The organism is Mucilaginibacter sp. P4_D1, from assembly GCF_056401935.1.
Window position 1 is genome coordinate 1 of the sequence record NZ_JBFUIJ010000029.1, and the last position, 57,671, is coordinate 57,671.

General features: G+C 42.2%; 59 protein-coding genes and 1 pseudogene (1 of these 60 running past the window's edge). 35 read left to right on the top strand and 25 right to left on the bottom strand.

Features of this window, described 5'->3' with window-relative positions:
- Nucleotides 1-19: 19 nt before the first annotated feature.
- From hisG to AC1DV1_RS20995, 11 genes and pseudogenes are all read left to right on the top strand, one after another.
- Nucleotides 20-871 (top strand): ATP phosphoribosyltransferase, encoded by an 852-nt coding sequence (hisG, locus tag AC1DV1_RS20945; protein WP_477363098.1) that lies wholly within the window; start codon nucleotides 20-22, stop codon nucleotides 869-871.
- Nucleotides 872-971: 100 nt separating this feature from the next.
- Nucleotides 972-2,267, top strand: coding sequence for a histidinol dehydrogenase (gene hisD / locus AC1DV1_RS20950; protein ID WP_477362888.1), 1,296 nt, complete (start codon nucleotides 972-974; stop codon nucleotides 2,265-2,267).
- A 51-nt stretch (nucleotides 2,268-2,318) separates the two neighbouring features.
- Complete coding sequence (hisC, locus tag AC1DV1_RS20955) at nucleotides 2,319-3,425, top strand: histidinol-phosphate transaminase (protein ID WP_477362891.1); 1,107 nt, start codon at nucleotides 2,319-2,321, stop codon at nucleotides 3,423-3,425.
- A 37-nt stretch (nucleotides 3,426-3,462) separates the two neighbouring features.
- The gene (hisB, locus tag AC1DV1_RS20960; protein ID WP_477362894.1) at nucleotides 3,463-4,605 is read left to right on the top strand and encodes a bifunctional histidinol-phosphatase/imidazoleglycerol-phosphate dehydratase HisB; all 1,143 of its coding nucleotides are present in this window, start codon (nucleotides 3,463-3,465) and stop codon (nucleotides 4,603-4,605) included.
- 66 nt (nucleotides 4,606-4,671) lie between these two features.
- Entirely contained in the window at nucleotides 4,672-5,316 is a 645-nt protein-coding gene (hisH, locus tag AC1DV1_RS20965; protein ID WP_477363101.1) for an imidazole glycerol phosphate synthase subunit HisH, read from the top strand.
- A 5-nt stretch (nucleotides 5,317-5,321) separates the two neighbouring features.
- Nucleotides 5,322-6,071: a 1-(5-phosphoribosyl)-5-[(5-phosphoribosylamino)methylideneamino]imidazole-4-carboxamide isomerase gene (locus AC1DV1_RS20970; protein WP_147059700.1), complete on the top strand. Its 750-nt coding sequence runs from the start codon at nucleotides 5,322-5,324 to the stop codon at nucleotides 6,069-6,071.
- A 59-nt stretch (nucleotides 6,072-6,130) separates the two neighbouring features.
- A pseudogene (locus AC1DV1_RS20975) lies at nucleotides 6,131-6,463 on the top strand (endonuclease domain-containing protein); the annotation flags it as partial.
- Nucleotides 6,464-6,472: 9 nt separating this feature from the next.
- On the top strand, nucleotides 6,473-7,258 hold the full coding sequence (gene hisF / locus AC1DV1_RS20980) for an imidazole glycerol phosphate synthase subunit HisF (protein ID WP_477363104.1): 786 nt from the start codon (nucleotides 6,473-6,475) through the stop codon (nucleotides 7,256-7,258).
- A gap of 323 nt (nucleotides 7,259-7,581) precedes the next feature.
- Nucleotides 7,582-8,169: a bifunctional phosphoribosyl-AMP cyclohydrolase/phosphoribosyl-ATP diphosphatase HisIE gene (hisIE, locus tag AC1DV1_RS20985; RefSeq protein WP_477362897.1), complete on the top strand. Its 588-nt coding sequence runs from the start codon at nucleotides 7,582-7,584 to the stop codon at nucleotides 8,167-8,169.
- Nucleotides 8,170-8,231: 62 nt separating this feature from the next.
- Nucleotides 8,232-9,119: a class A beta-lactamase gene (bla, locus tag AC1DV1_RS20990; protein ID WP_477362900.1), complete on the top strand. Its 888-nt coding sequence runs from the start codon at nucleotides 8,232-8,234 to the stop codon at nucleotides 9,117-9,119.
- 139 nt (nucleotides 9,120-9,258) lie between these two features.
- On the top strand, nucleotides 9,259-10,167 hold the full coding sequence (locus AC1DV1_RS20995) for a WD40 repeat domain-containing protein (RefSeq protein WP_477362903.1): 909 nt from the start codon (nucleotides 9,259-9,261) through the stop codon (nucleotides 10,165-10,167).
- 6 nt (nucleotides 10,168-10,173) lie between these two features.
- Here AC1DV1_RS20995 and AC1DV1_RS21000 read toward each other — a convergent pair whose 3' ends face one another.
- Together AC1DV1_RS21000 and AC1DV1_RS21005 are read right to left on the bottom strand one after the other, a co-directional pair.
- Entirely contained in the window at nucleotides 10,174-10,935 is a 762-nt protein-coding gene (locus AC1DV1_RS21000; RefSeq protein ID WP_477362906.1) for a C40 family peptidase, read from the bottom strand.
- 230 nt (nucleotides 10,936-11,165) lie between these two features.
- Nucleotides 11,166-11,519, bottom strand: coding sequence for a 4Fe-4S dicluster domain-containing protein (locus AC1DV1_RS21005; RefSeq protein WP_090647487.1), 354 nt, complete (start codon nucleotides 11,517-11,519; stop codon nucleotides 11,166-11,168).
- Nucleotides 11,520-11,620: 101 nt separating this feature from the next.
- Between AC1DV1_RS21005 and AC1DV1_RS21010 the strand changes: the two genes are divergently transcribed.
- The 5 genes from AC1DV1_RS21010 (at nucleotide 11,621) to dnaJ (ending at nucleotide 15,836) form a co-directional block, all read left to right on the top strand.
- Nucleotides 11,621-12,646 (top strand): acyl-CoA reductase, encoded by a 1,026-nt coding sequence (locus AC1DV1_RS21010; protein ID WP_477362909.1) that lies wholly within the window; start codon nucleotides 11,621-11,623, stop codon nucleotides 12,644-12,646.
- A 109-nt stretch (nucleotides 12,647-12,755) separates the two neighbouring features.
- Nucleotides 12,756-12,959 carry a fructose-6-phosphate aldolase gene (locus tag AC1DV1_RS21015; RefSeq protein WP_090647478.1) on the top strand — a complete coding sequence of 68 codons (204 nt, stop codon included), beginning with the start codon at nucleotides 12,756-12,758 and terminating at the stop codon, nucleotides 12,957-12,959.
- 6 nt (nucleotides 12,960-12,965) lie between these two features.
- A complete protein-coding gene (locus tag AC1DV1_RS21020; RefSeq protein ID WP_477362912.1) occupies nucleotides 12,966-13,646 on the top strand; it encodes a cell division ATP-binding protein FtsE in 681 nt (226 codons plus the stop codon).
- A gap of 279 nt (nucleotides 13,647-13,925) precedes the next feature.
- On the top strand, nucleotides 13,926-14,537 hold the full coding sequence (locus AC1DV1_RS21025; protein ID WP_477362915.1) for a nucleotide exchange factor GrpE: 612 nt from the start codon (nucleotides 13,926-13,928) through the stop codon (nucleotides 14,535-14,537).
- A gap of 129 nt (nucleotides 14,538-14,666) precedes the next feature.
- Nucleotides 14,667-15,836 (top strand): molecular chaperone DnaJ, encoded by a 1,170-nt coding sequence (gene dnaJ, locus AC1DV1_RS21030; RefSeq protein ID WP_274212985.1) that lies wholly within the window; start codon nucleotides 14,667-14,669, stop codon nucleotides 15,834-15,836.
- An 81-nt stretch (nucleotides 15,837-15,917) separates the two neighbouring features.
- Here dnaJ and AC1DV1_RS21035 read toward each other — a convergent pair whose 3' ends face one another.
- Complete coding sequence (locus AC1DV1_RS21035; RefSeq protein WP_477362918.1) at nucleotides 15,918-17,276, bottom strand: Fic family protein; 1,359 nt, start codon at nucleotides 17,274-17,276, stop codon at nucleotides 15,918-15,920.
- Nucleotides 17,277-17,377: 101 nt separating this feature from the next.
- Between AC1DV1_RS21035 and AC1DV1_RS21040 the strand changes: the two genes are divergently transcribed.
- From AC1DV1_RS21040 to AC1DV1_RS21075, 8 genes are all read left to right on the top strand, one after another.
- Nucleotides 17,378-18,544, top strand: a complete 1,167-nt coding sequence (locus tag AC1DV1_RS21040) for a DmpA family aminopeptidase (RefSeq protein ID WP_477362922.1) — start codon at nucleotides 17,378-17,380, stop codon at nucleotides 18,542-18,544.
- Nucleotides 18,545-18,592: 48 nt separating this feature from the next.
- The gene (locus AC1DV1_RS21045; protein ID WP_477362925.1) at nucleotides 18,593-19,240 is read left to right on the top strand and encodes a hypothetical protein; all 648 of its coding nucleotides are present in this window, start codon (nucleotides 18,593-18,595) and stop codon (nucleotides 19,238-19,240) included.
- On the top strand, nucleotides 19,237-19,809 hold the full coding sequence (locus tag AC1DV1_RS21050; protein ID WP_477362928.1) for a hypothetical protein: 573 nt from the start codon (nucleotides 19,237-19,239) through the stop codon (nucleotides 19,807-19,809). The genes AC1DV1_RS21045 and AC1DV1_RS21050 overlap by 4 nt, the downstream gene beginning before the upstream one ends.
- Nucleotides 19,806-20,402 (top strand): hypothetical protein, encoded by a 597-nt coding sequence (locus AC1DV1_RS21055; protein WP_477362931.1) that lies wholly within the window; start codon nucleotides 19,806-19,808, stop codon nucleotides 20,400-20,402. Before AC1DV1_RS21050 ends, AC1DV1_RS21055 begins: the two co-directional genes overlap by 4 nt.
- Nucleotides 20,402-21,607, top strand: a complete 1,206-nt coding sequence (locus tag AC1DV1_RS21060) for an exo-alpha-sialidase (protein ID WP_477362934.1) — start codon at nucleotides 20,402-20,404, stop codon at nucleotides 21,605-21,607. The genes AC1DV1_RS21055 and AC1DV1_RS21060 overlap by 1 nt, the downstream gene beginning before the upstream one ends.
- 352 nt (nucleotides 21,608-21,959) lie before the next feature.
- Entirely contained in the window at nucleotides 21,960-22,880 is a 921-nt protein-coding gene (locus AC1DV1_RS21065) for an ABC transporter ATP-binding protein (RefSeq protein WP_477362937.1), read from the top strand.
- Nucleotides 22,873-24,126 (top strand): ABC transporter permease, encoded by a 1,254-nt coding sequence (locus tag AC1DV1_RS21070; protein ID WP_477362940.1) that lies wholly within the window; start codon nucleotides 22,873-22,875, stop codon nucleotides 24,124-24,126. Before AC1DV1_RS21065 ends, AC1DV1_RS21070 begins: the two co-directional genes overlap by 8 nt.
- Nucleotides 24,127-24,244: 118 nt before the next feature.
- Nucleotides 24,245-25,174, top strand: a complete 930-nt coding sequence (locus AC1DV1_RS21075; protein WP_477362943.1) for a Ppx/GppA phosphatase family protein — start codon at nucleotides 24,245-24,247, stop codon at nucleotides 25,172-25,174.
- Between the two features lie 55 nt (nucleotides 25,175-25,229).
- Here the strand turns inward: AC1DV1_RS21075 and AC1DV1_RS21080 are convergent, their stop codons facing one another.
- The 9 genes from AC1DV1_RS21080 to AC1DV1_RS21120 all read right to left on the bottom strand — a co-directional run bounded on the left by AC1DV1_RS21080 (nucleotide 25,230) and on the right by AC1DV1_RS21120 (nucleotide 31,400).
- A complete protein-coding gene (locus tag AC1DV1_RS21080; RefSeq protein WP_477362946.1) occupies nucleotides 25,230-26,102 on the bottom strand; it encodes an Rpn family recombination-promoting nuclease/putative transposase in 873 nt (290 codons plus the stop codon).
- A 16-nt stretch (nucleotides 26,103-26,118) separates the two neighbouring features.
- Nucleotides 26,119-26,388 carry a hypothetical protein gene (locus AC1DV1_RS21085; RefSeq protein ID WP_477362949.1) on the bottom strand — a complete coding sequence of 90 codons (270 nt, stop codon included), beginning with the start codon at nucleotides 26,386-26,388 and terminating at the stop codon, nucleotides 26,119-26,121.
- Nucleotides 26,389-26,400: 12 nt separating this feature from the next.
- The gene (locus tag AC1DV1_RS21090; protein WP_477362952.1) at nucleotides 26,401-26,715 is read right to left on the bottom strand and encodes a hypothetical protein; all 315 of its coding nucleotides are present in this window, start codon (nucleotides 26,713-26,715) and stop codon (nucleotides 26,401-26,403) included.
- Nucleotides 26,716-26,798: 83 nt separating this feature from the next.
- On the bottom strand, nucleotides 26,799-27,110 hold the full coding sequence (locus AC1DV1_RS21095; RefSeq protein WP_477362955.1) for a hypothetical protein: 312 nt from the start codon (nucleotides 27,108-27,110) through the stop codon (nucleotides 26,799-26,801).
- Nucleotides 27,107-28,504, bottom strand: coding sequence for a radical SAM protein (locus AC1DV1_RS21100; RefSeq protein WP_477362958.1), 1,398 nt, complete (start codon nucleotides 28,502-28,504; stop codon nucleotides 27,107-27,109). The genes AC1DV1_RS21095 and AC1DV1_RS21100 overlap by 4 nt, the downstream gene beginning before the upstream one ends.
- The gene (locus AC1DV1_RS21105) at nucleotides 28,497-29,246 is read right to left on the bottom strand and encodes a prolipoprotein diacylglyceryl transferase (RefSeq protein WP_477362961.1); all 750 of its coding nucleotides are present in this window, start codon (nucleotides 29,244-29,246) and stop codon (nucleotides 28,497-28,499) included. Before AC1DV1_RS21105 ends, AC1DV1_RS21100 begins: the two co-directional genes overlap by 8 nt.
- A 22-nt stretch (nucleotides 29,247-29,268) precedes the next feature.
- On the bottom strand, nucleotides 29,269-29,991 hold the full coding sequence (locus tag AC1DV1_RS21110) for a carboxypeptidase-like regulatory domain-containing protein (RefSeq protein ID WP_477362964.1): 723 nt from the start codon (nucleotides 29,989-29,991) through the stop codon (nucleotides 29,269-29,271).
- 89 nt (nucleotides 29,992-30,080) lie between these two features.
- Complete coding sequence (locus AC1DV1_RS21115; RefSeq protein ID WP_477362967.1) at nucleotides 30,081-30,821, bottom strand: carboxypeptidase-like regulatory domain-containing protein; 741 nt, start codon at nucleotides 30,819-30,821, stop codon at nucleotides 30,081-30,083.
- Between the two features lie 12 nt (nucleotides 30,822-30,833).
- The gene (locus AC1DV1_RS21120) at nucleotides 30,834-31,400 is read right to left on the bottom strand and encodes a hypothetical protein (RefSeq protein ID WP_477362970.1); all 567 of its coding nucleotides are present in this window, start codon (nucleotides 31,398-31,400) and stop codon (nucleotides 30,834-30,836) included.
- Nucleotides 31,401-31,542: 142 nt separating this feature from the next.
- Between AC1DV1_RS21120 and AC1DV1_RS21125 the strand changes: the two genes are divergently transcribed.
- From AC1DV1_RS21125 to AC1DV1_RS21145, 5 genes are all read left to right on the top strand, one after another.
- The gene (locus AC1DV1_RS21125) at nucleotides 31,543-33,540 is read left to right on the top strand and encodes a M1 family metallopeptidase (RefSeq protein WP_477362973.1); all 1,998 of its coding nucleotides are present in this window, start codon (nucleotides 31,543-31,545) and stop codon (nucleotides 33,538-33,540) included.
- A 349-nt stretch (nucleotides 33,541-33,889) separates the two neighbouring features.
- Entirely contained in the window at nucleotides 33,890-35,014 is a 1,125-nt protein-coding gene (gene mqnC / locus AC1DV1_RS21130) for a cyclic dehypoxanthinyl futalosine synthase (RefSeq protein WP_477362976.1), read from the top strand.
- Nucleotides 35,015-35,089: 75 nt separating this feature from the next.
- On the top strand, nucleotides 35,090-35,641 hold the full coding sequence (gene scpB / locus AC1DV1_RS21135) for an SMC-Scp complex subunit ScpB (protein ID WP_477362979.1): 552 nt from the start codon (nucleotides 35,090-35,092) through the stop codon (nucleotides 35,639-35,641).
- A gap of 139 nt (nucleotides 35,642-35,780) precedes the next feature.
- Nucleotides 35,781-35,975: a hypothetical protein gene (locus tag AC1DV1_RS21140; protein ID WP_477362982.1), complete on the top strand. Its 195-nt coding sequence runs from the start codon at nucleotides 35,781-35,783 to the stop codon at nucleotides 35,973-35,975.
- Nucleotides 35,976-36,051: 76 nt separating this feature from the next.
- Complete coding sequence (locus tag AC1DV1_RS21145; protein WP_477362985.1) at nucleotides 36,052-37,170, top strand: GNAT family N-acetyltransferase; 1,119 nt, start codon at nucleotides 36,052-36,054, stop codon at nucleotides 37,168-37,170.
- A 28-nt stretch (nucleotides 37,171-37,198) separates the two neighbouring features.
- Here AC1DV1_RS21145 and AC1DV1_RS21150 read toward each other — a convergent pair whose 3' ends face one another.
- A complete protein-coding gene (locus AC1DV1_RS21150; RefSeq protein ID WP_477362988.1) occupies nucleotides 37,199-37,540 on the bottom strand; it encodes a helix-turn-helix domain-containing protein in 342 nt (113 codons plus the stop codon).
- A gap of 253 nt (nucleotides 37,541-37,793) precedes the next feature.
- Nucleotides 37,794-38,651, bottom strand: coding sequence for a DUF4261 domain-containing protein (locus tag AC1DV1_RS21155; RefSeq protein ID WP_477362991.1), 858 nt, complete (start codon nucleotides 38,649-38,651; stop codon nucleotides 37,794-37,796).
- A 200-nt stretch (nucleotides 38,652-38,851) separates the two neighbouring features.
- Here AC1DV1_RS21155 and AC1DV1_RS21160 point away from each other — a divergent pair, with 200 nt between their 5' ends.
- Together AC1DV1_RS21160 and AC1DV1_RS21165 are read left to right on the top strand one after the other, a co-directional pair.
- The gene (locus AC1DV1_RS21160; RefSeq protein WP_477362994.1) at nucleotides 38,852-39,259 is read left to right on the top strand and encodes an Rrf2 family transcriptional regulator; all 408 of its coding nucleotides are present in this window, start codon (nucleotides 38,852-38,854) and stop codon (nucleotides 39,257-39,259) included.
- A gap of 54 nt (nucleotides 39,260-39,313) precedes the next feature.
- Nucleotides 39,314-39,958, top strand: coding sequence for an NAD(P)-dependent oxidoreductase (locus AC1DV1_RS21165; RefSeq protein WP_477362998.1), 645 nt, complete (start codon nucleotides 39,314-39,316; stop codon nucleotides 39,956-39,958).
- An 82-nt stretch (nucleotides 39,959-40,040) separates the two neighbouring features.
- On the opposite strand, the gene prmA is transcribed toward AC1DV1_RS21165, so the two are convergent.
- The 7 genes from prmA to mce all read right to left on the bottom strand — a co-directional run bounded on the left by prmA (nucleotide 40,041) and on the right by mce (nucleotide 45,275).
- Nucleotides 40,041-40,877, bottom strand: a complete 837-nt coding sequence (gene prmA, locus AC1DV1_RS21170) for a 50S ribosomal protein L11 methyltransferase (protein ID WP_477363001.1) — start codon at nucleotides 40,875-40,877, stop codon at nucleotides 40,041-40,043.
- Nucleotides 40,878-40,998: 121 nt separating this feature from the next.
- Nucleotides 40,999-41,466, bottom strand: coding sequence for a hypothetical protein (locus AC1DV1_RS21175; RefSeq protein WP_477363004.1), 468 nt, complete (start codon nucleotides 41,464-41,466; stop codon nucleotides 40,999-41,001).
- A 139-nt stretch (nucleotides 41,467-41,605) separates the two neighbouring features.
- Nucleotides 41,606-42,370: a triose-phosphate isomerase gene (gene tpiA, locus AC1DV1_RS21180; RefSeq protein WP_477363007.1), complete on the bottom strand. Its 765-nt coding sequence runs from the start codon at nucleotides 42,368-42,370 to the stop codon at nucleotides 41,606-41,608.
- A 177-nt stretch (nucleotides 42,371-42,547) separates the two neighbouring features.
- Entirely contained in the window at nucleotides 42,548-43,732 is a 1,185-nt protein-coding gene (locus AC1DV1_RS21185) for a putative sugar nucleotidyl transferase (protein ID WP_477363010.1), read from the bottom strand.
- A gap of 66 nt (nucleotides 43,733-43,798) precedes the next feature.
- On the bottom strand, nucleotides 43,799-44,047 hold the full coding sequence (locus AC1DV1_RS21190) for a type B 50S ribosomal protein L31 (RefSeq protein WP_090646940.1): 249 nt from the start codon (nucleotides 44,045-44,047) through the stop codon (nucleotides 43,799-43,801).
- Between the two features lie 398 nt (nucleotides 44,048-44,445).
- Nucleotides 44,446-44,850 (bottom strand): SMI1/KNR4 family protein, encoded by a 405-nt coding sequence (locus AC1DV1_RS21195; protein ID WP_477363013.1) that lies wholly within the window; start codon nucleotides 44,848-44,850, stop codon nucleotides 44,446-44,448.
- Nucleotides 44,851-44,864: 14 nt separating this feature from the next.
- The gene (gene mce, locus AC1DV1_RS21200; RefSeq protein ID WP_477363017.1) at nucleotides 44,865-45,275 is read right to left on the bottom strand and encodes a methylmalonyl-CoA epimerase; all 411 of its coding nucleotides are present in this window, start codon (nucleotides 45,273-45,275) and stop codon (nucleotides 44,865-44,867) included.
- 106 nt (nucleotides 45,276-45,381) lie between these two features.
- Between mce and AC1DV1_RS21205 the strand changes: the two genes are divergently transcribed.
- The 4 genes from AC1DV1_RS21205 to AC1DV1_RS21220 all read left to right on the top strand — a co-directional run bounded on the left by AC1DV1_RS21205 (nucleotide 45,382) and on the right by AC1DV1_RS21220 (nucleotide 48,787).
- Complete coding sequence (locus AC1DV1_RS21205; RefSeq protein WP_477363020.1) at nucleotides 45,382-46,593, top strand: IscS subfamily cysteine desulfurase; 1,212 nt, start codon at nucleotides 45,382-45,384, stop codon at nucleotides 46,591-46,593.
- A 102-nt stretch (nucleotides 46,594-46,695) separates the two neighbouring features.
- Nucleotides 46,696-47,109: a Fe-S cluster assembly scaffold IscU gene (iscU, locus tag AC1DV1_RS21210; protein WP_147059619.1), complete on the top strand. Its 414-nt coding sequence runs from the start codon at nucleotides 46,696-46,698 to the stop codon at nucleotides 47,107-47,109.
- Nucleotides 47,110-47,270: 161 nt separating this feature from the next.
- Nucleotides 47,271-47,597, top strand: coding sequence for a HesB/IscA family protein (locus AC1DV1_RS21215; protein ID WP_091144685.1), 327 nt, complete (start codon nucleotides 47,271-47,273; stop codon nucleotides 47,595-47,597).
- Between the two features lie 743 nt (nucleotides 47,598-48,340).
- A complete protein-coding gene (locus AC1DV1_RS21220; RefSeq protein WP_477363023.1) occupies nucleotides 48,341-48,787 on the top strand; it encodes a YybH family protein in 447 nt (148 codons plus the stop codon).
- Between the two features lie 1,473 nt (nucleotides 48,788-50,260).
- Here the strand turns inward: AC1DV1_RS21220 and AC1DV1_RS21225 are convergent.
- From AC1DV1_RS21225 to AC1DV1_RS21240, 4 genes are all read right to left on the bottom strand, one after another.
- Entirely contained in the window at nucleotides 50,261-51,196 is a 936-nt protein-coding gene (locus AC1DV1_RS21225; protein WP_477363026.1) for a DUF4238 domain-containing protein, read from the bottom strand.
- A gap of 300 nt (nucleotides 51,197-51,496) precedes the next feature.
- On the bottom strand, nucleotides 51,497-54,634 hold the full coding sequence (locus tag AC1DV1_RS21230; protein ID WP_477363029.1) for a P-loop NTPase fold protein: 3,138 nt from the start codon (nucleotides 54,632-54,634) through the stop codon (nucleotides 51,497-51,499).
- Between the two features lie 1,652 nt (nucleotides 54,635-56,286).
- Nucleotides 56,287-57,120 (bottom strand): nuclear transport factor 2 family protein, encoded by an 834-nt coding sequence (locus tag AC1DV1_RS21235; protein WP_477363032.1) that lies wholly within the window; start codon nucleotides 57,118-57,120, stop codon nucleotides 56,287-56,289.
- Nucleotides 57,121-57,364: 244 nt separating this feature from the next.
- On the bottom strand, nucleotides 57,365-57,671 hold the 3' portion of the coding sequence (locus AC1DV1_RS21240) for an ATP-dependent DNA helicase (RefSeq protein WP_090646885.1). Its footprint extends 1,157 nt past the window's final position; 307 of the gene's 1,464 nt are visible here — the last part of the coding sequence; its start codon lies off the right edge, out of view; the stop codon is at nucleotides 57,365-57,367.

A 57,671-nucleotide genomic window follows, 5' to 3' on the forward strand; every position in this document is an offset into this window, starting at 1 on the left:
GTTCATAAATTCAATTCTTTTGAAAACACTTAAAATAGCGATCCAGAAATCTGGTCGTCTCAACGAAAAATCTGTCGAATTATTAAAAAATTGCGGCTTAAACTTCGAAAACTACAAAAGTTCCTTAATCTCGCCAGTTTCCAACTTCCCTTTAGAGATCCTTTTTCTGCGCGATGATGATATCCCCGAATATGTTCAGGATGGCATTGCCGATTTGGGTATTGTAGGCGAAAACGTAATAGAGGAAACCGAAGTTGAAGTAAGCTACCTGCAGCGCCTTGGTTTTGGTAAATGCTCGCTTAAAATAGCGGTGCCAAACAATAATGATATCGCCACGCTTGAAGATTTGAACGGCAAAGCTATCRCTACCACCTACCCTGTTATATTGGGCAAGTTTTTAAAGGAAAAAGGTATTACTTCTGATATCCGTACCATTTCTGGTTCGGTTGAAATCTCTCCCGGCCTGGGCCTGTCTGATGCTATTTGCGACCTGGTATCAACCGGTGGTACATTAAAAAGCAATGGTTTAAAAGCATTTGCCGATGTAATGTCGTCAGAGGCTATCCTGATTAGCAGTAAAGCTACTGAAAGCAATGACCTTGTTCAGGAATTGATACAACGCATCCAATCGGTTTTACGCGCCAAAGAGACTAAGTACGTGGTACTTAACGTTCATAAAGATAACCTTGATACAGTGATCGCTTTATTGCCGGGGGTTAAAAGCCCGTCGGTAGTGCCATTGGCCGAAGCTGATTGGGTAGCTGTACACACCGTAATACCCGAACGTGATTTTTGGGACAGGATAAGCCAGCTAAAACAAGCCGGCGCGCAAGGCATTGTAGTAATGCCGATTGAGAAGATAATATTGTAGGCTAAGCCCCCTAACCCCCTAAAGGGGGAACAAGACGGGGCTATGTAAACAAAACTATAACTTTCAAAAAAACTCCCCCTTTAGGGGGTTGGGGGGCCATATGAAACTATTTAAGTATTCAGAACTTACTGCAAAAGATATCCAGAAACTGGTTCAGCGTAATGTTGACCCAGCGAATGAGATCCGTGCCGTTGTGGAGGAAGTGATTGCCAACGTGCAACAGCATGGCGACAGCGCTTTGATTGATTATGCCCAAAAGTTTGATAAGGTATCGCTAACTAAGCTTTATTTGGATAAGGCCGAGCTGGAAGAGTTGGCTGAAGCTATTACACCAGAGCAAAAAAATGCCCTGGAAACCGCTTACAGCAACATCTATAAATTTCACCAAACACAGCTAAAAACCGAGGACAAGGTAGAAACCATGCCCGGCGTTACCTGCTGGCGCGAGTTAAGGCCGATTGAAAAAGTTGGTTTATATATCCCCGGCGGATCGGCTGTGTTGCCAAGCACATTTTTAATGCTGGGCATCCCGGCGCGCATTGCAGGCTGCCATGAAATTGTTGTTTGCTCGCCTCCGCAAAAAAGCGGCAAGGTAAATGCATTTATAGCATATGTGGCGCTATTGTTAGGTATCGATAAAATTTATTTGGCGGGTGGTTCACAGGCCATAGCAGCAATGGCTTACGGTACAGAAAGCATCGTCAAGGTTGATAAAATATTTGGTCCAGGCAACCAGTTTGTAACCAAGGCTAAAACACTTATCCAGTCAACAACCACTACGGCTATTGATATGCCGGCAGGGCCGTCAGAAGTTTTGGTTATTGCAGATGATACCGCTGTGCCGGCTTATATAGCTGCCGACTTATTGGCGCAGGCCGAGCACGGTATCGACAGTCAATCGGTGTTGGTTTGCACATCGGCTGCAATTGCAGAGGCTACATTGGCAGAAATAGAAAAGCAATTACCCGTATTACCAAGGGCCGAAATTGCCGGTTTAGCGTTGGATAACTCCTACATCGTAGTGACATCCAGCCTGGCCGAAGCCATGGATTTCAGTAACCGGTATGCGCCTGAACACTTAATTTTGGCAACCCACAGCTGGGAGCAGATAACCGGAAGTATCATTAATGCGGGCTCGGTTTTCCTGGGAAATTTAACGCCAGAGAGCGCCGGCGATTATGCATCAGGCACCAACCATACTTTGCCAACCAGCAGTTATGCAAGGGCTTACTCTGGCGTATCGGTGGATTCTTTTGTAAAAAAAATTACTTTCCAGCATATCACCCGTGAGGGTATCCAAAACATTGGCCACACGGTTGAAATTTTGGCCGAGATGGAAGGCTTGCATGCGCATAGAAATGCGGTGAGTATTAGAAAAAGCCCCCAAACCCCCTGAAGGGGGATTACGTCCTAAAGCCTTTAGGTACGCAAATTAAGATTTATTAAAATGAGTGAAGAAATAAAACAACAATACTATAGCGGCCCCGATGGAAACTCCCCCTTTAGGGGGCTGGGGGGCCTACTCAGAGAAAACATCAAAAAGCTTGTGCCCTATTCATCGGCACGTGATGAGTATCAGGGCGAGGCCAGTGTTTTTTTAGATGCTAATGAAAATGCCTACGGTTCGCCGTTAGCAAAGCAATTTAACCGCTACCCCGATCCTATGCAATACGCCATAAAAATGCGTTTAAGCGAGATCAAGGGCGTACCAGCCCGCAACATATTTATAGGCAACGGCAGCGATGAAGCTATCGATATCCTGTTCCGCAGCTTTTGTAACCCCGGCGTTGATAACGTGATCCTGGTACCGCCTACGTACGGCATGTACGAGGTATCGGCCAACATCAATGATGTGGAGGCCCGCAAGGTTTTACTAACCGAAGATTACCAGCTGAATTTGGAAGGCATTGCCGAAGCGATTGATGAACATACCAAGCTGATATTTATCTGTTCGCCAAATAACCCGACAGGCAATTCCATTAACCGCGCGGATGTTGAAACATTACTGGCAAACTTTAATGGAATCGTAGTGGTTGATGAAGCCTACATCAATTTCAGCAGGCAAAAAACCTTTATACAGGAACTTACCGAGTATGCCAATTTGGTGGTGATGCAAACCTTATCCAAAGCCTGGGGACTTGCCGGCTTGCGCGTAGGGATGGCCTTTGCCAGTGAAGAGATTATCGAGGTGATGAATAAAGTTAAACCACCTTACAATGTTAACGAATCATCGCAGCAGTTAGCTTTAGAAGCCCTGGCAAACGTTGACCAGGTAAATGGCTGGATAAAAGAGACCCTTTTACAACGCGACAGGCTGGTACTTGCTTTGAAGGACTTTGATTTTGTGGTAGATATTTACCCATCAGATGCCAACTTTATTTTGGTAAAAACAACTGATGCCAACGGCATTTATAAATTTTTAGTGGGTAAAGGCATCATTGTACGCAACCGCTCAAAAATTGAATTGTGCGAGGGCAGCTTACGCATCACTGTGGGCACTCCCGAAGAGAATTCGATTTTATTAGAGACCTTAAAAAGCTTTGATAAGCAATAGAACATAACCACTAATTCAAAAATCAATAATTATATTGATGAGCAAGCTACAAAAAATACTCTTTGTTGATCGTGATGGCACCATGATTAACGAAACGCCGGATGAGCAGATAGATTCGTTCGAAAAACTAACCTTTTACCCCGGTGCGTTAACTTATTTACCCAAAATAGCCAAAGAACTTGATTTTGAACTTGTAATGGTTACCAACCAGGATGGTTTAGGTACCGCTGTTTACCCCGAAGATACCTTTTGGCCGGTGCATAACTTTATCCTCAAAACGTTTGAAAGCGAGGGCGTAAAATTTGCCAACCAAATCATCGACCGCACCTTTGCAGCCGACAAAGCCCCTACCCGTAAACCGGGAACTGCGCTACTTACGCAATACTTCGACACGGAAAAATACGACCTTAAAAATTCTTTAACCATCGGTGACCGGAAGAACGATGTACTGCTTGCTAAAAACCTGGGCGCTAAAGCAATCTGGTTAAATAACCAAACTAACTTAGGCGGTGGCGAATTTACCGAAGAGGACCATATTGGCGACACTATCGCATTAGAAACTACCGATTGGCAAAAGGTGTATGAATTTTTAAAACTGGGAGAACGTGTTATTGAACACCGTCGCAGTACCAAAGAAACAGATATCTACATCAAAATAAACCTGGATGGCACCGGCGAATCCAAAGTATCAACCGGGCTGCATTTTTTTGACCACATGCTTGATCAGATTGCCCGTCACGGCAGCATCGACCTGGAAGTGGTTGCCAAAGGCGATCTTCATATTGACGAACACCACACTGTTGAAGATACCGGCATCGCTTTAGGCGAGATTTTTGCCACAGCTTTGGGCAACAAAATGGGTATTGAACGCTATGGCTTTTGCCTGCCTATGGATGATTGCCTGGCACAGGCAGCTATTGACTTTGGCGGCCGCAACTGGATAGTTTGGGACGCCGAATTTAAACGCGAAAAAGTTGGGGATGTGCCAACCGAAATGTTTTACCATTTCTTCAAATCATTCAGCGACGCTGCAAAATGCAATTTGAACATAAAAGCCGAAGGGCAGAACGAACATCATAAAATAGAAGCTATATTTAAAGCCTTTGCGAAAGCAATAAAAATGGCTGTTAAACGTGATGTAAATAAGATGGTTTTACCAAGCACTAAAGGGCTACTTTAGGCGAAGCCCCCTAACCCCCTGAAGGGGGAACAAGAGTTGACAAACATGGATGAGATAGAACAAAATATGGATTCGGTAAATACTAACCCGCCGGACAGCTCCCCCTTCAGGGGGAGGGGGGGGCTCGGCATCATCCGATACGGCGCCGGAAATATTTTCTCACTTACTGCAGCACTCGACAGATTGGGGATTGCTTATGGTATGGTGAATACTGTGGATGATCTTGAACTGTATGACAGGTATATCATCCCTGGTGTTGGGCATGCCGGTGCGGCAATGAAAAAACTGGAATCGACAGGTTTAGTGTCAGCTATTAAGGCCCTAAAAAAGCCCACTTTGGGAATTTGTGTGGGGATGCAGTTACTCACCTCCTACTCCGAAGAAGGCGATTCGACCCTGCTTGGCCTGTTCCCTATTAAAACTTTACGGTTTAAGGATAGCAATTTATACAAGGTGCCCCATACCGGTTGGAACCAGGTTTATCCCGAAAAGGAAAACCCGTTATTTGAAAATATACCGTCAGGATCACATTTTTACTTTGTACATTCATACTTTATTGAGTTCGATAAAGCTTACACGTTACTATCGGCCAATTATAACAACGAATTTTCGGCATCAATTTGGCGGGATAATTTTTATGGCGTACAATTTCACCCCGAAAAATCGGGTGCGTACGGCGAAACACTTTTAACAAACTTTTCAAAAATATAAAAGACATGTACATAATTCCCGCTATCGATATTCTGAATAAAAAAGTAGTTAGGCTACGTGAGGGTGATTACCAACAGGTAACAGAATATGATGTAACGCTTGAAGAAATGATTGAGCGGTACCAAAGCAACGGCACCAATTTCATCCATATTATTGACCTTAACGGGGCTAAAAACGATTTCAGCAACCAGCAATACCTGTTTGATGTAATCCGCAAAACCGATATGAAGGTGCAATACGGCGGCGGTATCCGCAGCATCGATAAAGTGAAAGAGCTAATTGACTCGGGTGTTCACCGTGTTATTGTAGGCACACAGGCTTTAACCAACCCCGAATTTTTACCCCAATTAGGTAAAGAGATTTGCGGCCGCGACAAGTGCTCCGACCAGGTGGTTATTGCAATAGACGTGTTGGACGAAGTAATCAAATACTCCGGCTGGATGGAAAGCTCGCCAATTAAATTAATGGACTACGTTGATAAATGCCTTGCTTTAGGCTTTTTCCGTTTTTTATGTACCGATATCAACAAAGATGGCAAACTGGGCGGCGCGGGTATTGAGCTTTACGAAAAGCTGCTTGACCATTCGCCTTTCATTAAACTGATAGCATCCGGTGGTGTAAGCTCGATGGATGACGTAGAGAAACTGAGTCGTTTAAAGGTAGAATCAGTTGTTGTAGGTAAAGCGATCTATGAAAACCGGGTTACTATCGAAGATGTGAAAAACTGGAATTTAGAGGCCCTCATATCGATATAGAAGCGAAGCCCCCTAACCCCCTGAAGGGGGAACCATAGTTGTTTAAAATGAAGAAAAAGATGTTCTTGGGCGCTGGTGCTCCTATCTTTAGGAATGCAGAAGAACTTCGTTATCGGATGATTGATGCTGAAGAGTTGCTATGGGGTTATTTAAAAAACAATCAATTAGGATTTAAATTCAGAAGGCAACATCCTTTAGGCATCTACATTGCTGATTTTTATTGCCACAAAAATAAGTTAGTAATAGAATTGGATGGCAGCATTCATTTGCTTCCGGATGTAGCTCACAACGATATTGAACGGCAGCGTAATTTAGAACTTGACGGCCTAAGGGTAATACGCTTTACAAATGATCAAATTTTCAATAATCTTAATAAAGTATTGGAACAAATAACCACGCAAATCAAAGGCTCCCCCTTCAGGGGACGGGGGGGGCTCGCCAAGCGAATTATCCCCTGTTTAGACGTTAAAGACGGTCGCACCGTAAAAGGTGTAAACTTTGTTGACCTGCGCGACGCGGGCGACCCGGTTGAGCTGGCCTGGAACTACTCGAGGCAGGGCGCCGACGAACTGGTATTCCTGGACATTACCGCAACAGTTGAGCGCCGTAAAACGATGGTAGAGCTGGTGAAGGCTGTGGCCAGGCAAATAAATATCCCATTCACCATCGGCGGCGGTATTAACGAAATTGCCGATGCTGATGCGCTTTTAAACGCCGGTGCAGATAAGATCTCGATCAACTCGGCAGCGGTACGTAACCCGGCTTTAATTGATGAGTTGGCCAAAGCATTTGGCGTTCAGTTTGTGGTAATTGCAGTAGATACCCGCAGCATTGGCGACAAAAACGTTGTACACCTGAATGGCGGCAGATTGCCTACTGAACGGGAAACATTGGAATGGATAATGGAGGCCGAAAGTCGTGGTGCCGGCGAAATTTTGCTTACATCAATGGATCATGATGGTACAAAAGCCGGGTTTGATAACAAGTTATTAAAAATTGTTAACGATGCGGTACACATCCCAGTAATAGCCTCGGGCGGAGCAGGCTCGGTACAACATTTTGTTGATGTATTTGAAAAAACAAATATTGATGCGGCATTAGCAGCTTCGGTATTTCACTACGGCGAGATATTAATTCCGGATTTAAAAGCGGTATTGAAGAGTAATAATATAGAGGTGAGGATATAGGGGATCGGGTTGCGAGGTTCGAGGCTCGGGTGTTGTCAGTTTTAAAACAAACGTTTTACCCGAACCACGAACCTGGCAACTGGCAACATGTAACACCTCGCCCACCCGCGTTAGGGATTGCAGCGGATACCGGCCCGTGATTAAGGCTTGTGCAGTATGAGCGTAAAGCCCGGGCCAAAGGTAACGCCCTGATTAGCATGGTATAGATGCATGGTGTAGAACACACCCCTGCCACCACGCAATCCGGCCCGCCCCCTCTCGAGAGGGGAATTTTAAAAAGAACACGAACCTGGCAACCCGCAACAGGAACCAGAACAACAGATATGAATATAGATTTTAACAAAACAGACGGTTTAGTACCGGTTATTATACAGGACGAGCAAACTTTAGAGGTGCTGATGCTGGGTTATATGAACCAGGAGGCTTATGATAAAACCATACAGGAAAATATAGTTACATTTTTCTCCCGCTCAAAAAACCGCTTGTGGACCAAAGGCGAAACCAGCAGTAACTTTTTGCATGTAAAAAACATCAGCATTGATTGCGATAATGATACCCTGTTGATAAAAGTTAAAGCAGATGGCCCTACCTGCCATACCGGCTCGCGCAGTTGTTTTAACACCGGCTATAACCAAAACTTTATTTTGGAGCTGGAAAATATTATTGCCGATAGATACGAAAATCCGGTAGAAGGATCATACGTAAACAAGCTGCGGAATAAGGGACTTAACAAAATAGCTCAAAAGGTTGGCGAAGAAGGCGTTGAAACCGTTATAGCCGCTTTGGCAGAAACAGAAACCGACTTGATTAATGAATCGTCCGACCTGGTTTTTCACCTGTTGGTTTTACTTCGGGAAAAGGGATTAACGTTGGAAACGATAGCTAAAAACCTGGAAAACAGGCATAAATAGTCATTAGTCATTGGTCATTGGTCATTGGTCATTGGTCATTGGTCATTAATGGAGAACTTAACGTGAAGCATGTTGTTTTTTATATTTTGTTGTTTTGTTTCCTTTTTATTGGCAATGCCAATGCGCAACAAGATGGGCTTAGGGCTAAGATTGCCGACATTGCGAAGGATGCAAAGGGTACTGTTGGGGTTTCGGTATTAAACCTTGAAACGGGTGATACATTAACTTATAACGGCTACCTGCATCAGCCGATGCAGAGTGTGATGAAATTCCCGATTGCCATTACCGTTTTGCACGAGATTGACGAAGGGAAATTCACATTAGATCAGCAGGTTCGCCTGGATAAAAGCGATTTATTTAAAACGTATAGCCCCTTGCAGGATAAATATCCCGACGCAAACGTGAATGTTTCGATAAGGGAGTTGCTAAGCTACATGGTATCGTTAAGTGACAATGTAGCCTGCGACAAGTTATTAAAAGTTTTAGGAGGAACGGATGTAGTAGATGCCTATATACACCATATCGGGATCAAAAACTTCTCGATAAAAGCATCCGAATATCAAATGGCGCAGGCCTGGGATGTACAGTTTACCGATTGGGTAATGGCTTCTGAGCTTACGCATTTATTGAGCGTAGCTTTTAAACCCAATTTCCTTTCCGCGGCCAGCCACGCCTATTTATGGAAAATTATGCAGGAAACCTCAACCGGCCCCAACCAGATTAAAGGTTTATTGCCTGTTGGTACAATAGTTTACCATAAAACCGGCCGATCTGGCACCAACGAAAAAGGAATTTCGGCAGCTACCAACGACACCGGTATTATAACGCTGCCTAACGGCAACCACCTGGCTATTGCCATTTTGGTTACCAATTCGCCCGTTGATTTGAAAGCCCGCGAATTGGTTATTGCCCGCATTGCAAAGGCAGCCTATGACGAAGCCATAAAATAGATTGCTTTTGCCGGGTCAATTCCCCTTAAAGCATCATCCTAAAATCCTATTTTTGTTAAAAGTCACGTATCAACTATTCACCGATCTTGATACTTGATACTTACTACTTGATACTAAATTTGCTACTTGCTACTTAAAAATGATTGCAGAAAAAATAGCCGAACTTACCGGGCATGGCAACCCTATTTTTACTTTGGAGTTATCACAAAAACCGGGGATACTATTTACCGGCGGCAATGATAAAGGATTGGTGGAGTGGAACCTGAAAACAAATGCCTTTATTAAAGTAATGTTCCCGGTTAATGCATCTATTTATGCCATTCATTGCCCGGCGGGTTATCCATTAATGTTTGCAGGCTTGCGTAGTGGCCAGGTGCTGGTTTTTGATTTTATCCAGCAAAAGGTCATCAAATCGCTCAATCATCACCTTAAACCGGTGTTTGATATCAAGTCTGTCAGTGGTAAAAAAGAGCTACTGATAGCCTCTGAGGATGGTACAGTATCTGTTTGGAGCCTTGATACATTGGATATAGTGCACGGCATTAAAGTATCGGCCGATACGGTTCGTTGTATAGCAGTTTCACCGGATGAAAAGCAGGTTGCTTTTGGATGCAGGGATAATGTGATTAAAATTTACGATTTAGAGGATTACACCCTAGTGAAGGCGCTGCACGGGCATACCATGTCTGTTTTTGCATTAGCCTACAGCATTGATGGTGCTTACATTGTATCGGGCGGGCGCGATGCGCAGGTAAAAATCTGGGATACAACATCGTATCAGTTGGTTAAAAACATCCCGGCACATTTGTTTGCGGTTAACCATATCCTCTTCCACCCTACCCAGCCTTATTTTGCTACGGCCAGCATGGATAAAAGCATCAAAATATGGGGGGCCGATGATTTTAAACTGTACAAGATCATCTCCCGCGAAAAAGSATACCCAAGCCACCCCCTGTCAATAAATAAACTGGCGTGGAACGGCGATCAGCTATTATCTGTTAGCGATGATAAAAATATTTTTATTTGGGATATAAAGTTCCAGGATTAGCCCTACTTATAAAAACCTTCTGATGCTATGCAATTTATGGGTATGGCGTTTCATCTCGGCGGAATAAATACCATCGTTATCAATAAGGTCGATTTTTACTTTGCCGGATGCATGGATAATGTACTCGTTATTTAGCAGGATACCCACGTGGGTAATACGCCCTTCGGGATTATTAAAAAATGCCAGATCACCAAGGCGGCATGCTTGCAGGTTGGCAACTTCTTTACCTTCTTCGGCCTGCTGGCTTGCATCACGCATGAGTTTTATTTTGTTCAGGGCAAATACTACTTGTGTAAAGCCCGAGCAATCGATACCAAAATGGGTACGGCCGCCCCATAAATAGGGTGCATTTAAAAACGACTTTGCTGTAGTCGCCAAATCTTCCTTTTCGCCTATTTCGCCAATGATCTCAAATTTATCATTTCCTATTTTACAGGTTGTCCCCTTTAAACCGGCAAGTGAGCTGCCGGCTGGTAAATAAATTACCGAGTTATCAATGATTTTCCAGGCCTGTGTTACCGGTCTGTAAGTTAAAACCGGGGGATTGCTTTGCTGGGTTTTATAGGCTATATGACCAAGCATGGCAAATTGCAGCCTGCCTATCCAGCCTGTATAGTTATCAGTTGTTGTAACAATTTTAACCCAGCGTTCGGCCCACTCCTTAATTTCAAATGTTTCGCCAAATAACACCTGCGATACCTGTTCGCTCCTGTCGTCGGGCAAAGCGCGAAGTGGAATTACTGCAAGGTTACAAATACCATATTCCATAGATCAGTTTAAGTTGCAAAAATTAATGTAACTAAGATTGCAATAAGCAATAAAATAATTACAATGTTTAATTGGTTTTAAAGATATATTTTAGCCTGGGGAGGGGGATAACGCTAAAATCTACAAGGCTAATTTATTAAATTATTAAACGCCAAATAATTTTATTTAAAAAACAAGCAAAAAAAAGGGATCAGCAAGCTAATCCCTTTTCAAAATATTTTTTGTTGAAATTATTCATTCATATGCAGCCAATCTTTTTTGGCTAACAATTCTTCCTGTGTTTCGCGGATATCTTCATCATCCACACAGCAATCAACCGGGCAAACGGCAGCACATTGCGGCTCATCATGAAAACCAACACACTCGGTACACTTATCGGGTACTATATAATATATCTCGTCGGATAAGGCAGCCTGAGTTTCCTCGGCATTTAAAGTATTGCCATCTCCAAAATCAATAATTCCTTTAAGGCCGGTACCATCGCTAAAACGCCATGCCGCACCTGCATCATAAATTGCATTATTGGGGCATTCCGGCTCGCAGGCTCCGCAGTTTATGCATTCATCGGTGATTTTAATCGCCATATTTCTAAATATATAATAATCTCAATTAACTTTGCCCGTAATTTACAAGCGCACAAATATAACAAAAAAAGGCTTTAGGGGTTTAAATCCTCACCATATATATGTCAAAATTTAACATAAAAAATTCCATAAATTCATTTTCAGCCTTAGGAAAGCAACTAATTGCACCCGATGCACAGTTAATGGCCATTATTGAAGACGAGCGCTACCATAACGCCTGGTTTACACCCGACAGTGTATTACAGGCAGTAACCGCCATTGGCAAAATGCTAAACGAGGATGATTTGCAAACCTGGCTCTCAAAATATAACCTTGATAACCACGCCCCGGGCAAAAAAGTAGGCCTTATTTTGGCAGGTAATATCCCGCTGGTTGGTTTTCATGATGTGTTGTGCGTGCTGGCATCCGGCAATCACGCGTTAATCAAAGCATCGTCACAAGACGCACGGCTAATAAAAACTGTTTTGGAGCGCTTAGTGGCCATTGACGACAGCTTTGCCAACCAATTTAGTTTTATAGAGCGCTTAGCGGATTTTGATGCCGTTATAGCTACCGGAAGCAACAATAGCTCGCGCTATTTTGATTACTACTTTGGCAAAGTGCCAAACATCATCCGTAAAAACAGGAATAGTATTGCCCTGATAACCGGCGATGAAACTGCTGAGCAACTGTTTAACCTTGGCCATGACATTTTTGATTATTATGGCCTTGGTTGCCGCAATGTGAGCAAGCTGCTGGTACCAAAGGATTATAATTTCAATTTCTTTTTTGAATCGATTGAAGATCATAAGGCTATTATCCATCACCATAAGTACAACAATAATTATGACTACAACAAATCCATCTACCTGGTAAACAGCGATAAGCACCTTGATAACGGGTTTTTGATGGTAAAGGAAGATGACCGGCTGGCATCGCCACTTGCGGTACTGTATTTTAGTTATTGCGATGATCTTGCCCAGGCGCAGGAATTATTGCAAAAACAAAGCGATAATATTCAGTGTATTGTTACCAATGCTCCCATCAATGTAGCCAGCCAGGTAGTAAGCTTCGGCCAAAGCCAGCACCCCGCATTATGGGATTATGCCGATGGGATTGATACAATGGAATTTTTGTCAAATCTTTAAAATAACAATACCTTTGGTTTTTGAGGCGAAAGCCGAAAGGTAAAAGGCAAAAGGTTGTACCGGGTGCTTTTACCTTTCTCCTTTTACCTTTAACCTTTCACCTTAAAAAATGTATATTATAAAAGTTAAAGGCGTTGCCAAAATACCCGATTACGTACAGCTGCGGGATGATAAATTTACGTTGCTGGCTTATTTCAGGGTAGATAGGCCCGATAAATCGTTGGATAAGGTGGGGCTGGCGGATAAGTCGGAATATATTATGAATATTATTAAGGATTTACCTTTCGGGCAGATCCTGAAATTAGAGCTATAAAAAAAGATGATTGGGAACTCTATTATAAAGCTAAATGGTGTTGATATTTTTCAGCAAACACACCTGGTACTGTCAAACGTAAACCTGCATGTTGATAAGGGTGATTTTGTATGGCTGATAGGCTCTACGGGATCGGGCAAAAGCAGCCTGCTTAAGGTTATTTATGGCGACCTGGGTATAAAAGCCGGTACAGGCCATGCCTGCGGGTACGAGTTAAGCAAGTTATCTGGCCGTGATGTGCCTTATTTACGCCGTAAGCTGGGAATAGTTTTCCAGGATTTTCAATTACTGACAGATCGCTCGATAGAGCAAAACCTGCTTTTTGTAATGCGCGCCACGGGCTGGAAAGACAAAAAGCTGATAGCCGAACGTACCCTTGACGTACTGGAAAAAGTTGGCCTCCGTTCTAAACTTAAAAAAATGCCGCATGAGCTATCCGGCGGCGAGCAGCAACGCGTGGTAATTGCCCGCGCCCTGCTTAACAACCCTGAAATTATATTGGCCGACGAACCAACCGGTAACCTTGACCCGGAAACATCTGAAGAGATTGTACTGTTGCTAAAACAGATCAGCCAGTCGGGCACCGCAGTGTTAATTGCCACCCATGATTACCATATCATCCGTACTTTCCCATCCCGCATTATTAAGTGCGAGAATGGTAAGGTTTTGGAGGATGCGGTGATATGATCAGAATTTGCAGAATTTAAGAATTAACAGAATGTCAGTTGGCCACGTTGTTAATTCTTAAATTTCATTTTAATCCAATCACCCAAAATTCTGTACATTCTCAAATCCTGTAAATTCTAATTTCGGATAAATTCTGCCCATTCTAAAATTCTGTAAATTCTGATTCAGACACTGTCAGACCTGCACATACCGTGTCATACCTGCCTGAATTGGTTTTACTCCACTGACACCTTGTCGGCTTTACGGCTATGGCAGGATACTTGATTGGCACTATCAGCTATGAAATTTAACGACATGTTGAAGAAAAAGAAGAAAGAAAATATGGATACCCCCGAAAATATAAATGAGCCTACGCAGGAAAATTTAACACAAGAGCAACAACTGAAAGACCAGCAGGCCGAAACTGTTGAGGCCGTTGAAACTGAAGAAATAGCCGGCCCTACTGCCGAAGAGAAGTTAAAAGCCGAACTGGCGCAGGCAAATGATAAATATTTACGTTTGTATGCCGAATTTGACAACTTCCGCAGGCGCACCCAAAAGGAACGCGCTGAAGCCCGTGAAACTGAAGGCAAAGACTTGATTATTGCTCTTTTGCCGGTTTTGGACGATTTTGAGCGTGCGCAACGTGCCATTGAGAAAGCAGTTGAAGTAGCCCCTGTTAAAGAAGGCGTTACGCTAATACAGAACAAATTAAAAAACATCCTTGCACAAAAAGGATTAGCAGAAATGGGGTCAATTGGGTCGCCTTTTGACGCCRATATTCACGAAGCTATTACAAATATACCCGCCCCTACCGATGACCTTAAAGGCAAGGTTATTGACGAAATGGAAAAAGGCTATACCCTAAAAAACAGGGTAATACGTTTTGCCAAAGTAATTGTAGGAGCGTAAATGCATTTCGGATTTGGGATGTTGGATTTCGGATTTATTTATTCGTGTCGAACACTCCACTGAAATCAAATCATAATTAAAAAACATTAAATCCGAAATCGAAAATTCGAAATCCGAAATAAAAAAATCATGGCTAAAAGAGATTATTACGATATACTGGGTGTTTCAAAAGGATCAGATGCTGATGAGATAAAGAAGGCATATCGTAAAATGGCTATTAAATACCACCCCGATAAAAACCAGGGTGACAAAGAGGCGGAAGAAAAATTCAAGGAAGCGGCTGAAGCTTATGAAGTTTTAAGCAGCCCCGAAAAACGCCAACGGTATGACCAGTTTGGTCATGCCGCCAATGCTTCATCGCCCAATGGCGGCGGTTATGGCGGTGGAGGCATGGATATGAACGACATATTTAGCCAGTTTGGTGATATTTTTGGCGGCGGCAGTCCGTTTGAAGGTTTCTTTGGCGGCGGTGGTCGTCAGGGTGGCGGTGCCGGCGGCAGGCGTGTGGCCCGTGGTAGCAACCTGCGTATCAAAGTACGTTTAACGCTTGAAGAAATTGCCAATGGCGCCGAAAAGAAAATAAAAGTTAACAAACAAATAGTCTGCAAAACCTGCGATGGCAGTGGCGCAAAAGATAAAGCATCGTTCCAAACCTGTAAAACATGTGGTGGCTCGGGCGCGGTGCGCAGGGTAACCAATACCATTTTGGGCCAGATGCAAACAACCAGCACCTGCCCTACCTGTAACGGCGAAGGGTCAACCATACTGTCAAAATGTAATGTTTGTCATGGTGATGGCGTAGTGCGTGGCGAGGAATTGATCACCATCAATGTACCTGCCGGTGTAAGCGAAGGCATGCAGCTAAGCATGAGCGGCAAAGGTAACGCAGCCCCACGCGGCGGTGTACCCGGCGATTTGATCATCTTGATCGAGGAGATTCCGCATGAAACTTTAAAACGCGATGGCAACAACGTGATATACGATTTGCATGTAAACTTTGTTGATGCAACATTGGGCACCACTGTTGAAGTACCTACCATTGACGGTAAAGCCAAGATAAAAATTGACCCGGGAACCCAGGGCGGCAAAATACTACGCCTGAAAGGCAAAGGCGTACCCGAAGTAAACTCCTACCACCGTGGCGACCAACTGGTGCACATCAACATCTGGACACCCAAAATTGTAAGCCGTGAAGAGCGCGAGATATTGGAAAAATTACAATCATCTCCTAACTTTAAACCCAATCCGGGCAAAAATGAGAAAAGCTTTTTTGAGCGGATGAAGGAATATTTTGAGTAGTTTTTTGAGGTGAAAGGATAAAGGCGAAAGGTGAGAGGTTTTTGCCGCTAGATATAAAGCCCGGAGTTTTTACTTCGGGCTTTATAATTTTGCTTTAATTTTTCCCTTTATATTGTTGACAAATTCCTTGATTATTTTACTGAGGTCTTCTTTGGTTAGATTTTCGTGATATAACTTAATCGTTACCTCTTCATCATTAAAAATTTTTATATTGTAGGAATATTCATTAAACGAAAATCTCAGGCTAGTTACAACATCAAAATCATTATCTGGGTTTTTGAACTTTCCATATCCGAACTTCACCTCAATTTCGCTTAACAATTTGTTTTTATTTTTGACTTGGCTGGCATATTCTTCAAAATCATTCTTAAGTTCGAAGTAAAAAGACGCCCCCTCAACAGTATCACTTTTTATATCAACGTAGCTAGAGAAAAAAAACTCTTCAAAATGCATTGACTTTTTATTGAGCTTGTACAACAAGGATATTAATTCCGCCTCAATAAATCTATTTATAACCTCTAAGGACTTCCTTTCCTTCGACCTAACTTCATTACGAAGTTCCATTTTAAATAAAGCTATTTCCTTATCTATATCCTCGTCCTCATCGATATCATCGCCATTTATAGCTTTTAAATAAATATTAAGCGAACTCTTTAACAATTCAGCTATATATGCTACAAAAGGAAAAAACTCACCCGCGTCTCCTTGACTTAATAATGCATAATAATTCTGTTTATCATCTTTTTTTACAACGACGGGAGGAAAACCATTTTGCATTAAAACCAAATTCATTAAAATTCTTGCCAACCTGCCATTGCCATCATCAAACGGGTGTATTGCAACGAATTTATAATGAAGAAGTGCGGCTGTAATAACTGGATGGATTGTAGTATCCTGGATCATAGCATAATACCAATCCATCAATTCACACATCTTCGCCGGAATTTCTTGAAACGGTGTGTAGTAATGAATCTCTCCAGTAATCGTTTCTACATGATTATCAGAAGATTTATATTTCCCTATTTGTATTGTCTTCGTAGTTGGCAAGCCATCGCTCGTTTGTGCCTTTACATCATAAGATTCTATTAAGATTACCTCATGTAACCCTCGAATATCCGTTTCAGTTAATGGTCTTCCATCTTTTATGATTCGATCCAAATATCCTATCGCCTCATTATGCCCTTTTAAATCTAAATGATCTTTCAACGGCTTCCCCTTGGCAGTTATGCCATGCATTAGTAAAGCTGTAGTCTCCCCATAACTCAACTTATTCCCTTCAATAGCATTCGAGTTATAATTCCAATCCAAACGAAGTTTTTGCATAACCCTCCCTTCAATTTCCGGAGATAATGGGCGTATCTCGTCAATCTGCTTTTTCAGCGCGTCAACTTCTTGCAGTATGGGGGCCTTGCTAAATTCGGTTTCGAGTTTCAGGTTCATTTTTTAAAGATAGAAATTACAATTTATACAAATCTAATTTACGTAGAAAGGTTTTATTAAGTACATTGGATTCGGCTTTACAATCATCGCTATCACAAAAAATGAAAACATTGATAACCAAACCTGCCTGGGCAATAGTTCTATTGATAATTATAAACATCAGCACTGCTACCGCCCAACAACGTGCCCGCGATCTTGGTATCAAATTCAACGGCACTACCGGCAGGTACAATGCTATTACCGATGTTAAAGGTGTTTTGGTGGGCTACAAGACATTAATAAGCGGCGACGGGCCATTGGTTACCGGCAAAGGCCCGGTGCGTACAGGGGTTACCGTTATTATGCCAAACGGAAAATCTATCGATCCGCTGCCTGCCGGATGGTTTAGCCTTAACGGCGATGGTGAAATGACAGGCACAACGGTAATTGATGAATATGGCCTAAACTACGGCCCCATCGGTATTACAAATACCAATAGCGTTGGTGTGGTAAGGGATGCTATTGGCGAGTGGAATGTAAAAAACTTCAGCAAAGGCTCATTGGTTGATTTCTCCTTTGGCTTGCCTGTGGCTGCCGAAACTTTCGATGGTGTATTAAATGATATTAACGGTTTTCATGTAAAAAAAGAAGATGTATTTGAAGCCTTGAATACCGCCCATGGCGGCAAAGTAGAAGAAGGCAACGTTGGCGGTGGCACGGGCATGTCGTTATTTCAGTTTAAGGGCGGTAGCGGTACATCGTCGAGGGTGATTAGTATAGATACAGCTACCTATACCGTTGGGGCATTTGTTCAAGGCAATTTTGGAAGGCGCACAGACCTGATTATATCCGGCGTACCTGTTGGTAAAGAATGGAAAGGCGACTTGCCTGTTATTAATTCCAAGCCCAAGGATGGCTCCATCATCATCATCATAGGTACCGATGCCCCTTTATTACCAGCCCAGCTAAAGCTTGTAGCCAAGCGCGCCTCGTTAGGTGTTGCCCGTTGCGGCGGCGTGGGGCGCAACAGCTCGGGCGATATTTTCCTGGCGTTTAGTACCGTGCCTCCAAAAGATAACACCAAAGGCACCCTACAAACCTGGACTGTATTACCCAAAGAGCAAATGGACAAAGTTTACCAGGCAACCGTCGAAAGTGTGGAAGAAGCTATTATAAATGCTATGATAGCCGCGAAAGACATGAAAGGAATAAACGGTAATACGGTTTTCGCTATACCGCATGACAAGCTGATGCAGATGATAAATAGTTACAGCCATAAAATGCAGTAACAGGTTTATTATAAAGTTTATTTGCTAATTTAAGGCAACCTTACAACAATGAAACCAACAATTGGCAAAAGCATTTTTTATATAGCAATAGCACTTGCCTATTTAGCTTGGCTACCGCTCATTAATCTGGTGAAGATCATGAAATGGTCTATCAATTTCTATCTCGATGGTACGCTTTCAATCTTATTTTCTGTAGTACATTGCCTGGTATTTTTTTACCTGCTATGCATTTTAAGATCACAGCAGGAAAAGCGTTCGATAGTCATTTCCTTTGCGATTTTTATTTGTTTTAGTGCAATTACTATCCCGTTTTCTTTTACAGGCTTCGGTAACCAGGGTATTTCTATAGCAATCGGTACTTTAGCTTTAATAATACTACTTAATATGCTTATTCAATCTTTCAGGGTAACTGACGAAACCGCAGGAACTGGCTTTAAACTATTGGGGATCACACTTGCCTTTAAAGTTATAGCACAAATGGGGCTGCCTTTTATCTGGGGCTACTTAGCCGATGCCTTTTCCTTCAAGTTCGCCTACCTCGGTTACATTCCACCGGTTTTGGAAGCAGTGGTACTATTAAGCATCATTTATATTTTTTACCAATTGCTTAACGAACAAAAGGAGCAACACTACAGGCAGATACATGCCAGCTTGAGTGAAACTTACACATCCGAACAATTAAATGCAGAAAAATGATGGTAACAGTAAAAAACACTTACTATATGATGGCTGTAAACCTGCTTTACACCATTTCGGTTATTTCATCTATTGCATTAAGATTTAACGATATACCGGTAGGCAAACTACACCTTGTTTCTAATGAAATAGTATACATAATCCCGTTAATCTACCTGGTTTTAGTTTTAAAATACTTAAAGGAAGATACCTCCATCATCACAACGTGCAAAATCTTTATCGGTGTTGATGTTTTTATTTCGTTGTATTTTGTGGTTGTTAAAATCACCGCAAAAAATATATCCTTGTATTATCTTCTTTTTTTATTATCCATTATTGTTGTGATTATTTTTATTATCCAATCAGCCAGGATACAAAACAAGTGGCTTGCGTACCCCATGATCGCTTATGGCCTTGCGTTTCTTTTTATCACTTTGTTACAATTGGTGGCAAGCATTATTTACTCGTCGATGATGTTCAAATATGTTAGCCTTACCGAGGTATTTATTCCGGGCATAACATTCTATATCCTGTTTAAGGTAGCAAAGTACCTGGCTATCGACAACGGCGTAAACGAGCGAGTTATATGAAAGTGAGCGTTAAAACAACCAGGTATATCATCGCCATTAATGCCGTTTACTTTATTGCAATCATTGGGGCACTCTTATTTGCACTAAACCAACAGCGGCCACCATTTTACTTCACGCTTATTAGAGAGTTGCTTTTTGATACGCAGCTTATATACCTGGTTTATGTGTTAAAACATTTTCATGAAAAAAAAGCGTACATCGCAACGTTGATAGTTTTCATCGTATTTAACTTTATAATAACCCTTTTGTCAGACATTGCCACCCCAAACACCAATGGAGCCATGTTATTATTTTTCCTATCAATTTTTATGATGATCATGAGCATCGTCTTAATTATTCAATTTTTCGGATTGCGCAACGACGAGCTTAKATTGCCTTTCGGTTTGTTCCCACTTGCTTATTTAACTTACCTTTTGTTTTATATTTCGGCCGGGGTTATGATGGCGCTTATTGGTCGGATATTTATACAAATAGGCATGTTTAGCCTGTTGTTTATACCCGCTTCGTTGTGTTATACATTGATAGGGATAACTAAATATTTAAAAGCCCAGGACGAACTTAACCGCTCAATCTCTGAATTTCGAACACTATAATGAATACTATTCTCAAACATTCACCAGGTTATTACCCATCCGGCAGCATGGCAAATAAATGTATCGTTGCCGCTATTATTCTGTTTATCCAATTTGCGTTAGACAATACTTACGCCCAGGCCCAAACCATCCGCAACACCTACAAAACCGAAGCTAATGTTCCTAAATTAAACATCCAGCGGTCGATGATCTACTCGCCCGATAAGGAATGGCTGTATAACCACCACCCTTCTTTCACCCATTTTAAAGATAAATTCATAGCGATATGGAGTAACGGCCTCATCGACGAGGATTCGCCCGGCCAGCGGGTGGTTTATGCTACATCGAAGGATTTTGTACATTGGTCGGCTCCCATCCCCCTGGCATCACCCGGAAAATTCAATGATACACTAACCGTGTTAACCGCCGCCGGGTTATACCAATACAAAGGCACGCTGGTTGCCTATTATGGCGAGTACACCAAACACCGTCAAAATACCCGCCTATGGGGCAAAACCAGTAGGGATGGCATCCACTGGAGCAACCCTATTGACATGCATGTGCCGCTGATCCCTAACCACGGCCCAGAGGCTACCAAAAGTGGCAGGCTCATCATCAGCGGTAATTTTTTGTTTCCATACACGGACGATCGTCGCGGTATCTCCGGCTGGAAACTCAGCAGCTTTTACCCCGATTCATTATACACCCAGGATAACTCCGCTGCCTTTTATGCACCGGCGGCCAGGCTTGGTTTACCACCGCTTTGCGAAGGTTCATTTTTTCAGACGGATGATAATGTGCTCCACATGCTGCTACGCGTTACCGGCAAAGGCTGGATAGGTAAATTATGGCTTACCGAAAGTAAAGATGATGGCACTTCATGGTCGCGCCCGGTTGAAGCGCGTTTTTCTGATAACGACAGCAAATTCCACTTCGGCCGCCTGCCCTATAAGCGTTTTTATTACGTGGGCATTCCCGATACCCTGCACCACTACGACCGGAACCCACTGGTGTTGTCGTTATCAAAAGATGGCGAATCGTTCGATAAAAACTACATCATAGCAAACGAGCTTTACCACCTTAAAAAAGAGGGGCTATGGAAAGGCGGCCAGTACGGCTATCCGCATACCATTATCTACAATGGCTATATGTATGTGATTATATCGCGGCAAAAAGAGACTATCGAGGTGCTCCGGTTCGATTTAAAGCAGTTGGAAGCACACTGATTCTGCACACTAATTTTTGCACACTTATTTCACGGATTTAGGCTAATTGCCACGAATGCATGGCGTATACAATTTTTACAAATAGAAGTTTGAATTAGACCTGGATAAAGAATTATATTGAATTTCTTTAATCTTGATTCGTGAAATTCGAAAAAATCCGTGAACATTCGTGTGTATCAATTCCTGAAATTCGCTTTAATTTGTGACTGTTCGTGTTTAATAAAATTCGTGCAATTCGATAAAATTCGTGACAATTTGTGTGTATAAATTCGTGGCAATTCTTGTGTCTTGTAACATTTTAAAATTGCCCGTATCTAAACCATAAATTAACAAAATAAACCTTAATCAAAATATGTTAAGCATCCGCAATATTGTTAAGCAATACGCCGGTCACCAGGCGTTAGACGATGTAAGCCTGGAGGTAGAAAGCGGCCAGGTTTTTGGTCTGCTGGGACCAAACGGCGCAGGCAAAACTTCCCTGATCCGCATCATTAACCAGATCACGGCGCCAGACTCCGGTGAGGTTTTCTTTAATGGCGAAAAGCTCAATCAATCGCATATCGACCGCATTGGCTACCTGCCAGAAGAACGTGGCTTGTACAAAAAAATGGAGATTGGCGAGCAAATGATTTACCTGGCCCGCTTAAAAGGCCTTAGCCGCGCCGAAGCCCAAAAACGTTTAAAGTTTTGGTTTGATAAACTGGGGATGGAAACCTGGTGGAAGAAAAAGATTGAAGAACTATCAAAGGGTATGCAGCAAAAGGCCCAGTTTGTGGCAACGGTACTACACGAGCCTGACCTGATCATCCTTGACGAGCCCTTTAGCGGTTTCGACCCTGTAAATGCCGAAGTGATTAAAGACGAAATACTGGAGCTTAACCGCAATGGCGCGACTATCCTCTTCTCCACCCACCGCATGGAATCGGTAGAGGAGCTTTGCGATGCTATTGCACTTATCCATCAGTCACATAAAATATTGGATGGTACCGTTAAAAATATCCGTAACTCCTACCGTAACGAAACCTATATGGTTGAGTATGCAGGCCCGTGTTTAAGTTTTAACGGCGCCCAGCCGTTCGACATCATTGGCGATACCATAACCGATGATGATAACCACACCATCCGCATAAAGCTAAATGCAGGTTATACGTCAAACGATGTATTGCAATACCTTATACCGCAAGTTCGTATCAATATGCTGCAGGAAGTAATACCGGGCATGCATGAAATATTTATCGAAAAAGTAAACGCAAACAACAAAAGCCATGAATAAAGTATTACTGATTATACAGCGCGAATACCTTACCAGGGTGCGGAAAAAGTCGTTCATCGTCATGATTTTTGTGGTGCCGTTGCTAATCCTTGCAATGGGGGCTATTATCGCTTTGGTAGCCAAAGACAGCAACAACCTGTCTTCGCTACAAATAGTTACGGTGGTTGATGACAGCAAAATTTTTGTTGATAAATTCCGTGACGTATCCAACATCAAATTTGTGGTAAATCATAAAGATTTGAATGCTGATAAAGCAGAATCAAAAAAGGACGAAAATATATCTACGCTATATATCCCTGCGGATTATGCTAAAAAAGGAAGCGTGCAGATTTTCTCTAAAAAGAAATCGCCCATGCAGCTTACCGATGAGATTGAAAAGCAAATGGGCAATATTGCTTTCGATTACAACATGATTCAGCACCATATTGATACGGCGGTTATCCACTCCATAAAAAGGGCTGACATTAGTGTAAAGACGATAGAAATTACCGAAACCGGAGATAAAAGCAGCGACCTTGGTGCAAACATAGCTGTTGGCATTGCCTGCGCTATATTCATATACATTTCACTGTTTATTTACGGCGGCCAGGTTATGCGCGGCGTAATTGAAGAAAAAACAAGCCGCATCATCGAGGTGATTATATCATCGGTAAAACCCTTTCAATTGATGCTGGGCAAAATTATAGGTGTGGGGCTGGTTGGTCTGACACAATTTGCCGCCTGGATCATTTTATCTGTTGTATCGTCGAAAATAGCTGGACATGCCTTTAATTCACCTCAAAGCCCCATGGCAGGTATAATTGCGACCCTGGCAACTATTAAGGTGGGATATATTTTATTTTGCTTCCTGTTTTATTTCCTGTCGGGATACCTTTTATATGCCGCCTTATTTGCCGCAGTAGGTTCCGCTGTTGACAGCGAAACCGAAACACAGCAGTTCATGTTCCCGATAACACTACCATTATTGTTTACCTACATGCTATCGGTTACAGTATTATTTCGGGCGCCTGATAGTACCCTGGCCGTTTGGTTATCCATAATTCCGTTTACCGCGCCGGTTGCCATGATGGTACGCCTGCCGTTTGATCCAGCGCCATGGCAGGTTGCATTATCCATGTTTATGATGGTGGTGGGTTTTTTGTTTACAACCTACGTAGCCTCACGCATTTACCGGGTTGGAATTTTGATGTATGGCAAAAAAGCCAGCTTTAAAGAATTGAGTAAATGGTTTTTTTATAAGGAATAATAGTTTTGAGTGGTGAGTTATGAGTAGTGAGTTTTAATTATCGAATATTAAACTCATTACTCACCACTTAAAACTCAAAATAACCTAAACAATTTGAGGGATTATCTATTTTAGCAACATGAGTAAACGCGTTGCCGTGATGGATTTGGGGACCAATACATTTCATTTGTTAATTGCCGATGGCAGTGTAGATAATTACCAGGAGATTGTACACTACCATGAAGCTGTAAAGCTTGGCGAAGGTGGTATTAACAAGGGCTATATTTTGCTTGAAGCCTACCAGCGGGGTTTAAATACCATACAGCAATTTGCCGATGAAATAAAGACAAGCGGCGCAACCGACGCTCGTGCCATAGCAACATCCGCCCTGCGCAGCGCATCAAACGGAAAAGATTTCATCAGCGAGGTTAAAGCCCAAACCGGCATAGCTATCGAAATTATCAATGGCGAACAGGAAGCGGGTTTTATTTACCAGGGCGTAAAGATCAGCGGATGCTTATCTGCACAAAACTCGCTCATTATGGATATCGGCGGCGGTAGTGTAGAATTTATTTTAGGGAATACAGATGGCATCATTTGGAAGCAAAGCTTTGAAATTGGCGCCGCCCGGCTGATGGATTTGTTTCATCGAACAGATCCTATCCCTCCCGCATCCATAGAAGCCTTAAACCAATACCTTGACCAAAAACTGGCCGATTTGTTCGCAGCCGTAAAAAACATCCAAATTGACACACTCATTGGCTCGTCGGGCGCATTTGAAACTTTTACCGAAGTAATAGAAGTTGAAAAAGGCCATAATTTCGACTTAAAAACCACCAAGAATTACAATTTCGACGAAGATGAACTATTAATGCTCATTGGTAAATTTGTAGCATCCAGCCATAAAGAGCGGGCCGCTAATAAGGGCATTATCCCGGTTAGGGTTGATATGATAGTTGCCGCATCACTCATCACCCGTTTTATTATGCATAAACTGGGCATCAGCAAGGTAAGTATGTGCAGTAATTCGCTGAAGGAAGGTGTTTTAGCAGAGATGCTGGGGGAATAAGAATCAAGAGCAAGACGTAGCGCACCCTATCGGGGCTTTGGTTGTGCAATAACGGTTAAAGTTTTTCTATTTCTTCAATGGACAGTTTAGTTGTTTTTGCTATAAAGTCATTTGCTAAACCTTCTTTCTTGAGTTCACGCGCAATATCCAAGGCTTTTTTATGTTCTCCTTCTGCTTTCGCTGTAGAAACAGCATAGTCCAATACATTCTTATTATCCCATTTATATTTTAAGCTGCTATCGTACATCGTTTTTTCCTCCTTTGTAAGGTTAATATATGCTGCAATACTGAACAATTTTTCAAATATGGGTTTACGTAAGTATACCGGTATTTTATCCATTTGGCTCATGTTCTTTAATACATACAGCCATTTATCCAAATCCGTATTTAAGTCAATACCCTCTTTCACAAATTTAGCTAATTCTATATAAGTATAACCCAGTTTATCGTAAAATATTTCGCCGGTATCCCTGTTGCAAAGGCAAATATCGTGCAGGTATTTATCTTCGTGGCTATTATCTAACGTAAAATCTTCAAGCAGCGCAATAAAATATACCTCGGCAATGTTGTAAGCCCAGACATTCCGTTTGCCTTTGGGCGCCTGGTCGCTTATCAGTCTGCTAGTGTAAAACAAGGCCCTTTCTTTAAAGTACCCCTGTTTTGCCCGCTGTATCTCAATTAAAAAGTGTTCGCCTTTATCACCGGTGCAAAGCAGATCGAATATAGCCGCACCCTCGTCCCTTAGGTCGCCATGGTGTTCATTTTTGTTGTAGACGAGGTCGACAATATGTTTGCGCCCCCTGAATACTTCATTTAAAAAAGCGATCAGCAAGTCCTTATTGGGCTCGCTGCCGAAAATCTTTTTGAAAGCGAAATCAACTAAAGGATCAATATATCTGCCGGGAACCGGCGGTTTGTTATCTGACATAAAAATTTTGTATTGATCAAGTTGCAAAAACGGCAAGGCAGGTTGAAAAACCGATCAGCAAAACTACTAATGCACTTAATAAAAATTCTTTACGGTAAACAAAAATGGCTGCTATTAAGCATATTATAATTTGGACGGCTATAAAAAACGCTTCGCCAATAATAATAAGCTCTTCTTTGTTAACGCCGAAATATATCGTGTAAGCCGCAAGCACCGCAAGGTTGATGCCGATGACGATTATTTTTGGCCGCTGTTCTGGCTTCTGCTTTTCTTTTACTGATTCCATTATTGTTACAATTTATTTCATTCCTGCAAAAGTAACACAGGTTGAAAAACCTATTATCAAAACTAACAAGCCGCTTAATAGCCATAGCCAGCTTCGTTTGTCAATGGCTAAACCCAAACAAAGCAGCACATGAAAAAACAAGATAAAAGCATCCAATGCAAACCCTCCGGATAACGACAGACAAACCAAAGAGTACAGCGCAAGTACTAACAAGTTGTAACCAACAATTCTCATCCCATCGCCTGGCTTATTTTGTTTGGGAGCGTACTTCGTCAAAAAGTCATCTGGCTTCGGTGTGGGGTCGTTTGGATTTTCTTCTTCTATCATGCTATTATTTCATTTCGTAGTTGTTGTAGATACCACAGTGCATTAATTAACGCAGGTTACTTTACTTTCGTTATAATACCTTTTTATCGCATACCTTCTATTCCCACACAGGTAGAAAACCCGATAATCAAAACAAGGAAACCACTTAGTAACCACATGCCGCTTCTTTTTACTATAGCCATAATAATGCAAACAAAAACCTGTAAACCAATGATAAGAGCTTCTAATGACAGACTTTCTATACTGTTTCCCATTTTGCATAGCACGGTATAAATTATCAGGATCACCAGGTTGATACCTAAAATTCCAATGCCAGGGAAAGGGTTGTCTTTGTTTCCGCCTGCGGTATCGTTTTTCGGCTGTACTTTGTCTTCCTGACTGTTACCTTCCATCATACTATTATTTCATTTCGTAACTGTTCTAAATATTCCCGTTTATCATCCCGATAAAAAATATTCATGGTTTCAAAGGGAATGATCTGCATATCCTTGTTTACGATGTGCACGCATGATTTTTTGATGGCGCGTACGTCAAAATTATGGGCATCGATGAATTGCATAATAATTACCCTAAACAGGTTATCGTAACTCAGGCTTGGCGCGTCAATTTCGGGCAGGCAGCATAATATCGAATGCAGGTGCTCTTTAGCTTTTTCAACCGAATTACCGGTGCTAAACATATTGAGCAAATGCCCTTTCAGTTGTTCGTCCTGCTCGTATACAATAGTATTTTTGGAATTATCAAGCAAATCATCCGGGTTTATCATCCGGGTGAGCGGGAACACCTGGTCGCCCAGTTTTAAGGCGTAGGCCATTACCAGCGCGTCGGGGTTGCAAGGTACCGGGATCAGGTCGTTTTTATTGAAGATATTGGTTTGCTCCAGTATGGCAGTGCGCACCTCAGTTAGCGTGTAACGATCTGTTTGCTCATTAAAATTCTCCAACCTGCCGGCCTGCTGTGTTGGTTGGAAGGTTACCCCACGGATGCAGGGCTGTTTCAGGGCATATTCAATAATCTGGCCTATCTCGTCGGTATTCAATCCTTTTTGCAGGGTTACAACCAAAGTAGTTGACAGGTTGTATTTATTCAGGTGCTCTATAGCCTTTGAGCGTACCTCGCGCAAATCTTCGCCGCGTAATTGTTCCAAAGCTTCTTTTTTAAAAGAATCAAATTGCAGGTAAATCTCAAAATCGGGCATATAGGTAGCCAGGCGCTTTACAAAGTTTTCGTCCTTGGCTATGCGGATGCCGTTGGTATTCAGCATCAGGTGTTTAATGGGCTTTGTTTTGGCTATGTCCAATATCTCAAAAAACTGTGGGTGCACTGTTGGCTCTCCGCCGCTTATCTGTACCACATCGGGTTTGCCTTCGTTTTCTACAATCACGTCCAGCATCTGCTCAATCTCCTGCAAAGTACGATGACGGCCATAGCTTGGCGACGACATGGCGTAGCAGGTGGGGCAGCTTAAATTGCACCTATCTGTAACCTCAACTACGGTGAGACAGGAGTGCTGTTCATGATCCTGGCACAGGCCGCAATCATAAGGGCAGCCATAATGCGTTTTGGCGTTGAATTTGAGCGGCATTTCGCTGCGCTTGGCATAATTGCGGCAGTTTTTATAATACTCAATATCGGTGGCTATCAGTACTTTTTCGAAACCATGCTGGCGGCAGTTTTTAAGCATGAACACCTTGTCGTCCTCAAACACAATTTTGGCATCGACCCGGCGTAGGCAGGTGGAGCAAATGCTCAGGGTAAAATCATAGTATATATATGGGCGTTCAGGCATCGGTTTTTATCAGTTTAGATGGGTGTATAAATACTTTATAATAATACAAAATACCCGCCAAACAAACTAACTGAATTACCGAAAGCCCAAAACTAAAAAAGTAATCGGGCTTAATAAACTCATCCAAAAACCTGATCAGCAGGTAACTTACTATAAAAACTTTAAATTTTGAGCCATCTGTGAACTGATGCCGCCCTTCAATCAGCTTTAAAATGAGCCAAAGCAAAATCCAAAACACAATCTCGTAAAGGTTTGTGGGATGCCTGCGGATACCGTCGCCAAAGTTAATAGCCCAGGGCAGGTTTGAGGCTACGCCGTAAGTACCATCTTCCAATCCCGCCAGGAAACAACCTGTACGGCCGATAATCATGGCCAGCATCAGCGGGTAAACCATTAAATCGCCGGACGACGCGGTTACACCTATTTTCTTCTTGGTAAGCTCTACCCCTATCAATCCGCCAAGCATTCCGCCTACGATGGTTTTGTTACCCATAAAATAAATAAGGTTGAACTTTGGCAGCAGCGCAGGGTTCTCCAAAACGCCAACTACATGCGAGCCTACAAAAGCACCAAATGCCGCGCCGATAAAAATAATAAGCCGGTTTTCGTTATTAATTTGGTCGTTGGTATTCCGGCGCAGCCAGGCATAGTGGCGGTAGCCTAAAAAATAAGCCAGCGTTTCGCACACAAAATGTACGGGGATGGATGATTTGCCTATGGGGATGTTTACGGGGAAGTGCAAAAGGATGATATTTAGTAAAGCCCTAAAATATCCTTTTTATTTTACGCCATAGGCGATGGGTAAAAGAATATCTTACAGAGATACCTCCGGCTACAACATCAACCTGGTTAGCAAACGCAGGGTCAGCTTCCATTGCAACATTATAAAAATTATTGGGTGATCCCCCTATTTTAAATCCTTGCGTTTTATATCCAATAAACGAAACAATAAGGCTATCTGCCGATGAGGGGACTATCAATTTAAAATCACCGTTGATACCTGTTGATGTGCCAAGGGTTTTATCGTTTAATTGAATATTGGCGCCCGGAATAGGCAAGGTATCATCTTTTGCAGTCACATGCCCTTTTAAAACAATCMAGCCTGTAGTATCAACAACAACTTTCGGCTTATTTTTGCAGACTGTTGTAGAAAGTTGTTCTATAGGTGTTTTATATTTTGCTTCTGCCCTTACAAAGGGGATTAAACCCATAAAGGAAGCCGCTGCCAGTGTTTTCCTCCACAAACTGCTGTAGTTTGTACCACGCCCGATTTCGCGATTGATCTGTTGTAATTGAGTTTTGTTAAACCGGCCGCAAACATTGCCATTGCTGCCGAGAAAAGCAATAACATCGGCATTGCTCATTACTGTAAAATCGGCCACTGTTTTACGGCAATTCATACAATAACGACCGTCAGCAACTTCCATCATTTGATCCCATTGCTCATGGCAGGGTTTATGAATACTGATACTTTTTACCAACGACATGTGTAAAGGATGAATTTAAACTGGATTTTTTGTTGTGATAATTGACTTAAAGATAAAAACAATAACACTTTTCATGAATAAGGTTAACATTAATTAAATATCTTCCGTATCGGCCTTTTAATGCATTTGTAATAAATCCGTTTGATAAGGGGCGTTCTGGTTACCACTACCTCGCCCAGCCAGGCATATTGCTCGGCAGTAAGTTTTACCTGGTAATTTTCATCCGCACAAATGTCAACCAGCAGCGTTTTGTATCCTATCAATGAAACCTGTACGTGTTTTGTGTCTGCCGGTATGGTTAGCCTGAATTTACCGGCTGTATCGGTTGTAGTACCTGTTACCCCCGATGGTATTTTGACGCTGACACCCGGCATAAACAAGTTTTGGTCGTCATATATGCGCCCGGTAATTACCCTGGTTTCAGCAGCATTGGTTATCGCTACCTTGCCCAACATAAAACTGTCTGCGTTGCCCGTTGGCTTAGGAACTTGCACTGTTATAGCCGGTTTATTTTGTGCTACAGCTTTAAATGATAAGGCAAAACTTGCTATGCCCATTATCACAGCCAGCCTTTTCCATCCGCTTGCAGCCGTTGCCGGGGTATAAGCACTAAACTGATAATTGAGGTTAGTTAACTGTTGCTCATTAAACCTGCCGCAAACATTGTTTGTATTGCTTAGGTAAGCAATAACCTGGCTATTGGTCATGGTTGTAAAATCGGTAACAGTTTTACAACATTGGGCGCAGTGCCTGCCACTTTCGGCAGGCATCATTTGCTGCCACGATTGGTGACAGGGTTTAGGTATGTTGATGTTTTGGATAGTATTCATAATGGTTAAATTTTAATATTCGCGAAGCATATCATATATCGAAATCCAGACACGCACAATTGCAGGTTTCTTGAAGCCAACAACCGTTACGCCACCAACCCTACCCGAAAGGCCGCTAGCGACATATGCCAGTTGCAAATCGCCATCTTTTACTGCCGTTGCCACCGGATTGATATTTATATCAGCAGGAGTTAAATGTTTAGGTTGCATAAGTAACGTATCCCGGTGCTTTAGCCGTACGGCGGCTTGCTCTGTTTTGTGTTTCTTTTGCGCATTTGCCCCGGCAAAGGGTATTGCCATCAAAACAGCCGCCGCAAGGCCCATCCTTTTAAAAAAGATAAATGGCGTCGGCTTTTCTTGAAGTTGTTGATTTATCCGGACCAATTGGCCATCCTCAAACCGCCCGCATAAGTTGCTTTGCCTGCCCAGGTAGCCAATTATTTGGGCATCCGTCATCGCCGAAAAATCAATAACCATTTTACAACAACTTTGGCAGTGCCGGCCACCTTCAACCGGCATCATCTGTTGCCATAACTCATGACACGGTTTGGTGATATTAATGCTTTTGGTGCGCGTCATTTCAATCTTTTTGCTACAGGATGCAGTTAATTAAACTTTTCCATAAACGCTTTGTACTTTTTTTGAAATTTCTTGCATCTTTTTTATTGTCAAATAAAATTCCCGGCCAGCATTTGTATATTGCTGCCTTTAACTGACCCTCATGAAAATTAAATTTTTAGGCTTCGGCCTATTCGCACTTTTAGCTGTCAATTCCCAGGCACAAAAAACAAAAGTTAGCCCCGGCGATACCACATCCAACTACAATCCGGCCGCCTTATTTTCGCCGCAGTTTTATACCGATAAGGGCAACGAATTCCACTCGGCCAATGGCGAACCCGGTCCTAAATACTGGCAAAACCGGGCCAATTATACTATAAACGTAGCTTTAGATACCGCAAGCAAAACCATCAGCGGCACGGTAAGTATACTCTACATAAACAACAGTCCCGATGCTTTACAGTACTTGTGGTTGCAATTAGATCAAAATACCTATAAAAAGGAGGCGCGCTCTAACTTTTTCACCGGTCGTGTGCCGGGGCCAGATCAACATACCACGGGTTATACCATCGAGTCGGTGGCATTAGATTATGGCGATTTACTTGAGAAGGTGCCTTACGTAATCACCGATACCCGCATGCAGGTGCGTTTGCCGCATGCTTTGGGTAAAGGCTCTATAAAGTTGCGGATTAACTACCATTATACCATCCCGGGCGACTTTGGTAACCGTACCGATTATGTAAACACCAAAAACGGAACGATTTACGAGATAGCCCAATGGTTTCCGCGCATGTGCGTATATGATGATAGCCGTGGCTGGGATACCCTGCCATTTTTGGGCGCTGGCGAGTTTTATTTAGATTATGGCGATTTTGATTACCAGGTTACCGTACCATGGGATATGATAGTAGCCGGTTCGGGCGAGTTGGTAAACCCAAAAGAAGTTTTAACGGCCAAACAAATTGCCCGCCTTGATGCCGCCCGCGCAAGCGATAAAACGGTAATGATACGCACCCTTGCCGAGGTTACTGATCCTGCAAGTCGCCCTGTTAACAAAGGCACACTTACGTGGCATTACAAGATGATAAACACCCGCGATGTGGCCTTCGGCGCATCAAAAGCTTACGTTTGGGATGCGGCAAGGGTTAATTTGCCGGGCGGCAAAAAATCGTTGGCCATGTCGGTTTACCCGGCCGAGAGTGTTGGCCCCAATGCCTGGGACCGTGCTACCGAATACCTTAAAAAATCGATAGAGTATTTTTCTGAAAAATGGTTTGTGTACCCCTACCCCGTTGCCATTAACGAAGCCGGTATTGCCGGCGGCATGGAGTATCCGGGTATTGTGTTTGACGGCATTACCGATAAAGGCAACGAGTTATACTGGGTAACCGCGCACGAAATAGGCCATAACTGGTTCCCGATGATCGTAGGATCAGACGAGCGCCGTTTTGGCTGGATGGACGAGGGCTTTAACACCTTTATAGATATCTACGCATCGGAGGAATTTAACAAAGGTGAATACGCCCCTAAGCGCGATGGAGAATATGCGCCCGGCGGCGGCAATCCCGCCGATGAGATCATCCCGATTTTGAACGACCCTGCATCGCCGCCTATCATGACGGCTGCAGATGCTACACCCGAAAAATATCGCCACCCACTGGTTTACTTTAAACCCGCATTTGGCCTGGTTTTGCTGCGCGAACAGATACTGGGTAAGGATCGGTTTGACTATGCCTTCCGCAACTACATCAGTAAATGGGCATTTAAGCACCCACAGCCCGACGACTTTTTCCGCTCGATGGAAAGCGGCGCCGGCGAAGATCTTTCCTGGTTTTGGAAAGGCTGGTTTTATAACAACTGGGTAAGCGACATAGCCATTACAGCAGCCCAAAACGTAGGCAGTAATGCTACCAAAGGCGTAAAAATAACCGTTGTGAGTAAAGAGCAGTTGCCGATGCCTTTCACTGTAGAATTAAAATATAAAGACGGCAGCAAAAAACGCCACTATTTGCCTGTTGAAACCTGGATGCAGCGCAAAGTAGTAACGGTAATCCTCCCCGACGACAAAGATGTTGAAAGCGTTTCCATCGACCCGGATAATGCTTTACCTGATTTGAACAGGGGGAATAATAGTGTAAAAGTGAGCCCCCCAGCCCCCTGAAGGGGGAGCAACTTAAAATTCGCCCTTTAGGGATTACTGTGTGTACACATCTTTTTTAATAAAAGAAAATGTCATTTCGAACGAACCAGGGAGGGATTGGGGCGTTGGCGTGAGGAGAAATCCTGTACGATTTGCTTCGCAACCAGCCTGCCGGAATGCAGGGCGTATAAGATTTCTCCTCCCCCCTGCGCGCAAGCCACTTCTGGTTCGTTCGAAATGACAACTTTTTTGTTTAATGATACGATTTCTAAAAAGATGTGTACACATAGTAGCCTCCGGAGGCTATCATAAATTTGTCAATCTTACCTCAACGTTAAACAATTAATAAGGTAAAGCTTATCTTTGCTATATGAACACAGCCGATCTGTTGCAACGCGCTTTGCGGTTTGATTTTTTAACCCGGGAAGAAGGGGTTTATCTATATAATAATGCGCCTACTGCCGATTTAATGTACACGGCCAACGAATTGCGTAAAAAGCAGGTTCCGCATGGTAAGGTTACCTGGCAAATTGATCGTAATGTTAATACTACCAACGTATGCATAGCCAATTGCAAGTTTTGTAACTTTTTTCGCAGGCCCGGCCACGAGGATAGCTACATTACTGATATTGAAACCTACAAAAAGAAGATAGAAGAAACTTTCCGCTACGGCGGCGATCAGTTGCTGCTACAGGGTGGTCACCACCCCGACTTAGGGCTTAAATTTTATACCGATCTGTTCAGCGAACTGAAACAGCTATATCCAAAGTTAAAACTGCACTCTTTAGGCCCGCCGGAAATAGCGCACGTAGCTAAACTGGAGAATATGAGCCACATAGATGTACTCAGGGTGATGAAAGAGTCTGGGTTAGATTCACTACCCGGTGCAGGCGCCGAGATACTGAACGACCGTGTACGCCGCCTGATATCAAAAGGTAAATGCGGCGGCAAGGAGTGGCTGGATGTAATGCGTGCAGCCCATCAGCTTAACCTGCCTACATCTGCAACCATGATGTTTGGCCATATTGAAACCATCGAAGAACGCTTTGAGCACCTGGTTTGGATCCGCGAGGTACAATCCGAAAAGCCGGATGGTCATTATGGGTTTGTAGCCTTTATACCCTGGCCTTTCCAGGACGATGGCACGCTATTACGTAAAGTTCGTGGTATCACCAATAATGTAACCGGCGATGAATACATCCGCATGATTGCCTTAAGCCGCATTATGCTGCCTAATGTTAAAAACATACAGGCCTCATGGCTTACCGTTGGTAAACAAGTGGCCCAATTGTGCTTACATGCAGGTGCTAATGATTTTGGATCGATCATGATAGAAGAAAACGTGGTATCCGCCGCAGGCGCACCACATAGGTTTACAGCCAAAGGCATCCAGGATTCAATCAAAGAAGCTGGTTTTGAACCCCAACTGCGCACCCAAAAATACGACTGGCGCGACATACCAGTTGAAATTGAGGAACAAGTTATTGATTATTAAGTTTTGAGTGATGAGTTTTGAGTTTTAAGTATATCTGTTTATTACTCACAACTCATAACTTGCAACTCACAACTCATGGAAAAACATATAGAGGCACTCATCTTCGCATCTGAACAAGGTATACGGTTGGAAGAGATCATGTATTGCCTTCAGGCTGCTTTTGAACGCGATTTTACAGCCGATGAAGTGAACGAGAGTCTAAAAGCCATCGAACTAAAATATAGCGACGATAACCTGGCTATCGAATTGGTAAAAGTTGGTAACGGCTACCAGTTTTTCACCAAAAAACAATACCACCCTGTCATCAATTTATTGCAATTACAACGATCTAAAAAAAGATTGAGCCAGGCCGCATTGGAAACCCTTGCCATTATTGCGTATAAACAGCCGGTAACCAAAACCGATGTAGAACAAATCCGTGGTGTAAACTGCGATTATTCGATCCAAAAACTGCTCGAAAAAGAGCTGATAGCTATAACCGGGAAGTCGGAAGCGCTCGGAAAACCCATATTATATGGCACCAGCGGCCTTTTCATGGATTATTTTGGAATCAACAGCATACAGGAATTACCTCAGATTAAGGATTTTACAAGCACATCCGTAGCCATTGGCGAACAAACAGAATAATTTTTATTTCATGTTTTTAATAAAAATGATTTTGATTATTTTTACTATTGAAACGGGAAATAAAAGCTTTAAAAAAATTCCTGCTTTTTGACCGATTTAAAGTATTATTGACAAAGTTTTACAAATAAAATCCATTACAATGGGAGCGCCAAAAAAACCAACCACTAAGAAGATCGACAATTCTGATGACGACCTTGATGACGATGACGATCTGAGTCTCGACCCTAAAAAGAAAAAAGTTGAGGACGATGATGATGATTTTGATGGGCCTTTAGACGACGATCTGGGCAGAGGTTATGATTCATTCGATGATGACGATGACGACGATTTTTAATCGTTGACGATACATAGCTCTATTTGTAAAGCATTCAGCACATGCCCTGAATGCTTTTTTTATATTTAGCCCTCCTATGATTATAACCGAAGTAAAAGATAAAGCATCAAAAAAAGCATTTTTAAACCTTGCACGTACGTTGTACAAGGACGACAAAAACTGGGTTTGCCCACTGGATAATGATATTGAAGCGGTATTTGATCCGGCAAAAAACAACTTCCACCAGGATGGCAAGTGCACCCGCTGGATTCTGGCCGATGATAACGGCAAGATAATCGGCCGTGTTGCTGCCTTCATCAATAATAAAAAAGCCTACCATTATGAGCAGCCAACCGGTGGCATGGGCTTTTTTGAATGCATCAACGATAAAAAGGCTGCTTTCCTGTTATTTGATACCGCAAAAAAGTGGTTACAGGATAATGGCATGCAAGCCATGGACGGGCCTATCAATTTTGGCGAGAATGATAATTTTTGGGGACTGCTGGTAGAGGGTTTCACTCACCCCTCCTACGGCATGAACTATAATTTTCCATACTACCGGGCATTTTTTGAAGATTATGGTTTTAAAACACTGTACGAGCAAATCACCAATCACCTGGATGTAAACAAGCCTTTTTCTGAGCGGTTTACAAAAATTGCCAATTGGGTTATCAAAAAGCCGGGGTACGATTTCAGGCACTTCGAGATAAAGAAAATGGAGAAGTTTGCTGCCGACTTTATCGAGATTTATAACGATGCCTGGCAGGATTTTGAAAACTTTGTTCCAATTACCCAGGCTACCATTGCCGAAAGCTTTAAAAAAATGAAGCCGCTGATGGACGAGAAACTCATCTGGTTTGCCTACATCGATGATGAACCGGCTGCATTTGTTATCATTTTGCCAGATGCTAACCAAATGCTTAAACCTGTAAACGGCAAACTCGACCTAATTGGTAAGCTTAAATTTTTATATTACCGTCGGAAAGGCGTATCGCGTATGCGGGCGATAGTAATGGGTACCAAGCAAAAATACCAGAAACACGGCCTGGAATCGGCGATATTTATTAAGCTTAAAGAATACGTTTTGCCTTTAAAACAATACGACGAACTGGAATTGTCCTGGGTTGGAGATTTTAATGAGAAAATGATTGCCATTCATGCGGCCGTGGGGGCTACATTTGGCAAAAAACATTTAACAATGCGTTGTACATTTTAACCAAACCCGGTTGCAGCCGGGTTTAAATTTATGCGGTAGCTTTTGAGTGCCTAAGCTCTTCAAACAGCTCAATCACCTTTTTCTGCAGATCGATAACTTCGGTTTCACGATCCATTAAACGTTTGTTAACTGTTTCTAATTCGTTAACAAATTTTTGATCCTGATCGGAATCATTAAACGTAAGTAGCTGAACTACCGACATTTCGAACAAAGTTGCTATTTGTTCAAGCCTCGATAAATTAATGTCAGTAATTCCTGTCTCGATCTTCGAGAAAGCGGGAATGGAAATATCTAACCGTTTTGCAACATCCTCCTGGCTCCACCCTTTTTGATGACGTAATAGTCTGATTTTTTTTCCAAGTGTTTTCATGTGAATTCAATAATTGTAAAGGTTTCGCAAAAGTTAATTACCTTGCAATAATATTTATTATCACGCTAATTATCAACTAATTTGCACAATATTTTATTTAAAAACGCAAACAGACAAAATAAATCGCAATYACCTGCGTTACAGGTCGCTAAGCAAGTTTCATTCATCCTTTTTTTAACATCAATGCCTAGCTGATAATCAATGTTCAAACTTGTAAAATACGCTGCTTGTGTCAGCTTAGTTAACATGAAATTTAGTTAGGCTGCACGTTGACAATAACCCGCTCCGGATCAAGGGGCGATACAGTTCTTTCGCATTTCCATTTGGTGCCGGCTATAGTACCTTCCAGCGTATTCCCGTTTTCTATCACATCTCCGTAGTCGTAAATATAATAAGCGTAATTCCATAACAACCCGGCAACTTCGCTAGCCTCAAAATCCACAAACCTCACCTGAAAATCAGGTAAACCAAGTGAATGAAGCCCAATGGTATCCATCAGTAATTCACCTTCCGTCGAATCGCTTATGTTATAAAGCCTTACGTTACATATGCTGTATAAAACCTCTTTTTCTGCACTATCCCATTTAAGTATCAAATCGGTAGGCTTAATTATTTTTTGGCCATGAAAAGAGTAAATAGCATCGGGTTTAGTGGCCCTGGTTACAGCCACCAAAAAGTTCATAAACCAATTTACCCTTTGCTTATATTCAAGGGTTCGCGAAAACATATCGGTAACCAATACTTCGTATTTACATTCATTGGCCACCTCATTAGCCTCCTGCCAATTCCAGTTTTGCTGAAAAGCAGTTTCGGGCAAGCTTACATTTTCGTTTTGGGCTATAATACATTGTGCATCTATAATTGCGTCTGCCAACTCAATCTTAACACCAGGGAAAGAAAACAAAAAAGAGTTCTCATTCTCCGAGCCCTCGATGTTTGTGAAATACGCTTTCGCTTCGGTTAATATTTTATTAAAATTAAGCTCCGGCTTATCAATAAAAAGCAATTTAAACATCAACAATTCAGGCGGATTCTCTAAACGCTGCAATCCAGCTGCCGGCTCATTCGCCGGTGGAGCAGGTTTCTTTTTAAAAATGTTAAATAGGCCCATAAAAAATTAAAGTGGTTCGGTTTACCTGTCCTAACGGCAATTCAGGTGGCACAATATAAGCAAAGCTTCCCGTAAATGATTTTAGTGTCCGAGGTAAACGGCGAATTATCACAAAACTGTAATTAAAAAAATAACAGTTAAACATAGTTTGGTTTTTAAATTAACAAACTACCTTTGTACTGTAATAATTAAAATTACAGATGAACGGACAATTTCAGATAGCAGTACATATCCTTACCCTGCTTAATGCGCAGCCGGGCGAGCTTTTGTCGTCTGATTATATTGCCGGCAGCATCAATATCAATCCTGTGTTGGTACGTAAAGAAATTAGCAACCTGCGCAAATACGGTTTAATAGCCAGTAAAGAAGGTAAATCCGGTGGCTATAGTTTGGCCCTGCCGCCCGATAAAATTTCCTTCAGCGATGTGTACAGAGCCGTAAAAGTTGCACCAGCCCTGGGCCAGGCAAAAAATAAGCCTAACCCGGCATGCTCAATAGGGAAGCAAATAAGCCAACACCTGGATGATTTGGCCGAAGAGGTTGATACCACCATTTTTAACAAACTAAAAACAATGACACTGGCTGATTTCAGCAGCAAATTCGAGTAAAAAAATTTACACAAAACTGTAACAAATTAAATTACAATATAAAAAACAACAATTATGAAATTAGCACTGATAGGCGCAACCGGCTTTGTAGGCAAAGCAGTATTAGCCGAGGCTTTGACACGCGGATACGATGTAACTGCCATAGCCCGCAATCCTCAAACTATTGAAGTTAACAGCGATAAGCTTACAACCGTTGCTGTTGATATTTTTGACACCGATAAGCTTGCAGCTGCACTTGAGGGCCACGACGCCGTAGTGAGCTCGTTTAACGCAGGCTGGGCCAATCCAAATCTGTATAACGATTTCCTGAAAGGATCAGAACTTATTCAACAGGCTGTAAAACAATCGGGCGTAAAACGTTTATTGGTTATTGGCGGTGCGGGCAGCTTATACGCTGCTCCAGGTTTACAGTTGGTTGATACCCCTCAATTCCCGGCCGAGTGGAAAGCAGGTGCCACCGCAGCCCGCGATTACCTAAACATCCTTAAAAAAGAAGAAGACCTTGACTGGACATTTTTAAGCCCCGCCATCAACCTGCACCCGGGCGAGCGCACCGGAAAATTCCGCTTAGGTACCGATGAACCCGTATTTGATGAAGCCGGCCATGCAGATATCAGTGTAGAAGACATGGCCGTTGCTATACTTGACGAACTGGAAAACAACCAGTTTGTAAAAAGAAGGTTTACGTTGGGGTATTAGGTAAAATTTGTCTGAACCAGAATTCATCGAATTATGGAATTTTTAGAATTCTTTAATTCGACAAATTCCGGTTCAGACACTCCTACTTCACAAACTTGGCAGCCACCCAATCCTTATCCTTTTTGTGGGTAATGTACTTCAGGCCGTATTTACGTGCCTCGTCGGTAATGATATCAAGGTCGGGCGATTCGTAGAAGCCGCTGAAATAGATCTCACCTTCAGGTTTTAATACTTCGGCATAGCGCTCCATCTGGTCTAACAAGATGTTGCGGTTAATGTTGGCCAATATGGTATCGTATTGTTCGTTTGGAATCGCCTCTTTTGAGCCGCACAGCGGGGTAATATTTGCAATATTGTTTAAAGCAGAGTTTTCGATGGTGCTCTCGTAGCATACAGGGTCGTAGTCAATAGCAGTTACCTTTGCGGCGCCTAATTTGGAGGCCATAATAGCCAGGATACCAGTACCGCAGCCCATATCCAATACGTTTTTACCTGCATACTCATTTTCCAGCATCAGCGCCAGCATCATTGATGTGGTTTGATGGTGGCCTGTACCAAAAGCCATCTTGGGGTCTATCACTATTTCATACGGAAACTCCGGCTTGGCAGGATGAAAAGTTGCCCTTACATAAATTTTGTCGTTAATTTCTATCGGCTCAAAATTACTTTCCCAAACCTCGTTCCAGTTTTTTTGCGGGATAAGTGTTATCTCGTAGCTAAAAGTAAACAGATCACGATATGGCAATAGCTGTTCAATGAGTACAGCTTCATCAAAAGCATCCACCGGGATATAGGCTTTAAAACCAAGGTCCAGCTCCTCAAAAGTATCAAAACCAATTTCGCCCAGGGCATTTATCAGCAAATCCTGCTGGTAATCTTCGGTAGTTATGGTGGTAAAAAGTAATTCGTAGTAGTTCATAAGATAATATTTTCATCACAAGTCATTGCGAGGCACGAAGCAATCGCGAACTTTGCGAGGTGAATATGCATGGTTCGCGATTGCCGCGCTGCGCTCGCAATGACATAATTTTTCTTTGCTTCTACTCTTCGGCAGCAATTGTTTCATGTTTGGTCTCGCGCTTCAGCTTAACAGCCTTCCCTGTTACTAAAAACAATATAAAAAAATTAATAGCCCAGTAAGCCAGCTGTATCATTAACATGATGGTAGTAAGCCCAATAAGGTTATCGTAGCCCGATTGATCGTCCCATATAAAATAAGCAATCCCGCCGGCGGCAAGCGCACAAACAACAGCTACAATTATAAATGTAACTAATGCCCCAACAGCCGACCGCAACACAAAGCTTTCCCAAACAGGCACAATAACAATCCATTGGGTAAGTATGGCGCAAATAAAGTATAAAGGCCAGCAGTAATAAAAGCAGGCCATAAATGCATGTACGTTACCCTCGCCCATATCCCCTATCTGCATAGTACTGGCATAAGCGCTTGTAATAACAAACACCGAAAATGCCATAAATGCAATAAGTGGCGGGAGAAAAGTTCTCATGTTTTAGATTTGAGATATTAGATGTGAGATTTGAGATTAACCCCAAATCTCACTACCTAACGTTCGATAGCTATTTCTGTTTGAGATATGATCAAACAGCCGGACAAGTGCAGCCCGTCTCATATCTCACATCTCAAATCTAATTAAACGCTTTAATGATATCCACAAAATCGCGCGATTTTAGGGACGCGCCACCTATCAGGCCGCCATCAATATCGGGGCAGGCAAACAGTTCGGCAGCGTTTTTAGGGTTGCAACTCCCGCCGTATAAAATGGTGGTGCTATCGGCAACTTCCTGGCTGTATTTGGCAGCAATTTCTTTACGGATAAACTCATGAATTTCCTGAGCTTGCGCTGATGATGCGGTAACACCTGTACCTATAGCCCAAACCGGCTCATAAGCTAATACAAGTTTGCCAAACTCGGCAGCATCTAAATGAAACACGCCTTCAACCAATTGCGTTTTAATTACATTAAAGTGCTCATTACCTTCACGCTCCTGCAAAGTTTCACCGATGCAGAAGATAGGGCGCAAATCATGTTTTAAAACGGTATCGGTTTTTTTGGCCAAAAGCTCGTTGGTTTCGCCAAAATACTGACGACGCTCTGAGTGACCAAGAATAACGTAAGCCGCACCGATAGATTTGATCATTTTAGCCGAGATCTCGCCGGTATAAGCACCGCTTTCGGCCTGGTGGGCGTTTTGGGCACCAACAGAAACTTTATTGTAACCTTTTGCCAATTGCACCAGGCTGTTGATATGGATAAAAGGACTGCAAATAACCGCTTCCTGGGCACCGGTAACCTCGTCTTTAACCATGTTAATGATTTCGGTAAATACACCTAAACCTTCGTTATAGTCAAGGTTCATTTTCCAGTTTCCGGCAACAATTTTTTTTCTCATTGTGTTTATTGTTAGTTGATTTAGTTGATTATGTTGATTGAGTTGATTGGGTTGAATAAGTTGATTGAGTTGGACTGAGTTGGATTGCATTGCATTGAGTCGATTTAATTGGAAGATATTAAAACTTAATCAACCTAATCCAACTTAATCAACCCAATCAACTTACTCAACCACTCACTAAAACCTCCGATACTCCTCTGTTAATTCAAATACTTTGGCCAATATATTTTGTTCTACTTCGTCAAAATTGCGGTGGTCGCGGCGGTCAAATACTTTTTGGGCGGTGATAAACATTTTTTTGAGCGTGTAAACTTCAAAACCCTGCGCGCCTCCCCATGAAAAATCGGCCACAAAATTACGCGGGAAACCTGCGCCAAATACATTAGCGCTAACGCCTACTACAGTACCGGTATTAAACATGGTATTAATGGCGCATTTTGAATGATCGGCCATAATCAAGCCGCAAAACTGCAGGCCTGTTTTACGAAAGCGCATGGTATTATAATCCCAAAGCTTTACCTCGTCGTAATTATTTTTCAGGTTGGAGTTGTTGCTGTCGGCGCCGATGTTGCACCATTCGCCAAGTACCGAGTTACCTAAATATCCTTCGTGCCCTTTAGATGAATAGCCCCAGATTACGGCATTGTTTAATTCGCCGCCAACCCTTGAGTAAGGGCCAACTGTGGTTGCGCCATAAATTTTCGCGCCCATTTTAACCTGCGAGTGCTCGCAGATGGCAAAAGCGCCCCTAATGTGGGTACCTTCCCAAATCTCGGTATTAGCAGATAGATAAATGGGGCCGTTGGTAGTGTTAAATGTAGAGCATTCGGCAACAGCACCTTCTTCGGCAAAAAAATCGTTGCCAATAATTACGTTGGTAGCGCTTATAGTGGCACTGGTACGGCCTTTGGTAAGCAACTGATAATCTTTCCGCAGTTCGATATCATTTTTCCTGAAAATATCTTCAGGGTATTTTATCGATACAAAAAGAGAGGTGTAAGCTATAATTTTGTCGAAAACAGATTCGGGGTTAAAACTTTCTGCACCGGCCTGGTTTAATCGTACAGCCAGCAACTGGTCGTTATGTTTTAATGCCTCGCCTGTTTGCAAATTGCCTATAGCCTCCAGTAAACCTTCATCAGGGCAAACGGCGCCATTGATAAACAGGTTATCGGCCTCAACTTTTGCAGGGAATTTGGCCTGCAAATAATCAAGCGTATGGAATGAGGTGGTTGCATTTAAGTGCTTAGCCCATTTTTCGGCAATGGTCATAATACCAATGCGTAAATCGGCAACGGGCCGGGTATAGGTAAGCGGCAGTAAAGTTTGGTGTGCGTTATCGTCGAAAAGAATAAGAGCCATGGCGCAAAAATAAAAAAAGTCCCCCGATACGTCGGGAGACTTGTAAATATTTAATTAAACAAGCAATTATTTCTTGTTGTAACGTGTACGGAATTTATCGATACGACCAGCAGTATCAACCAGTTTCATTTTACCGGTATAGAAAGGATGCGATGTGTGCGAAATTTCTAATTTGATCAATGGATACTCGTTACCGTCTTCCCATTTAATGGATTCACGTGTATCGATGCAAGATTTAGTCATAAAGGCATATTCGTTCGACATGTCTTTAAACACAACTAATCTATAGTTTTTTGGATGCAGATCTTTTTTCATTATATATAAACTTATCTTCTGTAGTCTTTAAAAGAGGCGCAAATGTAATGAAATAATTCAAAATTCAAAAGGCAAAAGTAAAAAGAATTRCAGGCGGTATTTTGGTGCGGATTGCGAGGGTCGGATTGCGGCGTGCTTCAATCCACGTCATCTATCAAACATGTATCAAAAAATCCGCCGACCTGTTTCCCCCACCTCGACCCTCGCAACCCGCAACACGAACCTAAACGCTTCCTGTCCCCTTCGGGTCTCTCGATAGAGGACCTGAAGGGCCAATGCCAGTCGAAAATACGATGGCTGTATAAAACTCTGCTTATCGAATAAGATTGTGCTCCACATGCCTCAGGGTCCTTTTTCAAAGAGACCCTTAGGGGACGGAACTCAATTGGCAGTTTTAATTAAATAAAAATGCCATCCCATTCTTCACTAAAATAAATTTCCAAAAACTCTTTAAATGAGTTGGCAACTATCTTGAAGCTATCGCCACAAATAACATACACTTCATTTTTTTCAGATGCCCCATCATATAATCTGATAGCGTAAGTCCATAAGTGACAAAAATAATCGCTAAAAACGAAGCATTCCTGATGCGTTGGCAAAGTGTTTACAATATTCCTGTAATCCCCCCAATCACCAACTTCATCCTTTACTGATTTGAATTGATCAATACCATAAAAGAAAAACATATCAAGGTCATAAACATGAACATTAAACGTTCGAAAATAATCTTTAAGATCATCGGGAATGATCAATTTATGATTTGATTCAAACGAAGCAATATTGTTTTCTACATCGGTATCCATCTTAATTCTTGATTCTAATCTCTTGACTCTATTCCCTGGCATAGCTCAATCAACACCCCATTCGCACTCTTTGGGTGCACAAAACAAACCAACTTATTATCTGCCCCTTGCTTAGGCTCATCGTTCAGCAGCACAAAACCTTCACTTTTTAAGCGGTGCATTTCGGCAACTATATCATCTACCTCAAATGCAATATGGTGTATCCCCTCCCCTTTTTTGGCTATGAATTTAGCTATCGGGCTATCGTCATTCAGCGCCTGTAGCAGTTCTATTTTATTTGGGCCTGTTTGTAAAAAAGCGGTTAGCACGCCTTCGCTTTTTACGGTCTCGGTTTTATAAACCGAAGTATTTAAAAGCTTTTCATATATGTTGCCTGCTACACTAATATCGGTTACCGCAATGCCAATATGTTCCACTTTGTTCATGTCCAAATATTGTAAATTAATGGTCAGCTTTGATAAAATACACTTTATTTTGAATGATTTTAAATAAAAACTTACTTATCTTTGTACTGTTAATATAGCACAGCACATGAATATCCCCATTTATTTAGATAATAACGCAACAACACCGATGGACCCACGGGTTTTAGAGGCAATGTTACCTTATTTTACCACAAAATTTGGTAATGCCGCCAGCCGTAACCATCCGTTTGGCTGGGTAGCCGAAGAAGGTGTTGATTATGCACGCGAGCAAGTGGCCAAACTGATAGGCGCAAACGAAAAAGAAATCATCTTCACGTCGGGCGCAACCGAGTCAGATAACCTTGCCATTAAGGGTGTGTTTGAAATGTATAAAGACAAAGGTAACCACATTATAACTACCGTTACCGAACATAAAGCCGTACTCGACGCTTGTAAACACGTTGAAAAACTGGGTGGTAAGGTTACTTACCTGCCGGTTAAAGAAGATGGCCTTGTTGATCTTGCTGTATTAGAAGCAGCCATGACCAGCGAAACTATCCTGGTATCGGTAATGTATGGCAATAACGAGATTGGCGTTATCCAACCTATAAAAGAAATATCTGCAATTGCCCACAAATACGGCGCCCTGTTTATGACAGATGCTGTACAGGCAGTTGGTAAAATACCTGTTGATGTTAATGCTGATGGTATCGACCTTTTGGCACTATCGGCTCACAAAATATACGGTCCTAAAGGCGTTGGCGCATTATACGTTCGCCGTAAAGGACCGCGTGTTAAAGTTACCGCACAAATGGACGGTGGCGGCCACGAGCGCGGCATGCGTTCAGGTACCTTAAACGTACCGGGCATTGTTGGCCTGGGTAAAGCCTGCGAGCTTTGCGGCCTTGAAATGGAAAGCGAAGCCAAACGTTTATCTGCTTTACGCGATAAACTGGAAGCTGCTTTAACCGTACTGGAAGAAAGCTACGTAAACGGAAACGTTGAGCACCGCTTACCACACGTTGCCAATATATCATTCAAATACGTTGAAGGCGAAGGCTTAATGATGGCCATGAAAGATTTAGCTGTATCATCGGGCTCGGCCTGTACATCAGCTTCGTTAGAGCCATCGTACGTACTGAAAAGCTTAGGCTTATCAGACGACCTGGCACACTCATCAATCCGTTTTGGCCTGGGCCGCTTTACTACCGAAGAAGAAGTTGACTACGCTGTTGAAGTAACCAAAAACTCGGTTACCCACCTGCGCGAACTTTCGCCACTTTGGGAAATGTTTAAAGAAGGCATCGACCTTGACTCCATTGAGTGGGCGGAACACTAAATACGTTATACGTAGTACGTTTTACGTGGTACGTTTTTTAATTCGATAAATTATAACAATCAACGTAATACGTAAAACGTACTACGTATAACAAACAAAAAAATGGCATATTCAGATAAAGTAATCGATCACTACACTAACCCCCGCAATGTGGGCACTTTGGATAAAAGCAGCCACAAAGTAGGTACCGGCTTAGTTGGTGCACCTGAATGCGGCGACGTAATGCGCCTGCAAATTGAGGTGGATGATAACAATGTTATCACCGATGCAAAATTTAAAACCTTTGGTTGCGGTTCGGCAATTGCTTCTTCGTCTTTAGCTACCGAGTGGTTAAAAGGCAAAAGCATCGACGATGCCATGAAAATTGACAACATGGATATTGTTGAAGAACTGGCTTTACCACCGGTAAAAATTCACTGCTCAGTTTTGGCAGAGGATGCCATCAAAGCAGCAATAAACGATTTCCGCGTTAAAAACGGCTTAGCGCCGATTGAAAGCGAAAAAGTACACCATTAATTGAGTAGCAAGTATCAAGTAGTAAGTATCAAGATTTTTGATGCATACTTTTAAGCTACCTTGATACCTGCCAGCTGAATTAAATGATACTATCAGGTAGTAACATATTTATTTAACAATCAAATCTTACTACTTGATACTTACTACTAGATACTAAGAGAATGGTAACTGTAACTGATAAAGCAAAAAGTAAAATAGAACACCTGATGCAGGATGGCGGGCTTGATGCCTCGTATTTTCTGCGTGTTTCTGTACAGGGTGGCGGTTGCTCGGGTTTATCATACAATTTGGATTTTGATAACGAAGAAAAAAAAGGCGACCAGTTTTTTGAAGACCAGGGCGTACGTATGGCTTTGGATATGAAATCGTTCCTGTACCTTGCCGGTACCGAACTTGATTTTAGCGACGGCCTTAACGGCAAAGGCTTCAACTTCCATAACCCCAACGCCAGCCGTACCTGCGGCTGCGGCGAAAGTTTTTCTGTATAAAATTTATACTTTATATATAAAAGAGGCTCCAGATTGGGGCCTCTTTTTTGTTTTGAGGCTTTTTAAAAGTTGTTTAAAAATAGATGAACTACTGGCATTGTTATGTTAACTTAAGGGTAAGCTGAGTTGTAAAATATTATAGTGACGTGTTTTTAAGTTGCTGATTGTTAGTATTATTAATTATGTCATTGCGAGGAACGAAGCAATCGCGAACTTTGTATGGCGGACTTGCACAGTTCGCGATTGCCACGCTGCGCTCGCAATGACATAGTTGTTGTGATGCGCTAAAGCCAATACGTCATCCCCATTTTTTTCAGGATCATCCTGATGGTTACTCGCAATGTTATGAAGGGGAAAGTGGCGTATATCGCATGTCGGCGAGTCGACTCACCCCGACGAGGCTCCGCCCGTCTGCCCCTCTCTCCGACTGCGTCGCATAGAGGGGCGGAAAAGTTTTTTTTTATTTTCTCAACCCTCTTTGCGGCGCAGCCGGAGAGAGGGTCGGCCAGCGTAGCGTAGCCGGGGTGAGTCGTAGCCAGCGTTCAAAGCCAATGTTTCTCAACCCTCTTTGCGGCGCAGCCGGAGATAGGGTCGGCCAGCGCAGCGTAGCCGGGGTGAGTCGTAGCCGGCGTTCAAAGCCAATGTTTGTCTAAAACCGAACTGCTTCATTAAAGTATAAAAGTTAAGCGTTATAACAGGGATAATAACTAACTTGTACCAAACACCTATTAACCATATCCGCTATGTCGTTCCTGTTTAAATTACCGTTTCTATTGTTATTAAGCGCACTGTTTGCCTTCAAACAGACAGATTATAAAGCGGACATTGAAATTATTAAAGCTTCAAGAGCAGCATCAAATAATGCCATTGCCAAACACGATGTTGATGGAATATCCAAATACTGGCTACCCGATTTTGTGCAAACCATAGGCCGGGGAATTACCACTACCGGGAAAGATAGCATAGCCGCAGGCTGGAAACAGCTGTTTAAAATCAACAAAACCGTTGCTTATGTACGTACTCCTGTAACCATTACCGTAGGCGATAACGGCATCATGGCCTGGGAAACCGGCACCTGGACAGCAGCAAACTCCTACAGTAAAGGCGGCAATTACTCGGCCATGTGGCGTAAAATTGATGGCAACTGGAAATTACAGGCAGAGTTGTTTGTATCGTTAAGGAAACTTTAAAACAAAAGAGGCTGTATCTGCGAGGGCACCGAAAATACACCAATAAAGCCGTATGCATCCGGCAACAGTGATCTTCAATCTCAAATCTCATATCTCATATCTCACATCTCAAGTCTATAGTGGCGTACGCCCCGATAAAAATCGGGGCGCCAGGCTATCCACTCATACTGCACAGGCCTTATTCACGGGCCGGTATCCGTTTCTATCCTTTACGCGAACTGCGGGGTATGCAAAAACACCCGGATGAAATTGTACATACGGGAGTTGCATATTTATTACTTAGCATGGCGTTTACCTATCAGCGGGGCACACGCGACACGCGTGCGCCAGCGGGTGGGAAACTTTAAAATGGGCTGTATCTGGGAGAGCACTGAAAATACGAAAATAAAGCCGGATGAATTTAATGCCATCGGGATCTCAAATCTAATCATGGCGTGCGCCCGGGTGAAACCGGGGCGCCAGGCTATCCACTCATACTGCACAGGCATTAGCCACGGGCCGGTACCCGTTTCTATCCTTTACGCGAGCTGCGGGTACACAAAAACACCTGGGGGGGGGGAATTTGAAAATTCGAGTTTTGCATATTTATTACTTGGCGTGGCGTTTATCCATCAGCGGGGCACACGCGACACGCGTACGCCAGCAGATGGTTGCAAAAGGGAAAAAATAACATTCATTTTTTTCTGAAACTAATGATGACTTCGTATAAATTATTGAGACTCAAGTTTATGCCATCAATGGGCTCGTAGGTGCAGATTTCAAATTTCTGAATAGTGTATTTATTAACTTTATCACCCGACTGATTTTTTAATTTTTTCGGTTTCGATTTTTTTTGAAGCTCTTTAACAATTGCTATCCAATACGTGAAGTTTTCCGTCTTATAACTTACCGTCTTATAGTCGAAAATATGAGTAACTTGAATCCAATCCTCCGGCTTCTTTGGCGTGAGCATCAGATTTGATATAAAAATATCGTTGAATTTCTGATGAAAGCCCAACGCATTAATTTTAGAATTTAGATTTTTTTTATTGTCAATTTGCTTTATTAGGAATTTCAGATCAGTTAAATTGATCTTACCATTCTGTGCGGTTGCCTGGTTTCTTAATAAACCAAGAAAGCAGAAAATAGTAATTATAATTAGTTTAACCTGTTTTTCAGTCATTAAGTACCTATATTGTAGTCTGTCTTTCTCAAAACTCTCCGAAGCTGGCGCACGCCTGCCACGTGCGTCCAAATTATTTAGCACAATTATTATCGCTTACAAAGAGGCCAAGCACATTATGGTATTTTGTATAAAGCTACAATCATTCCCTTAACATTAATCATCCCTATTAATTATCAACGCACAAAGCCCGGATGAACTTAATACATCAGGGCTTAAAAGGTTGCTTAGCAGAGTGTTTTTACCTATCAGCGGGGCGCACGCGACACGCGTGCGCCAGCCCAGAGAAGCTTAATCAATAGTATTCTCTATCAATGATGGTTTAAATAAGAAAGCATGGCAGCCTCGCTGTCAGCAAAAAGAAAACTCTCTGCTGTGTCTACCGTCTTTTGGTTGTAAGTAGCTAACTGTTCCTGACTAATCTCCTCTTCTGAGATCCAGTTGCCGTTATGAGGTTCTCTGGTGATAACCAACGCCAACCTTGGTGATAATGGGTAATAGAGTTCAAACCCGGTGGTGAAGCCCTCGCTATCCTTTTCGTCATCAGCATAATTAAAAACCGGTTGGTCACAGGTAAGGTAGGTTTGTGAGTGATGGTTTGTTAAAAAAGTGAACCGCAGGTAGGGCGAAAAGGACAAATTATAAGCCATGTTGCCCGCTAAGACAAAGGCAATCATGTGAAAACATCCGCTTAGGTCATCTTGCCCAGCCGTTTTTAAGATTTCGGCCATTTGTAACTTCCGCTTTTTAGTTCGCACATACTGCATACAGATAAACATCATCGTCTTGAAAAGCCCTTCATGCCTTTCCAGGAAGCAGTAATCGCGGCTCTTCGCTGCGGCAAGCAGCTTGTGTCCATGATCCTCATAACGACCATGTATATGCTCAAGGTAATTCAATTCGAGTTTCCGTATGTCTTCCTCCAAAAACGAAAGCTCTTTTCCAAGGTTGAAATCCCTTAATYCTCTTTTGATTTTAAAAGGAGCGAGAAACATCCGCAGGTAATCTTCATTGAGCGTTTTTAATGAGGCATGGCTGTTCGTCGCTACAAAGCCCGTTAAAAAAGCCTCCTCGGCAAGTGTCAAATCTTCGAGTTGGTAAAAGTACCTTTCCTGAGCGACACCCATTAAGTTGGTATGGATAAGTTTATTCTCCTTATTCAAAAAGGCGAAGATCTTTTCGTTACTGGCCCAAGCTTTTAAATAATGGCGCCAAACGTAATGTTGCTTTTTGGTGAGATTACTCATTCCCTTTCGATCTGTAAATTAGCCATTCATTTAGAGAATACGTGCTCCAAAACTGGCGCACGCGTGCCGCGTGTGTCAAAATTGTTTAGTACAATTATTATCGCTTACAAAAAAGTCAAGCACAGTTATAGTATTTTGTATAAAGCTGCAATCATTCCTTAACATTAATCATCCCTATTAATTATCAACGCACAAAAAGCATGGATAAACTTAAAACATCAGGGCTTAAAAGGTTGCTTAGTAGAGCATTGACCTATCAGCGGGGCACACGCGACAGCGGGGCGGGGTGATAATTCAACATCATTCTGACCCGCTATTTTCATCGTCTGTCTTTACAATCCTAATATCCAAAAGCTCAGCAAGCTTCTCTATATAAGGGGCTTCTTCAGACAACATCACTTTTATTTCATTTGAAAAATCTTCTTTGTCTTCACTACCCAGATAGATATTTTTCATTTCCTGGTCATGACTCAATATCAAATTTACGGTGGTTTCTTGCAAAATAGATTTTTTAAATATTCTACGTAAGGTCCCTTGGTTTGCTGTTAAATCACCATCTTCAAAAAGCCAGTCTCCGAAAAACAAAAATGCCGAGACATCAATTTCTTTTTGCGAAACATAACTATCACGAATATTTTTCATGGCGGCTCGCAATGTATTTTTATTTATTTTTTCGGTTAGCTTATTCCAAAGAGTCCGGTCGGGTAAAGCAATATCGCCACTCGCAATACTTTCTAAAGCCCCTTTGATCGCTGAAGTTGCATTAGGAGGATATTGATCTTTCAAAACAATTAAACTTGTAAGAATCAATTGCGATTTTGGTTTTCTAAATTCGGCTATCCACTTTTCGTAAGACAACTCTTGATAATACTCCAAAGCAACCCTATTTAGATGTTTTGTTAGTGGACTGTCGTATGTTACGCAAAATTCAAAGAATTTTGTATTGGACAGTATATTGGCAATATTTTCTTTGTTGATTTCAGTGTATGGCCAGTTCTCTAAGTCGTCGCTCACCTGCTGAGGCTGAATATCCAATGCTTCAACAATCCGATCAATTTTCGTAAGAGTACTAACTAGTCCAAGTCGTCTATCTTTCGGATGCCTAGTCATAATCTCCAGAACAACTGCCTTAACGAGCGGCTTATTAAAAGAAATCACTTTCAATAACAAATCACCGTAATTGACGTACTTTTGAATAAATTTAGCGACACCGTCCACGGTTTCCGTACTGCTATCAGACAAGATTTCTTCAAAATCCGTAACGTATGTTGTATTGTAACTATCCCAGCGTGCAATGCGCATGCAAATGATATCATAGTAAAACTCATTCACGTCCCCGTCTTCTATAAACAGTGTATGAATAGCATCATCTGTTAATATTGGTTTTAAAACAATTTTAGAAATGTTTCTATAAGCGACTATATATGGTGGCAATGAATCAGAATCTGTGGCAAATTCTGTCATTTTAGTGGTAAGCATTTCCGTAAACTTAGCCATTTTATAGCTGTCAGGAATGCGCGACAAATAATCTGAATTACGCCATTCTTGAACACTATCAATACCTTCCAAATAGCTATTAAGCTCATTATTATCACAATATAATTTGTAGGTATTGTCATCTTTAATGATTTTTAACAAAGCAACAAAATCAGCAGCCGTTACTTTTTTATCCACTAAGTAATCTGATACTTTCAAGTTCATTCCACCATCCTTTACCGTTTTTTCAATTTCAAGTAAGCTATTATGATAGTCAGTACTTAAGAATTTTAGAGGATTCAACAACAGGGCAATAAGTTTTTTTAAGTAGCTTATCTGGTCAGTTACTTTGGTTAATAAAATTAATTGATAAGGGCTTACCTTTGCGTCGGTAACGTGCTCTATTTGAATACCAAGCCTATAATAAAGATCATCCCAAACTTTATTTGATACTTTATTTTCAAGGTCATTTAACGTCAAAGTTGCATTGGCGACATTATCAACTTCCATGATAGCTTTATCCAGTATGACTGTGAAGGCAGCGCTTTCGGCGATTAAAGCTGCTTTTACCTTGTCATTAGCATTTAATGAATTTTTCAGCTGATCTGTAAACACAACTTCCAGGGCGCGTTCAGGATCTATTTGGTATATGACTGCGGTCATAAATTTTGGCATATCCTCATCAAGCTTATATAGAAATTCGAGTCCTTTCAAGTATGACGGCTGAATGATCTCGCTTTCTGATTTGTTTATCAGTAAAACTTTATTGAGGACAAATAAAGCTACATATCTCAAAGGAATTTTGGGGTTTATCTGCTGGGCTGCCACGCATTCATTTACGAAAACAACCATATCACGCGGTGTCTTAAATTGTGCCAGATGGTCAAAGATTTGAATTACCTTTTCAAATTCTCCATCAATTTCATCAAAAGCTTGTATCCACTTATTTTTAAGAAACCTTTTCCAATCGGATAAAATTGGCGGTGACACCCGATAAACAACGTCAAACGTCTTATTTATAAAGTCGTCAGTATAACTGTGCTCTTCGTCATTCGTGTGTTTAAATGCATCTTCAATATTTTGGCGGTCAAATGGTATAATAACCTTAATCTTCTCATATTTTTCCTCGGCAAAAAAAGTATGGATAGAAGACCACAATTCGGTGATCTTGTTATCAGGCAACCTATCCATATTGTCAAAAACTATGATCAGGCGGTGTTCTCCCAAATCTGCCGCTATATCGTGCATCCAGTCTCGGAATTTTTTTACAGAGGGCTCGTCTTCAGCAATGGTTTCAAAAGTTGTATCAGATTGCTGACTCTTTTGATAAATATAAAACAGTTTTTGTATCGCGAGATTCAAACGGGTTTTTATATCCAATGATTTATCTGTTTTCACAACATAATAAAAAGCCAGCAGAACTAATAACAGGATCAGAGGTACAGAAACAATTAAAATTTTGACCCATTTACAGCTAGCCAATTCTGATAAAGCTTTAAATAATGGCGTTAAAAACAACAACAATCCAGAGAAAACAACCCCTATGCTTAGGCTTGGGATTGTCTTCTTTTGTGTTTCTTTAGACTTTGCTAGTAGTGATTTGAGCTTTTTCTCCCACTTGGTTGCATCACTGATAATACTTGTGCCATTTGTCTTTCCGGTTAAAAAAAACGTCAATTCTTCCAAAATTGATCTTCTTTGTAAGTCTTCTTGATGTCCCCATGCATCGTAAACAAAGAAATGAAACTTGCCTATCGAGATTTCATTTAATTTTCTTTTGGTAATCTCAATCAAATTGGATTTTCCAGTTCCCCAACCACCGTCAATTCCAATAATTTTACATTCCTCATTTGAGATGAGATTTTTGCAAATATATGTAGCTACACGTTCTTGAGATTTACCTTCAAAAAGATCCTCACCTATAGGAGAATTGCTTATAAATTGAGGAAAAGATTCTGACATGATAAAGGTTTAATAGAAATAATATCAAATATACTAAACCTATGGACAATATTTTCGATATAAACTTTGTCATGGCGTACTCCGCCCTTGTTGGTGTTCTGCACCGCACCCGCACTTTGTTGGAGTTGTCTCAATAGCCGTTAACCTTAATTTTTTTCGAAATCAATTCGTCCCCGCGGGGTCTCTCAACGAGGACCCTGCGGTGTACAAAGCCAGTCGGAATCCCCAAGCCGCGTTTATGCGAGATGATCGGGTACCTCAGGGTCCTCTACGAGAGACCCCAAGGAGACAGCTAAATAAAGTTCTTCCTCTATGAGGTGTCTCGTCGTAAAAAAGTTCCCTATATCACAAGTCAGCCACTCACATCCAAACGCACAAGACTTTCGCTAAAATTGGTAAATACAGAACGCCGAAATTTTTATCACCACCAACAAAAAACCGGTTTAGCAATTATTTACCAAAAAAGATTTAAAATTTCGGAAAAATCGGTTTAGCATACCCGCAGCTTGCGTTAAGGATTGACGTGGAAAGCCCGGAGCACGTGTTGGCTGTGCGGGCAATGGCCTGCGAGGACTTGTAACAGAAAGCCTGACCGCCGCTTCTACCAGCGGGGGGAACGCCTGGGAGGAGAGTCAAGAGATTAGAGTCAAGAATCAAGACGGGAGGAATCATGGTGGTCAAAAATAGCGTGAGATAGCGGGGCGGCAACATCTCTTCACACTTGTTGGTGTCCCGGCCCGCAGTTTATTGGGGTTGTCACCACAAGATGTTCGGAAGATTTTTAATTCCCTCCTTGGGGCTACTATGTGTACACATCTTTTGGATCTTATCGATTAATAAAACCAGTTGTCATTTCGAACGAACAGGCGGGGCCTTTGAGCGCTGGCGTGAGGAGAAATCTTGTACGCCCTGCATTCCAAGCGGCTAATCGTAATGCGAGGCGTTCAAGATTTTTCGCTACGCTCAAGAGATAGTTTCTCTTTCGCACCCCTGCTCTTTGCCTCCTCTTGCTCTTTCGAAATGACAATTTTCTTTCATTAAAAGATGTGGGTACACGTAGCTGTTTGGGGAGGGGTGCGGCAGGCCAAACGCATCTATATAGCTAATGGAATGGAGTGATATAAGTATCATACGACACCTTGTTTTTATTGGCTGATCCTGGTTAAATGATCCGGCTACCGAGGGGATTTGTATTGGCCAACAACAGGCACATATATTAGGATTCGCCTACATCGCGCGGTCAGTTTAGTGTTAACCATGATTAATTATAAAATATTGATTATTAGGTATTTATAAATATTTTTTGTGAAATGTGTTAAGTTATGTTAACCATGTTTCAGAAAGTACTAAGTCGTAAGTCTAAAGTTGATTTTTTTCTTTTTTGACTTGGTACTTAAGACTTTGGGCTAAAGACTATCCGTCATTTTATCGATGACAAGACGTTAGATGCATTTTCCCTGAGAGATACGGTCGGAAATGAGCGCAAAGGCAGGGAGGGGTTTATACGAGCGACAAGTTACAAAGCGACTTGAACGCCTGATTTAACCCCTACCTCCTCCTTCCCAGGGAAGGAATCACACACACCCTGCCTTTTTTATTTCTTCCAGAACCCATATGGGAAGAAATAAATCCGGGATGACCTGGGTGGGCTTTTAAAACATATCCCCAGCCTCAACACCTTCGGGTACAGCCTGCTCTACGCTCCAATGCTCGGCTATTTTACCAGCCTCAACCCTGAAGATCTGGTAAAACACAAACCCCTTCCCTCCTCTTTTAAATTGCGATTGAACCACAACAAAATTACCCTCGGCAATAACGCGGTGAATTTTCATTTCGCGGTTATGGCCGGTCAACAGGTATTCATCCAATGCTTTACCGCTACTGGCAACCGCGGGGTCATGTTCTGTATAATCAACCCTAAGCAATTCAGCGGGCCTTTTTTTATCCAGGATAGCCTGATAAAATGCATTTACAACCTGCTTGCTATTTTCGGCAGAGGCGGTAGTATCAATTTCGGCAGTTCCGTTGGATGCGGTGATGGTTTGCCCGGTTTGATCAGGCATCTCCTGGATGGCGTCCCAATGCCCGGCCAACATGCCGTTTTCGAGTTCGAACAGATCGATAACAACCATCCGTTTGCCCATGAATTGAATATCAAGGTGGGTAACCACCATATTACCCTCCTGTATGGCCCTTATAATGGGCGATTTGGCCCCTTCAGGCGACGGAGGCAAGGTTTTAAGGTAATTGATCATGCCGGTAATACCGGCCCTGCCCTGGGCGACTGTAGGGTTGTGCTGTCTGTAGTTCTCCAGCACAAATTCGGGGATAAGTTCGGCTTTGCGCTGGCCGACAATCAGCTTATAAAATGACAGTACTTTTTGTTTATTTGACAGGGTATCCATAGGTGTATTTGCTTTGGCCGCAACAAACGCGCATAAAATAATGCAGCATATGCCCGTTGCCGGTAAGTTTGTAATTTTCATTACGATTGATTAGAAATATAAAAATTGAAACGTGTTTAACTATTACACTGAGAAATCAGCGCTTCCGGGAACCTGTAATAACAGGCCGGGCATCAGGCTACCCTTTGTTGATATGTAGTTGAAGTGATTATGGAGTAAAGATAGTGTTTTGGACAAAGGACGAAGACTTTTGGAAAAAAGATTTTCAGACAAAGGAATCAAGGATAAAGCCAATTACAAATGACAGCGTAGCGAATGACTATGACTAAAAAACCTCGGGAACTTTGTAAAAGCGGTTATCAAAATTTACCAGGAATAACTCAGTTGTTGCGCGGGTAACGGCAGTGTAAAACCAGCGGAGAAAATCCATATTGATCATTTCGTCGGTTACGTAGCCCTGGTCAACAAAAACGGCGTCCCACTGGCCACCCTGGGCCTTATGGCAGGTGATGGCATAAGCAAACTTAATTTGCAGCGCATTGTAATATGGGTTTAGCTTCAGCTCGTTGTGCATAGCCCGCTTGTTGGTAAGGTGGGCGTAATCTTTCATTACCTCCTCGTAAAACTTTTTT

Bases quoted from the DNA above. Each gene is read 5' to 3' on its own strand.
- hisD (WP_477362888.1), top strand. From the start codon at position 972: ATGAAACTATTTAAGTATTCAGAACTTACTGCAAAAGATATCCAGAAA.
- hisC (WP_477362891.1), top strand. From the start codon at position 2,319: ATGAGTGAAGAAATAAAACAACAATACTATAGCGGCCCCGATGGAAAC.
- hisB (WP_477362894.1), top strand. From the start codon at position 3,463: ATGAGCAAGCTACAAAAAATACTCTTTGTTGATCGTGATGGCACCATG.
- hisH (WP_477363101.1), top strand. From the start codon at position 4,672: ATGGATTCGGTAAATACTAACCCGCCGGACAGCTCCCCCTTCAGGGGG.
- AC1DV1_RS20970 (WP_147059700.1), top strand. From the start codon at position 5,322: ATGTACATAATTCCCGCTATCGATATTCTGAATAAAAAAGTAGTTAGG.
- hisIE (WP_477362897.1), top strand. From the start codon at position 7,582: ATGAATATAGATTTTAACAAAACAGACGGTTTAGTACCGGTTATTATA.
- AC1DV1_RS21000 (WP_477362906.1), bottom strand. From the start codon at position 10,935: ATGGAATATGGTATTTGTAACCTTGCAGTAATTCCACTTCGCGCTTTG.
- AC1DV1_RS21005 (WP_090647487.1), bottom strand. From the start codon at position 11,519: ATGGCGATTAAAATCACCGATGAATGCATAAACTGCGGAGCCTGCGAG.
- AC1DV1_RS21010 (WP_477362909.1), top strand. From the start codon at position 11,621: ATGTCAAAATTTAACATAAAAAATTCCATAAATTCATTTTCAGCCTTA.
- AC1DV1_RS21015 (WP_090647478.1), top strand. From the start codon at position 12,756: ATGTATATTATAAAAGTTAAAGGCGTTGCCAAAATACCCGATTACGTA.
- AC1DV1_RS21020 (WP_477362912.1), top strand. From the start codon at position 12,966: ATGATTGGGAACTCTATTATAAAGCTAAATGGTGTTGATATTTTTCAG.
- dnaJ (WP_274212985.1), top strand. From the start codon at position 14,667: ATGGCTAAAAGAGATTATTACGATATACTGGGTGTTTCAAAAGGATCA.
- AC1DV1_RS21035 (WP_477362918.1), bottom strand. From the start codon at position 17,276: ATGAACCTGAAACTCGAAACCGAATTTAGCAAGGCCCCCATACTGCAA.
- AC1DV1_RS21040 (WP_477362922.1), top strand. From the start codon at position 17,378: ATGAAAACATTGATAACCAAACCTGCCTGGGCAATAGTTCTATTGATA.
- AC1DV1_RS21045 (WP_477362925.1), top strand. From the start codon at position 18,593: ATGAAACCAACAATTGGCAAAAGCATTTTTTATATAGCAATAGCACTT.
- AC1DV1_RS21050 (WP_477362928.1), top strand. From the start codon at position 19,237: ATGATGGTAACAGTAAAAAACACTTACTATATGATGGCTGTAAACCTG.
- AC1DV1_RS21060 (WP_477362934.1), top strand. From the start codon at position 20,402: ATGAATACTATTCTCAAACATTCACCAGGTTATTACCCATCCGGCAGC.
- AC1DV1_RS21065 (WP_477362937.1), top strand. From the start codon at position 21,960: ATGTTAAGCATCCGCAATATTGTTAAGCAATACGCCGGTCACCAGGCG.
- AC1DV1_RS21070 (WP_477362940.1), top strand. From the start codon at position 22,873: ATGAATAAAGTATTACTGATTATACAGCGCGAATACCTTACCAGGGTG.
- AC1DV1_RS21075 (WP_477362943.1), top strand. From the start codon at position 24,245: ATGAGTAAACGCGTTGCCGTGATGGATTTGGGGACCAATACATTTCAT.
- AC1DV1_RS21080 (WP_477362946.1), bottom strand. From the start codon at position 26,102: ATGTCAGATAACAAACCGCCGGTTCCCGGCAGATATATTGATCCTTTA.
- AC1DV1_RS21085 (WP_477362949.1), bottom strand. From the start codon at position 26,388: ATGGAATCAGTAAAAGAAAAGCAGAAGCCAGAACAGCGGCCAAAAATA.
- AC1DV1_RS21090 (WP_477362952.1), bottom strand. From the start codon at position 26,715: ATGATAGAAGAAGAAAATCCAAACGACCCCACACCGAAGCCAGATGAC.
- AC1DV1_RS21095 (WP_477362955.1), bottom strand. From the start codon at position 27,110: ATGATGGAAGGTAACAGTCAGGAAGACAAAGTACAGCCGAAAAACGAT.
- AC1DV1_RS21100 (WP_477362958.1), bottom strand. From the start codon at position 28,504: ATGCCTGAACGCCCATATATATACTATGATTTTACCCTGAGCATTTGC.
- AC1DV1_RS21115 (WP_477362967.1), bottom strand. From the start codon at position 30,821: ATGAATACTATCCAAAACATCAACATACCTAAACCCTGTCACCAATCG.
- AC1DV1_RS21120 (WP_477362970.1), bottom strand. From the start codon at position 31,400: ATGACGCGCACCAAAAGCATTAATATCACCAAACCGTGTCATGAGTTA.
- AC1DV1_RS21125 (WP_477362973.1), top strand. From the start codon at position 31,543: ATGAAAATTAAATTTTTAGGCTTCGGCCTATTCGCACTTTTAGCTGTC.
- mqnC (WP_477362976.1), top strand. From the start codon at position 33,890: ATGAACACAGCCGATCTGTTGCAACGCGCTTTGCGGTTTGATTTTTTA.
- scpB (WP_477362979.1), top strand. From the start codon at position 35,090: ATGGAAAAACATATAGAGGCACTCATCTTCGCATCTGAACAAGGTATA.
- AC1DV1_RS21140 (WP_477362982.1), top strand. From the start codon at position 35,781: ATGGGAGCGCCAAAAAAACCAACCACTAAGAAGATCGACAATTCTGAT.
- AC1DV1_RS21145 (WP_477362985.1), top strand. From the start codon at position 36,052: ATGATTATAACCGAAGTAAAAGATAAAGCATCAAAAAAAGCATTTTTA.
- AC1DV1_RS21150 (WP_477362988.1), bottom strand. From the start codon at position 37,540: ATGAAAACACTTGGAAAAAAAATCAGACTATTACGTCATCAAAAAGGG.
- AC1DV1_RS21155 (WP_477362991.1), bottom strand. From the start codon at position 38,651: ATGGGCCTATTTAACATTTTTAAAAAGAAACCTGCTCCACCGGCGAAT.
- AC1DV1_RS21160 (WP_477362994.1), top strand. From the start codon at position 38,852: ATGAACGGACAATTTCAGATAGCAGTACATATCCTTACCCTGCTTAAT.
- AC1DV1_RS21165 (WP_477362998.1), top strand. From the start codon at position 39,314: ATGAAATTAGCACTGATAGGCGCAACCGGCTTTGTAGGCAAAGCAGTA.
- prmA (WP_477363001.1), bottom strand. From the start codon at position 40,877: ATGAACTACTACGAATTACTTTTTACCACCATAACTACCGAAGATTAC.
- AC1DV1_RS21175 (WP_477363004.1), bottom strand. From the start codon at position 41,466: ATGAGAACTTTTCTCCCGCCACTTATTGCATTTATGGCATTTTCGGTG.
- tpiA (WP_477363007.1), bottom strand. From the start codon at position 42,370: ATGAGAAAAAAAATTGTTGCCGGAAACTGGAAAATGAACCTTGACTAT.
- AC1DV1_RS21185 (WP_477363010.1), bottom strand. From the start codon at position 43,732: ATGGCTCTTATTCTTTTCGACGATAACGCACACCAAACTTTACTGCCG.
- AC1DV1_RS21190 (WP_090646940.1), bottom strand. From the start codon at position 44,047: ATGAAAAAAGATCTGCATCCAAAAAACTATAGATTAGTTGTGTTTAAA.
- AC1DV1_RS21195 (WP_477363013.1), bottom strand. From the start codon at position 44,850: ATGGATACCGATGTAGAAAACAATATTGCTTCGTTTGAATCAAATCAT.
- mce (WP_477363017.1), bottom strand. From the start codon at position 45,275: ATGAACAAAGTGGAACATATTGGCATTGCGGTAACCGATATTAGTGTA.
- AC1DV1_RS21205 (WP_477363020.1), top strand. From the start codon at position 45,382: ATGAATATCCCCATTTATTTAGATAATAACGCAACAACACCGATGGAC.
- iscU (WP_147059619.1), top strand. From the start codon at position 46,696: ATGGCATATTCAGATAAAGTAATCGATCACTACACTAACCCCCGCAAT.
- AC1DV1_RS21215 (WP_091144685.1), top strand. From the start codon at position 47,271: ATGGTAACTGTAACTGATAAAGCAAAAAGTAAAATAGAACACCTGATG.
- AC1DV1_RS21220 (WP_477363023.1), top strand. From the start codon at position 48,341: ATGTCGTTCCTGTTTAAATTACCGTTTCTATTGTTATTAAGCGCACTG.
- AC1DV1_RS21230 (WP_477363029.1), bottom strand. From the start codon at position 54,634: ATGTCAGAATCTTTTCCTCAATTTATAAGCAATTCTCCTATAGGTGAG.
- AC1DV1_RS21235 (WP_477363032.1), bottom strand. From the start codon at position 57,120: ATGAAAATTACAAACTTACCGGCAACGGGCATATGCTGCATTATTTTA.